Raw genomic sequence first — 55,285 nt, 5'->3', positions numbered from 1 at the left:
GACGTTCTTGACCGGGCAGGATTGCGATGCCGCGCCGTTATAGCTCCAGACATGCGGATCGGTGACGAAGACCAGCGGATCCCGCGCATTTTTCGGCAACAGGTTCGCCGCGTCGTCGGGCACGTAGGAGGTGACGACCTTCTTTGGCAGCAACTCGGCCGCGACCGACGCCGTGTCGGCCGCAAGCGAGATGGAGGCGAGCGCGGCACCGGCGCGATGCTCCCGAATGAGCAGTTCCACCTGGCCTGCCTCGCTGACCTTCTTGCCGGTGACTCCAAGCCCATAGATCTTGTTGAAGGCGTTGGCCGTATCGACGATCTTGCCGGTAACGGCGTAGACCGTCATCGGCGGCTCGGCCTTCGCACGCTCCGCGAGCAGCTTCAGATCCTCGGCCATGGCGGCCATTGCAGCGACCGACGCGGCGACCGCCAGGCCGGTGCGGAGTGCAGCCCTCGTCATGACAAGCATGGATCCCTCCCGTTTTCTGTCGTTGGGGGCGTTCATTGGACAGCTGTTTGCGCGAGGACGTCGTCGGCACGTTGGAGACGCTGGCCGTCGCGCGAAAACACATGCAGCGCTGCCGGTCGGACGTGGAACCAAATCGTGTCGCCGACCTTGTGGCGCGGCGCCTCGTTGGCGGTCGCGAATGTCTTCTTGCCGCCCGAAGTCAGCTCGACGATCCAACTGCCACCGGTCGGAAGGATGCCGGTCACGACCGCCTCGTCGGCGAAGTTGCCGAGAGGCACCGCGTCGGCCGAGTCGGCAATCTGAATGGTTTCGGGCCGGAGCCCGAGCGAGCCGATATCGGCATCGGGGCCCAGTCGGGCCGTGAGAAAGGTCACCGCGTGCCGCCCGACGACGTCGTGCGAGGCAGCGCCGATCTCGAAAATGTTGATCGGCGGGCTGCCGACGAACTCGGCAACGAAACGGTTGGCTGGCCGGTCATAGATGTCGTTCGGCGTCCCCATCTGTTGCAGCGAGCCCTCGTTCATCACCGCAATTGTGGTTGCGAGCGTCATCGCCTCCCATTGATCGTGCGTGACGAAGACGATGGTGGTGCCGAACTCAGCATGGATGCGCTTCAATTCGGCGCGCATTTCCAGCCTCAGTCGGGCGTCGAGATTCGACAGCGGCTCGTCGAGCAGCAATACGCCCGGATTGACCACAAGCATGCGGGCAAGCGCCACACGCTGCTGCTGGCCGCCGGAGAGCTGCGACGGATACCGTCCCCGGTATTTTTCGATGTCGAGCGCCTTCATGACGCGGGTGACGAGAGCCTCGCGTTCGGCCTTCGGCACCTTGCGCAGGCGCAGGCCAAAATCGGTATTGCGCTCGATGGTCAAGTGCGGCCAGAGCGCGTAGCTCTGGAATACGAGGCCGAGCTCGCGCTTTTCCGGCCCKACGAACAGGCCCTTGGAAATGCTGTCGACGACGCGCTCGCCGATGCGGATCTCGCCGCCGGAGAGGTTCTCCAACCCCGCGATCATCCGCAAGGTCGTCGTCTTGCCGCAGCCGGATGGGCCGAGCAGGCACATGAACTCGCCATTGGCGATCTCGAGGTCGAGATTCGACACTGCGTTGGGCGAACCGGCGCCGTAGCTCTTATTGGCGTTTTCCAGGATGATCGCGGGCATCAGCTGCCTAGTCCTTCCGCCAGGTTCGTCTTGGTGAGCTTCTGCGCCGCCAGAGTGCCGAAATAGGCGATGGCCGCGATGATCAGGACGACCGCGTTGGCCGCCTGCGTGTAGTGATAGTCGACGAGGCGCATCGAGAAGGTGGTCAGCACGTCGGTGCTGGGCACGGCGAGCATGACGAACAGGCTGAGCCCCTTGATGCCGGAGATGAAGGGCAGGAGGATGCCGGTCATCAGCGAACCCTTCTGGATCGGTACGACGACAAGGCGCATGCGCGCGAGCCAGCCTGCGCCGACGACCTGGGCCGCCTCCTCCGGATCTCTGCCGAGTTGCATCATGGCGGAGATGCCGGCGCGCGAGGCATAGGGCATCTGGTCGGCGATGAGTGCCAGGATCAGGATGAGCGAGGTGCCATAGAGCGCCGGAATCGGCCCGCGCGGCACCGCAAACAACGAGAGATAGGCGGCTGCGAAGGCGATGCCCGGCACGAGATAGGGCATGAACGTCACTTGGCGCAGGACGGCGGCGAGTGGCCGGACCGGCGTGCGCACCACGACATACCCGGTGATGATGCCGAGCAGGCCCGAGCAGGTCGAGGCCAGGCCGACGATCCATAATGTATTGAACGCCGCCTGCCACAGGTCCGGGCTGAGCAGGATGCCGGTGCGCATGGCGACCGTTGGCAGATTCCAGCCGATCCAATAGTCGAGGGTGAAGTTCGACCATGAAAAATCCGCCGGTACACGCATGACCGTCGACAGGAACAGGGTCAGCAGTGGCACGCCGACGCTGGCGGCGTAGACGCCCGCGGCGAAGCCGGTGGCCGGCCAGCGCCAGATGCCGAGCCGCGCCGGCCGGTTCATGGCGCCCTTGCCGCCGACTGTGACGAAGCGTTGCGCCTCGCGCACCAGATAGGCGTCGATCAGGATCGTGATGATGCCGATCAGCATGATGGCGCCGGCAATCACCCCGGCCACGCCGGTCTGGCGCGAACCGATCGAGCGGTACAGCGAGGTCGCGAGAACGTCGTACTTCACCGGCAGTCCGAGCACATAGGCGACGCCGAACTCGCCGAGGCACTTGGCGAAGATCAGCACCACCGCCGACATCAGCGCCGGGCGCATCAGGGGCAGGATGATCTTCAGCGCGATAGCTCCGCGTCCGGCACCGAGGACGCGAGCCGAATCCTCGAGCTGACTGTCGAAGCGGCGCAGCGCCGACCCGAAGAGGAGAATGACGAACGGCGTGTAGTGCAGCGCCAGGATGAGCGTGATCGGCACCTGGCCGTAGGCGAGCCAGTCCGGCGGGGTGAAGCCGAGGCTCTCCATCCAGCCGGCCTGGCCGCCGACCGTGCGGTTCTTGAACAGCGTCGTCCAGGCGAGCGCAAAGGTCCAGGCCGGCAGCATATAGGGCACGATGAGGGCCGTCGCGAACCACTGCCGCGCGAACATGTCMGTGCGGCAGATCAGCCAGGCGATGGCCGTGCCGACGACGACGGCGATACCAATGGCGCCGGCGGCCACCATCAAGGTGTTGCGCAGCGGTTGCCAGAACAGGTTCGCCGCCACCGGCGATGTGAAGGCGCGGGTGAGGTAATAGGTTGTGAGGCTGCCGACCTCCGCGGCGGTCCGGCGCTCGTCGCCGAACTGCACGGTCACCGCATCGCGCAGAATGGAGACCACCGGCACGACGATGAGATAGGCAAACAGAAGCGCGGCGAAGAGGCCGATGATGGTCGTCGGCTCGCGCAGCGCAACGCGGAGCCGGTAGCGCAGCCGACATGTCCAGGCCGGCGACGGGATAGCATTCGTCCGGGCCCCTTCCCGGCCACTCTCGCGGCGTGGCGCGACGGCATTACCGGTGGTCATCGAGGCGCCCTATTCCGCGCAAGGGCGGGCGCCCGCTGAAGCGGGACACGTCTTGGCCATCGTACCCTCCCTCTCCCCGCACAGCCTTGCAAAGAACGCTCTGCTGTGGGGCAGCTCTTATTTAGCTCTGATCGTGGGGCTGCACGCAGCTTGACCCGATCCGTTGCGTATCAAGCTCAACGCAAACGGCAGGCCTGTCAATCGCAATTTTGCACATGCGTGCAAGCGCGAACCTGGGCAGGTTGTGGTGAACCTCGACCGTGGTTTGCGACGCGATCCTCGCGTTTGAGCACGTTGGGCGGGCGCCGTTGGCCAAAGCCGCTACGGCCCGGCGGATGCGATCATCCGCCTCGGCGGAACCGTCATGGGAGCACTCTCATCATGGGAGCTCTTGGCGGTCCGACCTCCTCAACCGGGCGGGCCGGACGTCAGATCCAGGCAGCCCGGCGGGGCCGTCACTCCGCATCCAGGCCGGCGTCGCATTCGTCGATCAGCCAGGAGCGAAAGCTCGAGACCTCAGCACGCATTCGGGAGAGCCTCGGCGTGAGAAGATAGAAGGCCCGCTCCGACGCGACACGCAGGGCCGTGCCGAATGGTGCCGCCAGGCGTTGCCCGGCGAGATCCTCCGCAACGAGAGCAGATGGCGCAAGCGCCACGCCCTGGCCGTCAAGCGCGGCAGCAAGGGCCAGCGCGGTCTGGTTGAATCGGCGTCCGACCGTTGGTGGGGTCGATGCGTTCGCCAGTTCCAGCCAGAGCGGCCATGCGTCGTGGGCGTCGTGAAGGAGCGTCGCTCCTGCAAGGTCGTCCAGGCTCGAGAGTGTCTTGGCGATGGATGGGCTGCAGACTGGAAAGAGATCGTCCGCAAGCAGGCGCCGGGCATCGAGCGAGCGCTCGAAGGGCGGAGCTGACAGACGCACTGCGAGATCCGGCAGGCCATGTCCTCCGAGGCGTTCGGTCGATTCCGACGCCAGGACGCGCACCTCGACATCCGGCGCAATCACCGAGAATTTCCCGAGCCGCGGAATGAGCCATCTTGCCGCGAAGGAGGGAGTGACAGTGACCGTCACGCCGCGTCGTTCGCGTTCCTGCGTGGGTTCGATTGCGACCATGGCGCCCGCGATAAGTGCGAAGGCCCGTCTGATCTGCGGATGAAAGGCCCGCCCGGCCGCGGTGAGCGCGAGGCCGCGCGGCTCCCGCTCGAACAGGGCGACCCCGAGGCTGGCCTCCAGGGCGCGAACTTGTTGGGCGACAGCGCCATGCGTCACATTCAGCTCTTCCGCCGCAAGGCGAAGATTGAGATGGCGCGCGGCCGCATCGAATGCGCGCAAGGTCGCGAGAGGGGGCATTCGTGACATGATGAGGGTGTAGCAACGCTACAGGGACACCGCACGGAAAATCCATGGTTCGGGGCGTCCTCGTCGCCTACGACCAGCTGCAGCAGGCAACCAGAGGAAAGTCCATGACTCAGAAAGTCGCGATCATTACGGCCGGTGGCAGCGGGATGGGGGCTGCCGCCGCGCGCCGTCTCGCCAAGGACGGTTTCGCGGTTGCCATCCTGTCCTCATCCGGCAAGGGCGAAGCCCTGGCCCATGAGCTCGGCGGCATCGGAGTGACCGGTTCGAACCAGTCCAATGACGATATCAAGCGCCTCGTCGATGCGACCGTCTCCCGCTGGGGGCGCATCGACGTTCTCGTCAACAGTGCAGGCCATGGCCCGCGCGCGCCGATCCTGGAGATCCCGGACGAGGACTGGCATCGCGGCATGGAGGTCTATTTCTTGAGCGTCGTACGGCCGGCCCGGCTGGTGACGCCGGTCATGCAGGCTCAACGCTCGGGATCGATCATCAACATCTCGACGGCATGGGCCTTCGAGCCCGACGCTATGTTCCCGACATCGGCCGTGTTCAGGGCAGGGCTCGCCTCCTTCTCCAAGATCTTTGCCGACAAGTACGCAGCGGACAATATCCGCATCAACAACGTGCTCCCCGGCTGGATCGACAGCCTGCYGGCCACCGATGAGCGACGCCAGCGCGTGCCGCTGCAGCGCTATGGCAGGAGCGACGAAATCGCGGGCACGATCGCCTTCCTTGCCTCCGACGATGCCGGCTACATTACCGGACAGAATATTCGCGTCGACGGCGGCATCACGCGCGGGATCTGAGCAACAGCGCGCGCTGGGCTCTTGAACATTTGGGGGGCTTGCGGAAAACGCTCGCGGCCCCCTCAGGCGCGCCCGGAAATGCCCTTTCCCCCCAGAAGGCTCCTTCCGACAGAGGGCTCTTGCCCGGTTGCCCTCGGGGGGAGTGGCTCCCGGGTCAGGGCGGAGGTGCAGGCCGGTGACGTGCTGTCTGGATGCTGCCGACCGCTCAGGGGTGGCCGCCTCCTGATGGGCTGAACACCGACCAGCCCGTCGCTTCGGCAATGCGCTCCAGCGCGAGGGTGCCGAGGCGGGAATTGCCGCATTCGTTCAGTCCGGGCGACCAGACGGCGATTGCGGCCTTGCCCGGCGCGATCGCCAGGATGCCGCCGCCGACCCCGGATTTTCCGGGCAGGCCGACGCGGAAGGCGAAGTCGCCGGAAGCATCGTAATGACCGCAGGTCAGCATCAGGGCATTGATGCGGCGGGCTCTTTGCGCCGAGATTACCCGCGCTCCGCCGGGCGAATGCAGGCCGCCGAGCATCAGGTAGCGCCCGGCCATGGCGAGCTGCCGGCAGCTCATGGCGATGGCGCATTGGTGGAAATAGACGCCAAGCGTCAGTGGCGCCGCATGCGTCAGATTGCCGAAGGCCTTCATGTAATTGGCCAGCGCAATGTTGCGGAAACCGGTCTCCTGTTCGGCGCGGGCCACGGTCTCGTCGATGACGATCGTCTCGTCCTCGGCGAGATAGCGGATGAAGCGCAGCAGTTCGCCGATCGCGATGCGCGGTTCATGTCCGGCGAGATTGACGTCGCTGACGACGAGTGCGCCGGCATTGATGAAGGGATTGCGCGGAATGCCCTGTTCGCGCTCGAGCTGGACGATCGAATTGAAGGGGGTTCCGGAAGGCTCGCGTCCGACGCGGCGCCAGAGCGTGTCGCCGACCTTGCCGAGCGCCTGGGTCAACGCGAAGACCTTGGAGACGCTCTGGATCGAGAAGGGCTCTTCGGCATCCCCGGCAGCATGCGTTGCGCCATCGGAGGTGACGATGCAGAGGCCGAACTGTCCGGGATCGACGTGGGCGAGCGGCGGAATATAGCTCGCGACCTCGCCCCGTTCGGGATGGGCGGCCATCTCCTCGGCCACCTCGTGGACGATTCGTCCGATATCTGCCACGGCCGCTCTCCGCTTTCCCGGACGGCAGGAAGCCCGAGGGCTGCAGGGGGGTCAAGATTGCGGCGCGCCAGACCGACCTTGCAAGGGGCCGTCGTTGCGGTGCTGCGGGCGACGATGCTTCGCTGCCGGATGACGCCGTGGGCGTGCGGCATTGCCTGGCCAGGATCGCTTTGGCGACATGCCGTGGGGGAGGAGCGCTGCGAGCTGCAGCAAGCCGCGAATCTTGGGCTCAGTGCAACTGGCGGGCCGAGCTGACCAGCAGCGGCGCGCCGGAGAAGGGCCGGTCGAGTTCGCTTTGCGACGCGATCATGCAGCGCGACTTGCCGCGCGACTTGGCCTGATAGAGTGCGCTGTCTGCCGCAGCGAGCAGGGTCATCATGTCCGTGCCGTGGTCCGGAGCAAGCGCAATCCCGACCGAGGCTCCCACGGTGACCTCGTGCTTGTTGTCGAGCTCGTAGGGCCGCGAAATCTCGCGGATCAGCCTTTCGCCGAAGCCGAGAAGTTGCGCGGCTTCGGTTTGCTCGGACAAGACGATGAACTCGTCTCCACCCATCCGGGCGGCGAGATCACCAGTGCGGATCATGCCACGCAACCGCTCGGCGACGAGCTGCAGCAGCCGGTCTCCGGCCATATGGCCATAGCTGTCGTTGACGGCCTTGAAGCCGTCGAGATCGAGATAGATCAGTGCGAGCCGCTTCTGTCCGGCATCGCGGGCGAAATGCGCGTCGAGTGCCTTCGTCAGGCCCGAGCGGTTCGAGAGCCCGGTCAACATGTCATGGCGCGCATGGAACTCGTTCTCGCGCTCGGCGCGCATCGTCGTGACCAGCATCTTGTTGAGCGTGCGGGTCGCCCGGCTCATGCTGAAAAGATAGAAGGGGATCTGCATGAAGACGATCAGCATGATCGGCTCGCCGAGGAAGGGCGCGGCAAAGCAGCAGGCCCCGAGCGTGAGGAAGATCATCACTCCGGCGAGTCGTGGCGCCCCGTAATTGCGAAAGCAGATGCCGCCGACCATTGCGGCGGCCGACAGGCAGGCGAGCGTGGCCACCACCCAATCGCCGCTGCTCAGGCTGATGAAGGTGCCGTAGCCGACACCGCCGGCCCAGGCGACGCCGAGCAGGATGTAGAGATCCGTCGGTGTTTCCTTGCCCTGCCTTGCCCGGGTCTGGGCGAGGAGCAGCACGAAGAGCCGCGTCACGCAGCAGAGGATCTCGAAGGCGCACCAGAGCACGAATGGCAACGTCGGAATCCGCATCGCGATCAGAAACGACACGGCAATGGTGTTGATCACGCCGCCGGCGAAGATCGGCAAGGTGCCATAGAGGCTCCCAATCAAGGCGACCCTGATGTCGGCAGGCACATCGGGGCCAGCATCGGTCAGCCAGCGCGTCAGGCGCCAGCGCGGCAAACTATAGCTTGATGCCTGGCCATTCATACGCGTGCTGCAACTCCCTGGCCGTGAGGTCCTGGAAGAGACCGGGTCGAGACCAGTGCTCTTGTTCGCGGCTCATAGGGCCGAGCTGTTACGATTCCGTGTGGAAGGCATAATGACTTGCGAACTTCCCTAGCGTCGGATCGTCACGCCGCCGCGACTACAGGCCCTTGCCGGAAAGTTTGAGCAGTCGGGCCACCTGGGCATCCAAGAAACCGCTGCTGCGCGCATCGGTGAGGTTGCCATCGGCATCAAACATCTTGTCGGCGAAACTGACGGCGACCATCTCGGGCACCATCAGCGCGCCGAAGCCGAGTTCGAGTGAGGTTCGCAACTGGGTCAGCCCGCGATAGGCGCCGAGCGAGCCGGTGGAAGCTCCGCCGAGCGCCACGACCTTGCCTGCAAGGCCGCTGGCGGGGGCGCCAGGCTTGGCTGTCGATGCCCAGTCGAGCGCGTTCTTCAAGGCCGGGGCGTAGCCGGCATTGTATTCGGGGCTCGCGATGTAGAGGCCGTCATGCGCGTCGATCAGCGCGCGCAGCTCATGGGCTGCCTGCGGCGCGTTGCCGAAGCCGGTGGCATCGACCAGGGGAAGCGGATAGTCGCCGAGCGAGATCTGCTTCACCTCTGCGTCGGCGGCACGCAGCCTCCTTGCCGCCAGCGTCGCGAGCTTGGTGTTGAGGGAGCCCTCGCGCCAGGAACCGGCGAAAACGAGAATTCTAGGTTCTGGCATGTGACGACCCCATGACCTGGCCGGAAAGCTCCGGCCTGTCCGCGATCAGGAAAGCTTGCACTCTTGCTGGCGGCCTGGAAACCCGGGCTGCGGTATCGACACCATGCGCGGGAGGGCGGGTGGGACCATCGCCCGGGAGCCGTCGCAGTCCTATGCCGCGCGACGATAGACCCAGACGCGGGCCGGCGGGATATTCCGCAAGACCCAGTCGGACACCATGGCCTTGAGGCCCGAACCCTTCCGCGGCACCGGCGAGATCACGGAGTAAGTGAACTGGATAAAGGGCGCATCCTGGATGAGCAGCGTGAAAGCGTCCTTGACGAGGGCCGTGCGCGTGGCCGGCGGGCGCGTGAATAGCGGCAGGCTGGAGACGACCGCTACGGCCTTCTCGCTCAGATGCCCGGCAAGCGTCGTCGATAGCGCATAGGCGTCGCCTTCCACCACGGTGGCGCGCGGAAAACGTTCGCGCAGCAGCTTGCAGAATTCGGGGCTGTACTCGACCAGGATCAGCCTGGACTCGTCGATGCCGCGTTCGATCAGCGCCTCTGTCACAGGGCCAGTTCCGGGGCCGATCTCGATCACCGGACCAGGTACGCTCGGATCGACGAAGGAGGCCATGCGGCGCGCCAGGAACGGGCTTGACGGGGTCACCGAACCCGTGCGCAGCGGGTCGTCGATCCAGGATTTCAGGAAGCGGGCATCGTCGCCGAACTTCGCCTTGGCCTCATTGACCCGGGTCTTCAGCTTCCCGGCCGTGTTGCGGACCTCGCCCTCGACCTTGTAACGCACGGCTGCGACCTTGAGCCTGGCCTCCGCCACGCTATCGGCCAACTCTGCGGCCGTGACGCGCATTTCACCCTCGATGCGAGCGGCAACGCTCGATTTGCCGAGCCGGCCGGCAAGCGCGCCGCGAGAATCCCGGGTGGTGGAAGGACGCGTCATGAAACCTCAGGCCTCGCCCCGTTAGCCGAAGCATCAGAACGAACAGATGCCGCTAGCGAGCAGAATTGACGTTAACCGTCAAGAAGTTCGGGTCAAGAGTGCGGCGTAGCGGTTGAGCTGTTTCAGATCAACGGTCTCGGATGGCGTTCGCGTTCGAAAAGCAGGGCCATGCGCGCGGTCAGCCGCGGGTTGAGCAAGGTGAGCCGTCCCCCGGCAAGCGAGAAGAGGCCGGCACGGCGCAGGCGCGACCAGGTTTTGCTGGTGTGGACAAGTGACAGGCCAAGCGCGTCTGCGAGGTGCTGTTGCGACAAGGGGAACTGGAAATTGTTGTCGCTGACGAGATCGAGCGCCTCGGCCCGGCGATAGAGCGAGATCATCAGTGCAGCAATGCGCTCGCCCGCATTGCGCTGGCCGACCGAGGTCAGATTCTCGTCGATTAGGCTCTCCTCGCGGGAGCCGAGCCACGCGATCTCGTATGACAGCGACGGCATGTGCACGAAGAGATCCCAGATCCGCTTGCGCGAAAAGGTGCAGAGCTCGACATCGGTCAGCGCTTCGATGCCATGTTGGGCCGCGCTCAGGAGTGACGCCTGCAGCCCGACCAGATCGCCCGGCAGCAGGAAGTTCAGAATCTGACGCCGGCCGTCGGGGAGCGATTTGTAGCGAAAGGCCCAGCCGGAGAATAACGTGAAGAGCTCGGCATCTTCCTGGCCGGGATGAATGACCTCCGATCCGGCCGGAACGGAACGATGATCGATCTTCATCCCCTGGATGAAGCGGACTTCCTCATCGCTCTTGTCCTTGAATGCCGCCTTCAGCCGCAAAGGGCAGGCCAGGCAAGGCACTCCGAGCCGGGCTATGCTGGCATGGTCGGGCATGGTCTTCATGACGCCATTATGCGCGGAGGAGCCGGCATAGCTCAATGGCGAATCGCATGCTGCGTGCGGTGCAACATATCCTTTGCAATTGGCGGAACTGGCAGAAGCGTTGCGGCGTTCTAGCGCCGTGGAGCGTGCCGATCTCCAGCCTCCGGTTTATGATTGCGACACCTCGCGATGATGCTCCGGTCAATGACATCTCGGGCGGGAGTTGCAAGGCCATGGCTGAGACACCGCAACCATCCAGGCGGTCGCGCATGCGGCAGTTTTTCCGCATCGCGCTGCGGTTCTGGAGCGGTGAGACCCGGTTGCGCGCCTGGGTTCTGACGATAGCGGTGCTGGTTTTCGTCGCTGCGCAGACGGCGAGCGCCGTCGGCATCAATAGCTGGAACCGGTACTTCTTCGATGCGCTTGAAAAGCGCGATACCGGCGCTGTCTGGTCGGTGATCGCCTGGCTGCCGGCGCTGGTCATCGCATTCAGCCTGTCGCTGTCTGCCCTCGTGATCAGCCGCATGCTGCTCCAGGCGCGATGGCGGGAGGACCTGACCAGGCGTCTCGCCGGCTGGTGGATCGCTGATCAGCGCTATTATCGGCTCGGCTTCCTCACCAAGAGGCAGACGGCTCCCGAATACCGGATCGCAGATGACGTCCGGCTCGCGATCGAGCCGCTCGCCGAATTCGCGATCGGGTTGATCAGCGCGGCGGTGACGGCCGCGACCTTCGCCGCCATCCTCTGGCAGGTCGCAGGCTCAGCTCACTTCACGCTCGGTGGCGTGGCGGTCGTGATCCCGAGCTACATGGCGCTGGCCGCGATCGTCTATGCGGCGGTCGCGTCGCTCGCGGCCTATCTCACCGGACGACCGCTGGTCGCTCGCATTGCGGCCAAGAACGAGGCCGAGGCCCAGTTCCGGGCAGAAATGACGCGATTGCGCGAGAATGCCGAGAGCATTGCCCTGATCAAGGGCGATGCCGACGAGCGAGCATCGGTTGGCGAGAACTATGGCCGCGTCCTGGCCGCCTGGCTCCGCGTCATTCGCCAACAAGGCGTGATCGCATTGGTGCTCAACACCAATGGTGCCTTGTTTCCGATCGTGCCGCTGCTGCTGATCGCGCCAAAATATCTCTCGGGCGAGGTTACGCTCGGGGCCGTGATGCAGGTCGTCGCGGCGTTCAGCGCCGTTCAGGCCGCGCTGATCTGGTTCGTCGACAACTTCGTCAGGCTGGCCGAGTGGTTTGCCTCCGTCATTCGGGTCGACGAGCTTGTCGAAGAGCTGGAGGCGCTCGATGTCGGCACGATCATGGTCGGCGAGACCCAGATCTCGCTCGGCGAGAGTGATGACGGCGCGATTCATATCAAGGAGCTCTCGCTGGCGCACAGCAATGGGCGCATCGTCATCGCAGACGCGACGGTTATCATCGAACTCGGCGAGAAAGTTCTGATCGTTGGCGAGAGCGGCTCCGGCAAGAGCACGCTGATCCGGTCGCTGGCCGGCCTCTGGCCCTGGGGTTCAGGCTCGATCCAGGTGCCTCGCGGCAAGAGCATCGCCTTCGTGCCGCAGAAGCCCTACTTGCCCCTCGGCAATTTCAGGACAGTCCTGCTCTATCCCGATTCCGACATCCCCGTCAGCGACGAGACCATCATTGCCGCCCTTCGGCGCTGCGGCCTGGCCTACATGGCCAAGCGCCTGAACGAGGAGGATAATTGGGATCGCGTCCTGTCCGGCGGCGAGCGTCAGCGCGTCGCCTTCGTGCGCTTGCTGATCCAGAAGCCCGATATCATCATCATGGACGAGGCGACTTCGGCCCTCGATGAGGACAGCCAGAATTCGCTCCTTGGACTGTTCGAAGGCGAGCTCGCACACGCGACAGTCATCAGTGTCGGTCACCGCCCCGGCCTCGAGGATTTCCATGACCGCAAGATCACCCTGGAGAAGCGTCTCGCCGGCGCGCATTTGAGCTCGCGCCGGATCGGGAAGTCGCTCTGGCGGCTGTTTCGCAGCCGTCAGCCCGCCAACGAGGACGAGGAGGCCTGAACCGCCGCTCCCGGTTTCGTGATCGCTGCCACCCGCACAACGGGAACCGAACGGGCGGCGTCGCGTTCTCTTCGACGTAAACCGGTCAATGGTGACCGGTCGTGGCGTAGGGAGAGACAGATGTTGAATGACAGCCTTGCCCCCATCAAACGCGCCTTCGCCTTCTTTGGAATCATGGGCGCGGTGGTGGCCACGCTGACCTTCGGCTCGGCTCTCCAGAGCGCGACCGATCAAAGTTCGACCTCCGTCGCGGAGGCCAAGATTCGAAACAACGTCCCGACGGATAGCCAGCTGGCATCGGTGGATCCCGCCCAGAGGGTCGCCGATCGGACCAAGCGCGCCATCGCGAGCTCCCAGGAGGCTCGCGTGGCCGGGCCGATCGCCAGCGTTATTCGCTGAGCCGGAACCTACTGCGGGATAGCGCAATCAGGGGCGCTCGGTCGCGGTGCGACGGGAGCCCCGCGCGCTTGTCACGCGTGAAGCCGCCTTCGGGCGGCTTGTTTTGTCCGTGGCCGCGCTGACTGCCATGAGGCGCATCGCTTGGCCGGGAGGGTTCTGTGCAGCTGCGTATCCGTCACGCGACGACCTATCGCTACGCCCAGCCGGTCGGGTTCGGACCGCATCGCCTGATGCTGAGGCCGCGGGACAGTTTCGACCTGCGCGTCGTGGAAACCGCGCTCAGCATCACTCCGGCGGCGCAGTTGCGCTGGATGCATGATGCCTATGGCAATTCGGTTGCCATCGCGAGCTTCGAGGGGCAGGCCGACAGCCTCGACATCGTCAGCGAACTGGTGGTCGAGCGCTTCGGACCGGCCCTTCCGAGCCCGGTGCTCGCGTCGGACGCGGCCATGACGGGGGTTGTCTACACCCCCTCCGAACGCGCGGCGCTACAGCCCTATCTGGCTCTGGCGAGCGCCGATCCGGATGGCGCCCTCGACCAATGGCTTCTCGCCTTTCGCGCGCGGAGCGGCACCGGCACCGGGCACCTGTTGCGGGATCTCGCTCATGCCATCAATGACGCATTGAGCTACGCCATTCGCTATGACGAGGGCACACAACACCCGCTCGACACACTACAGCTGGGGAGCGGCTCCTGCCGTGACTATGCGTGGCTGTTTATCGAGCTGGCGCGCCGCCTGGGCTTCGCTGCCCGGTTCGTGACCGGTTATATTCACGAGCGTACCCTGGAAGGCGGCGGCCTCGTCTCACCGGCCGGCCTGACGCATGCTTGGGCCGACGTCTTCATCCCCTTCGACGGCTGGGTCGAGTTCGATCCGACCAATGATCTGGTGGCGGACCGCCAATTGCTGCGCATCGCCGTCGCCCGCGTTCCTGAGGACGCATCGCCGGTCTCCGGCAGCTATACCGGGCTCGCCGGAGCCTTCCTTGGCTTGAACGTTGGGGTCAGCATCGAGCCGGTCGAGACGGACGCCTGCTGAGCAGGCTCAGTCCCGATGCACGATGCGCCAGGAGCCCAGTGAGCGCCCGCCCGGCGCGGAGACCTCGGTCGCCGCGATCTGTGTCAGGAGACCGGCGAAGAGCTTGGGGGGCTCGGCATGGTCGATCTCGCGATCCGCCTTGATGCTGATCTCGATGGTCTCCTCATCGATATCGGTAGCGGTGACCGTCACGGTGAGGCCCGGTCCGTGCCGCAAGGCGCGCCCCACCACGTCGACGATCAGGAAGCCGAGCGGAATGATCCGGTCGACAGAAAGGGACGACATGGTCTCGATCTGGCTGATCAGGCCCTGGTCGCGGCGGCGGATGAGGTTCGAGATCATCGTCATGACGTCGTCGAGGAACAGGTCGACGCGGACAGGCTGCATTTCTCCATCGGCGAGCGTGAAGCGATAGGCTGCCGAGAGGACGTGGACGCGGCATTCGGCGTCGGCGAGCGCTAGCCTGGCTTCGCCGCGGGAATCGCGCTTGGTCAGCCCGATATAACTCTGGACGACCTGCAGGCTGTTCTTCACCCGGTGATGCAGCTCGCGCACCAGGAAGCGATTGTCGTCGAGGGCGTTCGAGAGCTTGCGCTGCCGCACCTCCTCCTCCTCGACCATCGCATTGAAGGCCTCCGCCACGCTCCGCATGTCGCTCGGCATATCCGCCGCAATCGGGGCCCGGGCACTCGAGAGTTTCGCACGTGTCCTGGCCGCCGTTTCGATGCCGCGCAGCCAGCGCACGCAATGCCGGTCGATTGCGCGCAGGTAGACGAAGCAGAGCAAGGCGAGGGTGAGGAGCGGGGTCAGCAGCAAAATGAGGAACTGCGTCTGGGCCGCACGTTCGGCTGCGTTGTCGAAACTCGCGATCACATAGAGGTCAGGCTCGGCAACCATGCGGGCGGCATAGGCGCGGTTGGGTCCGGCCCTGCTTGCCGCCTCCCAGCGGGCCTTGACCTCGGGCACCACTTCCTGCGCCGGCAGCCAGGACTCGTCGCCTTCATCGGCTCCCCGGCTGGTGACGATTCCGCTGCCCCGATGGATCAGCGCGACCGCAAGGCTTTCATCGCTCTCGCCGAGGTCGAAGACCTTGTTGAGCAGGTCGGAGTCGGCGAGCAGCAGAGCTTCCTGCGCAGGCTGTTCGGGATCGTTACTATGAGCATAGACTGCGAGATAGCGCTGCCGATCGAGGATGAGATCGTCATAACGCACGGTCGCCAGTTCCGTGCCTGCCCAGATGCGGACCGGTGGTTTGGCGCTCAGTCGCTCTGCGGTCGCGGCAAGCTTGGCAGACGTGACATGCGGATCGAGCGAGACCGAGCAGATCTCGCCGTTGCGCATCTTGAGGTGAAGGGCGCTGTAGCCGGTTACCCGCTTCAGAATCTCTTGGGCGGCCGCATCGCAATCCCCGCTGCTCGACGTGCCGACGGCCGCGGCCGCCGTCAGCAACGAGCGCAAGGCGCCGCGATACCAGACGCGAGCGCGCACGGCATAGTCGTCCGCCGTGCGGATCTGGAAAGTCTGAATTGAGGCGATGACCGTTCGATAGGTCGTGATCGCCGCGATCGCCGACAGGCAGGCGATCGGCAACGCGATTGCGACCAGCAGGGCGAGAAGCCTGCCGCGGACGGTCTTGAACCGCGCCAGTCGCATTAGGGTCGGATGGGTTCGGAGCTGGTCCTGTGAACCGCCGCCGCGCTCTGACGATCGGGCCCGAGATCATCGAGACCTTTGATCGACAGCAGCTCCGCAAGCTTGGTGCGCGCCCTGTTGACGCGGCTCTTGATGGTGCCGATCGCGACGCCGCAGATTTCAGCAGCCTCCTCATAGGAAAGGCCCGTTGCGCCGACCATGATCAGCACTTCCCGCTGCTCCTCCGGAAGCTTGGCCAGAGCCTTGCGGAAATCTGCAAGATCGAGATGGCTCTCCTGGTTGCCGTGCACCGCCATGCGCTCGGCATAGGTGCCTTCACTGTCCTGCACCTCGCGGCCGCGCTTGCGGTAAAGCGAGTAGTAGGTGTTGCGCAGGATGGTAAAGAGCCAGGCGCGCAGGCTGGTGCCCGGTTCGAACTTGTCCGAATTGCCCCAGGCCTTGAGCAGGGTGTCCTGCACCAGATCGTCCGCGAGCTGCATCGAACCCGAAAGCGACGCCGCAAAGGCACGCAGGTTCGGGATTTCCTTGATCAGGCCGTCCTTGAATTCAGGGGCGCTCATCACTTGCTTCCTCAGCGGATGAACGGCTTTCCTTGGCTTCCAGCTGCGCCAGCAGAACCAGGAATTTGTCGGGGATGGGTGCGTTGATCAGATCGTCGTAATGCGCCTTCAGCGACCGGCCGATCGACTCCTGAACCCTGGGGTCCAGAATGGCTTCGAAATCCGTCTCTTCGCCCCCGTTCGGCTCTGGCATCTCGATCTTCATACCACTCATCATACCCTCGCGCCGACACCGCTCCGCTCTTGCTGCAGGGGCGGCCGGATTGCCCTGTTCAACCGTCATCAACATCCCGGCCGATCATGATCCGCCGGGAGCATCATTGACACGTATGCTGCCAGATAACGGTCTAGTTTCAGAAAAGTTCCGGGCAAATCGTAAAATAAATTGCTTGTCAGAAACACGTTGCGGGTGCTCACTTTCGGCAGGTTGAAGAAGGACCAATCAATGTCGATTGCGAAGGAAATTGCCCCGCATCTGCCCTATCTGCGCCGCTTCGCGCGAGCTCTGAACGGCACGCAGGCGAGTGGCGATGCCTATGTCGTTGAAATGCTCGAAGCGCTCGTCGTCGATCCAAATTCCTTTCCGCGGGACGTCGATGCCCGCACCGGACTGTACAGGACTTTCCTGAAGCTCTGGTCGTCGGTCGGCATCAACAACCAGTCTTCGGGCGGTGTGGAGCGCTCGTCGGCCGAGCGCAATCTCAGTGCGCTGACGCCGCGTCCACGGCAGGCCTTCCTGCTGCGCACCGTTGAGGGCTTTTCGCTCGATGAGGTCGCTGCGATCATGGAGGTCTCCGCGGCGGAAGTGGCAAATCTCGTCCAGGTCGCGGGACAGGAAATCGCCGATCAGGTCGCCACCGACGTGCTGATCATCGAAGACGAGCCCATCATCGCGCTCGATATCGAAACGATGGTCGAAGAGCTCGGACATACGGTGACCGGTGTCGCCCGGACCCATCGCGAGGCGATCGCATCTGTCGCGAAGAAGCGGCCGGGCCTGGTGCTGGCCGACATCCAGCTTGCTGACGGCAGTTCCGGCCTCGAAGCCGTCAATGAGATCCTGAGCGCAATCGACGTCCCGGTGATCTTCATCACGGCCTATCCGGAACGCCTGCTGACCGGAGACCGGCCCGAGCCTGCCTTCCTGATCACCAAGCCATTCCAGCCGGAAGCGGTGAAGGCGGCGATCAGTCAGGCGCTGTTCTTTGACCGGCGCGCCGGTCGCAAGGCCGCCTGATACAGCTCAGTATGACAGCGGGTCCGTGGCGTCATGGCGCAACGGACCCTTTTTCGTGCGTCTTACCAGCCCAGAAAATAGACGATCAGAAGTGCCGGAAACGGCAAGGCGACGATCATCGGCGCAATCCATTTCATGACATCTCTCGTGGCGCGTGGCCGCCTCACGACCGCCGCCCCTTGGTTATTGCAATCAGGCCGGTGATGGCCGCTCCGGCGAGCGCAGCGAAGAAAACGATCCTTGCGGCCATTGTCGCCAGCCCCGGCACACCGCCAAAAGCCAGCATCGCCGCAACAAGCGCTGCGATCAGGAATGTCACGGCCCACCCGGACATCGAGAAACCTCAGAATTCAACATGCATCGTTGAAGCAACGGTTCTGCCGCCGCAAAAGTTCCGCCTTGGTGGCCCGGGGCGGACGAGTGGTGAAGGGAACAAGTTTTACACACCCCGCGTTGCCTCAGGTGCGTTCCGAAATTTGAAGGACGCCGAGAACGACAAGGATGATTCTGCTCGATATCTTTCCGCTTACGACGGACGCATCCATTTTATTTGGCAGTTACGTGGGAACCAGCGCGCTGATCACTCTGGCTGTCCTTCTCGTCGTTGCACCGCTTGCGCCTCTCCCTGCTGAAATCGTGACGGGGCCTGATTGAAGGAGGGAATGCTGCGATGACGTCCAGGGGCATGGGGCTGGTAGTGCGGGTGTGCTGCATTGGCGCGGTGGCCGCCATGTTGCCCCTTGGCACGCCTTCCAAGGCCGAGCCGGCCCCACGAACTCAGACGGAGCGCTCTGCGCCCATTGGCGTGCCGCCACCGCGCCCTCGGGATTTGGCTATACCTTCGCCTGCGCTGCCCTCCGTGTCGGCTCCCGCGGAACAGTCGCCTGCGAAGCCGGTCGAACCGCAGTCACCCGTCACCTCTACTCCTACTCCGCCCGGAGACGGCGCCTGCATGCGGGCATTGGCAGCCATCGCGGGCAATCGCATTCGTCAACCCGATGCGAAGCAGTACCGGGCAACGGACCCGGCCTGCCGGGTGCAGGAGCCGGTCGTCGTGGAGGCGCTTGCCTACCGTGCGAGCGACGGGCCGGGGAAGGTTGTCTTCGCGCCGCCGGTCACGATCAGCTGTGCCATGGCGACGACGGTTTCGCAGTGGCTTGACGATACCGTCCAGCCCCTCGCCCGAGGGCATTTTGGGCGGGATCTCTCGCGTCTTCAGGTTGGAGGTGGCTATGAGTGCCGTCGGCGCAACCGCTCGACGGCCGGCCCGGTCAGTGAGCATGCGACGGGTCAGGCGCTCGATATCTTCGCTTTTGTCATGGGCGAGGAACGGTCGGGCAGTGTTCGTGTCATGGTCGAGAAGCCGGCAGGATTGGCTCAGGACCGTTTTTTGAAGTCGGTGAGGCAATCGGCGTGCGGGGCTTTCGCGACCAGCCTAGGCCCGGGCTCGGACGCCGCCCATGCCAATCATCTGCATGTCGATATTCAGCCGCGCCGCTCAGCCGCGGCGCGCTTCTGCCAATGACGGTGTGCCGTCGCTCAAGCGACGTTGTCGGAGATTTCGTCGAGTTCGACGCGGGTGAGCCGCCAGGGATCGCTTGGGCGAAACAGGGCCACAGGAACCCGGCCGGTCTCGGCCTGCGCGCGGCGGATCGCGAGAATATCGAGCGCCGTGGTTTGGTCGAATCCCGACGCAATCAAATCCTCAAGTTCCCAAAAGGGAGGGAGCCGATCCGGCTCGCTGCCTGTCGGGATCAGCGTCGCTTGCAGAGGAGGGCTAATACGAGTGAACATCTCACGTTTCCGTCCAGGGGCGGAATTGGAACGCAACGCTCCTGCCTAGGTTCCAGACTGATTGGGAACTGTGGAGCTATTGCGGCATTTTTTGGTAACCATGTTGTCAGGAGATTCGTCATGATCCATCGGCCTGCCAAAATTGTCGCCGCAACCGCGTTCTGCGTTGCCGCTTTGAGCGCTCTTACAACCACGGCTGCGAACGCGCAGAGCGGGGCCCCGGCAGGTCGGCTGAGTTGCCATGTCGGCGGCGCACTCAACCTTATCGTGACATCGCAGAAGCCCATGGAGTGCCGCTTTACGCCGCGCCGCGGGCCCGTGCAGCGCTATACCGGCGTTGTGCGCGGTTTCGGGCTCGATGTCGGCTCGTTCAAGCGCAGCAGCATGGGCTGGCGTGTCTTTGGTCCCTATGCGCGAGCCCCTCTGGGGGCGTTGGCGGGCACTTATGTTGGCGCAAGCGCCGGCGCTTCGGCGGGGACGGGAGGATCGGTGAACATGCTCATCGGCGGCGTCGAGAAGGATGTCACGCTGCAGCCTCTCTCACTGCAGACCCTGCGCGGCTTCAATGTCGCCGTCGGCGTTACCGGTCTCGAGCTTACGCTCGCGCCGTCGTCTTCTCCGTCGCGTGGGCGCCGCTGATGTCTCGCAACTTGCTCAAGACGGAGAGGCTTCTGCAAAGGGTTACGCTTCGATAACCTTCTTGCCGCATGTTTAGCTCAATTTGGAGCTTTCCGTCGCGGTGCGTCCCGCGTGCCGGAACAACGCCATGCTTCGCCGCGTTCTTCACCCAGAGGCGAAAGTTCCATGGCAGGTCGAGAAAGGACGCGGGATTGATGAGCCAGATCCGCATCCTGATCGTCGAGGACGACCCGTTCATCGCGATGGATATCGAGTATGCCGTGATGGACAAGCTCGGCGAGGATGCCGAGCTCATCATTGTCGGTTCCGTCGAGGAGGCTCGGCGCGCCATCGGCTCGCCGGTTTCCTGCGCATTGCTGGACATCGACGTTGTCGGCGGCAAGACGTTCGACGTTGCCAAGAGCCTGCTCAGCAAGGGGACGCCGATCGCGTTCGTGTCCGGTGCGACACCGGGCGATGTGCCGGACGCGTTGCGCCAGGTGCGTTTTCTGCGCAAGCCATTCTCGACGCGCGAGATTGCAAGCTTCGTATCTCGGGCGTTGAAGGCGAACTGACGGCACCCGGCGGCTCCGTTCCGGGCAGCTCCCGCGGTCGGTTCAGCTCACGTTGCGCTCAGTCTCTCTTAGGGAATATCAACGTGACCCGGGTTCCAGGGCGCTCTGTGCCCGGGGTGCGGGCGGCGACATCCATGGTTGCCCGCATGCTGCGCAACAGGCTCGCAATGACCGTCTGACCCAGCCCCTTGGCCTCGGCCTGGGGCGGCATTCCAACGCCGTCATCTTCGATCGTCAGGACGAGTGTCGGGGCTTCGGTGCCGTCACCTCTGCCGAAGCGAATGACGACCCGCCCGGTCATGTTCCCGGGAAAGGCATGTTTGATCGCGTTGGTGACGAGCTCGTTGACGATCACCACGAAGGAGACCGCGTCGCGCCCGGGCAGCCGGATCGAATCCATATCGAGATCTATCGAGATGGGGCGGCCCTCCGCCGCCTTGCCGATCTCGTCCAGCAGGTCCTCCATATAGGGCCGGGCGTCGATCTCGTCGGTCTCGATGTCGAGACGCAGCCGGCRCTGTCCGGCGGCGATCGCCTGGATGCGCGATTGCGCCTGGGCGAGGGCCGCCTTCACCGCTGGCTCGCGCGTCTGCCGGCTCTGAACATTGAGCAGCGCGGAAACCATGGCGAGGTTGTTGCCAACGCGGTGGTTGACGTCACGCAGAAGCGCCTCGATGCGCAATCGCTCCGCTTCGAGCTGCTGCGTGCGCTCACTGACGATCTGTTCGAGTTCCGTATTGGTCATCGCGAGCGCTGCAGAGCGGCGCTGGCGCGTACGGACCTGCAGCCATGCCGCGAATGCGAGCCCTGCCAGCGCCACCACGATTCCGATGCTTGCCCAGAGCCGGCGGCGCTCCTCACGGCTGCTTAAGGCGACCAGCTTGATATTCTCGGCGAGCTGGATCTGCTGGATTGTCCCGCGGAGTTCGTCCATCGCCGCAATGCCGTGCCCGTCGCGGATTTGCGCCAGCGCCTCAGCCTGCCGGCCTTCGCGAGCAAGCGCTATCGCTGCCTCGAGTTCCTCGAATTTGCGGGCCATCTGGGCGCGCACCAAGGCCACCCGCTCGCTCTGCTGCTTGTCGTCGGAGACGAGGCGCTCAAGCGCTTCGAGGTCGGACGGAGCGGCCGCGCGGCCAGAGGTATAGGGGGCAAGGTAAGGTGTCGTACCAGTCAGCATATAGCCGCGCTGCCCGGTTTCAGCATCCCGCATGTGCCCGAGCAGGCGTTCGGCCTGTTCGCGAATCTCGACCGAATGAGCCACCTCGCGCGATGTTTCGATCGCTTGCGAATTGATCCAGGCCGCCAGGATGATCGCAACCCCGACGACGGTGATAGCAGCAATGGTCGTGGTCGCGGAGCGCAGCCGCCGGGCCAGCGTCGGCAATGGCGATAGAAAGATCGGGCCTTGCGGCCTTGCTTGGGCGGACATGGGCACCGTGATAGCCGACCGAAGTCACAATCCCTATGTAAAAAGACAGGATCGTCCATCCTCAGGGCCGCGCTACGCCTATGAGGACGCCGCGACGGGGCTCCGAAGCGAGGTTCTCAGCTCTCTCCCTCGGCGCCATCGTCCCCCTTGAAAAGCTGACGTCCGAGGATCGCGCCCAGGATCACCACGCCGCCGACGAGAACGGTGCTCCACTTCTTGCGGGAGCTCAGCAGCGAGGCCGCGACCGGAGCGGCGGCCAGGGCGGTTGCAGCGAAGGGCGGGGGCGGCCGGCGACGGCTGTTGATGAAAGCCGCGATCGCGAAGACCAGCAGACCGGCAATAACCAGCCCGCCGGCGATGATCAGGCTCGCCTGGACCTTGCCATAATGCAGCTCCAGCACCGCATGCAGGGCGCCGAGCGCGAAGCCGACGGCGCAGATCATCAGCAGGACCGCCAACCCGTACAGGCCGTAGACGACGATATTGCGCTTCACCCTGCCGCGGATTTCCGACGCCAGCAGTGCTCCCAGCCCCCCGATCATGATCTCAGCGTGCCGAAAGGAAGCCGACGAACAGACCGACCGCTGCGGCCAAGCCAAGCGCGCGCAACGGGCGTTCCTGAATTTCCGCGACGATCAGGCGCTGCAATTCGGTCGCCTGCTCCTTGGCGACGTCGACCATCTTGTCGGTATCGACCCCGACGGCCCTGAGCTTTTCGCTCACCGTCGCCGCGAGGTCTTCGGCGCTGCGAGACAGGCTCTCCTCGACATTCTCGGCTTCGCCGCGAACGCGGCGCCCGGCTGTAGTCGCGCGCTTGGCGATGTCGTCGGCGCCGGCTGCGATCTCATCCCCGGCGCTCTTGACGGAGGTCTCCGCCTGACGCTTCGCGGAAGTGGCGGTCTTGGCCATGTCTGTCGTTCCCTATGTCTGGAAAACCGGTTCCGTCGAGAAATCGACGCGTCATGGTGGCAACGCGCCATCCTCGCTCCGGTTCCGCGAACTGCTCGGTGATCAGCCCGGCCGTTAAGCCGGTTTGGTCTCCTCGCCAGCGTCGTCAAGCTGCGTCTTGCGATACCGCGCGAACTCCTCTTGCGCCACCATGGCAACGAGGAGGATCGGAGTCGAGAGCACTGCGCCTGCCGGCCCCCAGAGCCAGAGCCAGAAGATGAAGCCGATGAAGACCAGGAAGGGCGACACCGTCAGCGTACGGCCAACGAAGACGGGGGTGATCGCGTTCCCCTCGAGAAGGTGGAGCACGAAATAGGTGGCTGCCGGCCAGGCCGCGCTGAGGAGCGAAGGCGCATCGAGCAGGGCGCCGGCAAACAGCATCACTGTGACGATGATCGGGCCAATGAAGGCGAGATAGTTGAGGAGGAAGGCGAGCGCACCCCAGAACACCGGAAAGGGGAGTCCAGCGAGCCAGGCGATCGCCATCGAGGCCAGGCCCATGCCGAGATTGATCAGAGTGACGAGGCCGAAATAGCGGGCGACCCGCACTTCGATCTCCTCGAAGAAGGATCCGGCGGACCGGCGTGCGCCATGGCCGAGGCAGAGCCTGAGGACGCGCGCCTTGAAAATCCGGCGGGTCGCCAGCCAGAAATACACTGTCGCCACGAAGATCAGCAGCCCGCCGGCGGCAGTGGAGGAGCCGAGCGCGATATCGAAGAGCGGATTGCCTTGTGAGACGTTCAGTTCCACGCCGCTCTTGCCGGAGAGGCTGGCCGCCATCTTCTTGAATTCGTCCATGAAGACAAGGACGCCGGCCAGTTTCGAGCGCAGCGCGGCCAGCATGGCCGGGAACTGATCGCTCCAGCTTGCGATCGGCACTGCCAGCACCGTCAGGGAACCGATCAGGAGCAACACGCCGACAAGGACCACGATAAAGGCAGCCAGGAGCTGCGGCACGCCATGGCGCACCAGCCAGTCGACGACCGGGCCGAGCACGAGGCCGAAGATCACCCCCGCGGTGACAGGCAGGGCAATAACCTTGGTGATGGAGAGTGCCGCAGTGGCTAGGATCACGAAAATGCCGACGATGGCATAACGCAGGATCAGGTCATGCTCGTAAGGCGTGACGGTGCGGCCGCTCTCCTCCTCAACGACCTCAGGCTCCACCATATAGCGCGGAAAAGGCCTCCAGGCCGACGTGTTGAGCATGATGCGTTACCCCCGCGCGCGCCGAGGCACGACGGAACGATAACGTCAGTGCGGCCGCTCTGGTTCCCGCCCGGTCTGGCTCTCGGTCAGTGCGCCTCGTCCCAATTGCCGGCCGCGCGCGCATCGACCTGGAGCGGCACTCGCAGCTGTACCGCCGGGTGCGGCGCCTCAACCATCACCTTGGTGATCACCGGCAAGGTTGCCTCGACCTGCGCGTCTGGCACTTCGAAAACGAGCTCGTCATGCACCTGCAGCAGCATGCGGGCATCGAGCCTGGCCTCAGTCAGGGCTCCTTCCATCCGGATCATGGCACGGCGGATGATGTCGGCCGCCGAGCCCTGGATCGGTGCGTTGATCGCCTGACGCTCGACAAAGGCGCGCTCGGACGGGTTCTTCGAGGCGACGGCCGGGAAATGGCAGACCCGGCCGAAAATCGTGGTGACATGACCGTTCGCTCTGACCGCCGTCTTGGTCTGATCCATATAGTCGCGGATGCCGGGGAAGCGCTCGAAATACTTGCGGATATAGGCGCCCGCTTCCTCGCGCCCGATGCCGAGCTGATTGGCGAGGCCGAAGGCCGAGATGCCGTAGATGATGCCGAAATTGATCGCCTTGGCCCGCCTGCGCACCTCGCTCGGCATGCCCGCGACCGGCACGCCAAACATTTCCGACGCGGTCATGGCGTGGATGTCGATGCCGTCGGCAAAGGCCTGCCGGAGCTGCGGTATGTCCGCGATATGGGCGAGAAGGCGCAACTCGATCTGGCTGTAGTCGGCCGAGATCAGTTTGTGACCCTTCTCCGGAATGAAGGCCGTGCGGATCTTGCGACCCGCTTCGGTGCGGATCGGGATGTTCTGGAGATTGGGCTCAGAGGAGGAGAGCCGCCCCGTCGTCGTCGCAGCCAGGGCATAGGACGTGTGCACCCGGTTGGTCGCCGGGTTCACGTAGGCCGGCAGTGAATCGGTATAGGTCGACTTCAGCTTGGCGAGCTGGCGCCATTCCAGGATCTTCGACGGCAGCGGGTGGCCCTGCTCTGCGAGATCTTCGAGTACGCCGGCGCCGGTCGCCCATTGTCCGGTCGCGGTCTTCTTGGCGCCAGCGAGTCCCATCTTGCCGAACAGGATGTCACCGAGCTGCTTGGGACTGCCGATCGTGAACTTCTCGCCGGCGATCTCGTAGATCTCATCCTCGAGCCGCGCGAGCCCCTGCGCGAAGTCGCCCGAGAGCCGCGACAGGATCTGCCGGTCGATGGCGATGCCGCGGCCTTCCATGCGCGCGAGAACGGCGACCAGGGGCCGTTCGAGCGTCTCATAGACGGTGGTCTTGCTTTCGGCTGTCAGGCGGGGCCGGAGCGCGCGCCAGAGCCGCAAGGTGACGTCGGCATCCTCCGCCGCATAGGCGGTCGCCTTTTCCAGATCGATCTTGTCGAAGGTCACCTGTGCCTTGCCGGTGCCCGCGACCTGCGAATAGGGGATGGTCTCGTGGCCAAGATGCAGCTCCGAGAGCTTGTCCATGCCGTGGCTGTTATTGCCGGCATCGAGCGCATAGGAGATCAGCATCGTGTCCTCGATCGGGGACACGGCGAGCCCGTGACGCTGCAGGACGAGCAGGTCGTATTTCAGGTTCTGGCCGATCTTCAGCACGCCGCTATCGGCAAGCAGCGGTTTCAGCGCCGCGACTGCGTCGGCGACGGGAATCTGGCCCTCCAGCATACCACCGCCGAACAGGTCGGTGCCGCCGCGATGCTGCAACGGGATATAGCAGGCGCGGCCTGGCGCGACGGCGAGCGAGATGCCGATGAGATCGGCCTGCATCGCATCAAGCGAGTTCGTCTCGGTGTCGAGCGCGACCTGGCCGGCCTCATAGGACCACGCGATCCAGCGCTGGAGATCGGCGAGCGTGCGCACGCATTCATAGGTCGAGCGGTCGATCGGCAGCTTCGCGACCTCGTCGCGCCGCTGTGCCACGAGATCGGTCGGCTTCATCCAGCCATCTGTCGCGGAGGCTGCCGCGATGGGCGCTTGCGCCGAGCCTGGAGCCGCGACCGTTCCGTTGGTCGTGGCGGCGATCGCGTCACCGGCCGGTCCGTCCGTGCCGGCATAGAGCGCCTTGAGCTCGGCTGCACGCGATCCGCCGGGTGCGAGCGCCGGGTCGGGGTCGACTGCCGCGACATCGACCTCGTAGGCCTCGGCAACGCGCTTGGTGATGGTGGTGAACTCCATCGCCTTGAGAAAGGCGACCAGCCTGGCCGGATCGGGCTGGTTCAGTGTCAGGTCGGCAAGCGGTGTCTCGACCGCGACATCGTCGACCAGGGTGACGAGCTTGTGCGAGATCCGGACCTTCTCGACCACCTCGGGATTGGTCAGCGTCTCCCGGCGCTTCGGCTGCTTGATCTCGCCGGCGCGCGCCAGCAACGTCTCCAGATCGCCGAACTCGCCGATGAGCTGGGCAGCGGTCTTGATGCCGATCCCGGGTGCGCCCGGCACATTGTCGGTGGCATCGCCGGCAAGCGCCTGCACGTCGAGGACCTTGTCGGGCGTCACGCCGAAATACTCGACCACCTCGGGCTCGCCGATCTTGCGCTCGGCACGAAAGCCCTTGCCCTTCGATGCGTCGCCGGAGGCAGGGTCGTACATGGCGACGCCCGGCCGCACGAGTTGCATCAGGTCCTTGTCGGCCGAGACGATCAGCACGTCGGCCCCAGCCTCGCGCGCCTGCCTGGCATAGGTCGCGATCAGGTCGTCGGCCTCGTAGACATCCTGCTCGACCGGGATCAGGCCGAAGGCACGGACCGCCTCTCGCATCAGCGGGAACTGCGGAATCAGGTCGGCCGGGGGCTCGGAGCGATTGCCCTTATAGGCCGGGTAGAGAGCCTTGCGGAACGAGTTCTCCGTCTTGTCGAAGACGATGGCGAGGTGGGTCGGCTTCACGCCGAGCACGCCCTCGCGCACGAACTGGAAGAGCTTGGTCGCAAACAGCCTCACTGCGCCGGAGGGCAGTCCATCCGAGCGCGAAAGATACTTCCGGTCCTGATTGATCGACTGGAAATAGGCGCGGAAGATGAAGTTCGAGCCGTCGACGAGAAAGAGATGGTCGCCGGGCTTGAGGTCTGGTGCGGTCGTGCTCATGGCGCGGACCTTATGCGGGCGGCGCGGCCGGGTCCATTGCATCCGGGGCGCGATTCGCAGCAAGCTGCGCCAAAACACGTCAGGAGCGAAACGTCATGAGTCCCTACGTCACCATGCCTCTGGTTTTCGAGGGGGTTCCCGAGGATCAGATGCAGGGGCGCGCCGAGGCCTTCCTTGCCCGCATGCGCAAGCGCCGCACGGTGCGCGACTATTCGCAGCGGCCGGTTGCGCGCGAACTGATCGAGACGGCGGTTCGGGCCGCCGGAACCGCTCCGTCCGGTGCGAACCAGCAGCCCTGGACCTTCGTCTGCATCTCCGATCCGGAGCGCAAGAAGCTGATCCGAGAGGGGGCGGAAGAGGAGGAGCGTGCCTTCTATGCCGGTCGGGCCGGCGAGGAATGGCTCGGTGCGCTTGCCCATCTCGGCACCGACGACAGCAAGCCCTTCCTCGAAGAGGCACCCTGGCTGATCGCAATCTTTGCGCAACGCTGGGGTTATGATGCGCAGGGCCGCAAGGTGAAGCACTATTACGTACCGGAATCGGTCGGCATCGCGACCGGCTTCCTGATTGCGGCGCTGCACGATGCCGGGCTCGCGACCCTGACCCATACGCCGGCGCCGATGAATTTCCTKAACGAGATCTGCGGGCGGCCGGACAATGAGAAGGCGTTGATCCTGCTCGTCGTCGGCTATCCCGCCGATGACTGCCTCGTTCCGGCGATCGGCAAGAAGCCGCTGGAGGAGATCGCGAGTTTCCTTTGACTGGGTCGGAGCCTCGATTGGCGAGGGGCGCGCATGGTCGGAGCGGACTTGGCCATGACGGACCCTATCTGGGCTCAGGGGCCCCGCCGGCTTACGCGGTGATCGCGTCGATCTCAGCCAGTTCATCGGCATTGAGCGTCCAGCTCGCGGCCTCCACATTGGCTTCGATCTGCTCCGGCCTGGTGGCGCCCGCGATGACGCTGGAAACGACGGGCTGAGCCGCCAGCCAGGAGAAGGCCAGCTCGACCATCGTCTTGCCGTGCTTCTCGCAGAAGGCGGAGAGCTTCTCGGTCTTCTGCCAGTTCGTCTCGGTCAGGACCTCGTTGGCGCGCTGGGCCTCACGCGTCATGCGCGCGCCGTCCGGCATCGGCTGATTGCGCTTGTATTTGCCGGTGAGCATGCCGTTCGCGAGCGGGAAATACGGCAGGAGCCCCATGCCAAAATGGCGGGCAGCCGGAATCAGCTCCTTTTCCGCGCCGCGCACCAACAGGCTGTACTCGTCCTGGCAGGAGGCAAAGCCCTCGATGCCATGGTTGCGCGCCGTCCAGTAGGCATCGGCGACCTGCCAGCTCGGCAGGTTCGAGCAGCCGATATAGCGCACCTTGCCTTGGCGGATCAGGTCCTCGAGCGTGCGCAGCGTTTCCTCGATGGGGGTCAGCGGGTCCGGCCGGTGGATCTGGTAGAGGTCGATCCAGTCCGTCTTCAGCCGCTTCAGCGAAGCCTCTACGGCCTCCACGATATAGCGCCGCGAGCCGCCCTTCTTGATGCCCTCGGCATCCATGTCCATGCCGAACTTGGTCGCCAGCACGATGTCCTTGCGGCGTGCGCCCAGGAGTTCGCCGAGAGCCGTCTCCGAGCCGCCGCGCGCGCCATAGATGTCGGCAGTGTCGAACAGGGTGATGCCGCACTCGATCGCCTTGTCGACGACCTTGCGGGCCGCCTCGAGATCGATCCGGCCGCCGAAATTGTTGCAGCCGAGGCCGACGAGCGAAACGCGCAGGCCGGTACGGCCGAGATTGCGGGTAAGCATGATGTGATCCTCCCAGAGAGTGCGGCAGAGGATCAGAGCCAAGGCGACGTGGCAATCGCCGCTATCGTCATTCGCGGGCTGCGCGAGGCGCAGGTTCGCAGAAGCCCGCAGATGCCAGGTCGTTCACAACGAAAAATGGCCGGGCGAGGGGCCCGGCCATTCTGCAGTAGCCGTTACGCCACCGCTTCCTTCTGCTTCTGCGAGCGCTTGCGCTCGTTGGGGTCGAGCACGCCCTTGCGCAGGCGGATCGACTTCGGCGTCACTTCGACCAGCTCGTCGTCGTCGATCCAGGCGAGCGAACGCTCCAGCGTCATCCGGATCGGCGGTGTCAGGCGCACGGCCTCGTCCTTCGAGGTGGTGCGGATGTTGGTGAGCTTCTTGCCCTTGAGCACGTTCACCTCGAGATCGTTCTCGCGGGTGTGCTCGCCGACGATCATGCCCTGATAGACCTTCCAGCCGGGCTCGATCATCATCGGGCCGCGATCCTCGAGGTTCCACAGTGCATAGGCCACGGCCTCGCCGGTTTCCATCGCGATCAGCACGCCGTTGCGGCGCCCGCCGATCTCGCCCTTGTAGGGCAGGTAGGCATGAAACAACCGGTTCATGATGGCGGTGCCGCGCGTGTCGGTGAGCAGCTCGCCCTGGTAGCCGATCAGGCCGCGGGTCGGAGCGTGGAAGACCAGACGCAGGCGATTGCCGCCCGAAGGCCGCATCTCAAGCATATCGGCCTTGCGCTCCGACATCTTCTGCACGACGACGCCGGAATGCTCCTCGTCGACGTCGATCACGACCTCTTCGATCGGCTCGAGCAGCTGGCCGTCCTCGCCGCGCTTCAGCACGACGCGGGGGCGCGAGACGCCGAGCTCGAAGCCCTCGCGCCGCATCTGCTCGATCAGGATGGCAAGCTGCAATTCGCCGCGGCCGGAGACGATGTAGCTGTCCTTGTCGGCGGCTTCCTCGACCTTGAGCGCGACATTGCCCTCGGCCTCCTTCAGGAGCCGGTCGCGGATGACGCGGGTGGTGACCTTGTCGCCCTCGGTGCCGGCCAGCGGGGAATCGTTGACCATGAAGGTCATCGACACGGTCGGCGGATCGATCGGCTGCGCCTTGATCGCGGTCTCGACCGACGGGTCGCAGAAGGTGTCGGCGACCGAACCCTTCACCAGGCCGGCGATCGAGACGATGTCGCCGGGAATGGCTTCTTCGATCGGCGTGCGCTCGAGCCCGCGGAAGGCCAGGATCTTGCTGATACGGCCGGTCTCGACGACGGTACCGTCGCCCGACAGCACCTTGATGGTCTGGTTCGGCTTGGCCGTGCCGGAGACGACGCGGCCGGTGATGATGCGGCCGAGATAGGGGTTGGCCTCGAGCAGCGTGCCGAGCATCCGGAACGGGCCTTCCTCGATGCGGGGCTCGGGCACATGGCTGAGGATCAGGTCGTACATCGGGGCAAGGCCCTGGTCCTGCGGACCGGCCGGATCATGCGCCATCCAGCCCTGCTTGCCCGAACCGTAGAGGATCGGGAAATCGAGCTGCTCGTCATTGGCGTCGAGCGCGGCGAAGAGATCGAAGACCTCGTTGATGACTTCCTGGACGCGAGCGTCGGGCTTGTCGACCTTGTTGATCGCCACGATCGGGCGCAGGCCAAGCTTCAGTGCCTTGGAGACGACGAACTTGGTCTGGGGCATCGGGCCTTCGGCCGCGTCGACCAGCACGATGGCGGAGTCGACCATGTTCAGGATGCGCTCGACCTCGCCGCCGAAATCGGCGTGGCCCGGAGTGTCGACGATGTTGATGCGCGTATCCTTCCAGACCACGGAAGTGGCCTTGGCCAGGATGGTGATGCCGCGCTCTTTCTCGAGCTCGTTGGAATCCATCACGCGCTCGATCACGCGCTGGTTTTCGCGATAGGTACCCGACTGCTGGAGCAGCTTGTCGACCAGAGTCGTCTTGCCATGATCGACGTGGGCGATGATGGCGATATTTCGCATGGACATGCGTGGGGTACCTTTTCAGGACCGCGAGCCGGCGCGGAAAGCCCGGCCGGCGCAGTTCACTTTCGTATGGGATTCTGGAATTCGTTGCGCTGCACATAAACGCTAGAGGGCGTTTGGGCAACCTTGATCGACAGCTGCCCGGCAACAGGGGCAGCGCTGGCGCATGAAACTCAGCGGGCGGTGGTCTGCAATTGCCGCCAGACCCAATAGGAATAGCTGAAGGTTGCGGCCATCAGGGCGGCCAGCCCGAGCAGCGTGGCCGTGGCCAGGACGAGGGGTGCCGCGGCGCCCAGCGCGAGGCCGAAGAGGGCAAGGCCGAGGCAGACGGAGCCCCAGCCATAGAGCCTGTGGGTCCTCTGCCAGACCCGCTCGTCCGAAAGCGTCCATGGCGTCCTGACGCCAAATAGCTGCATCGAGCGCGTCTTGGCTGCGACATTGCCGGTGACGACCAGGAAGAGGCCGAGCATCGCGGTCACCAGGCGTGGAACATCGGCCGCATACCCAAGTGCGTGCGCAATCAGAAGCGCGTGGCACGCCGCGATCATGAGCATAACGGCGCTCCATGTTGCGGTGTAGGCCTTGCCGGAGCGGGCAAGATTGTCGGCGCGGAGCTCCATGCGCGGCAGCAGCGCGAACAGTGCCGTGACGAACCCCGCGATGACGGGCAGGCTGAGGAACGCCACCCAGGGCCCGGCGAAGCCGTCTGGCTGGCCGTCGATCCCGAAATGAATGGCGATCCGGGCATCGGGCGACACATGCATCAACGCATAGGTCGAAGCGACGAGCATGCTGCCGAGGACGGCAAGGCTCAGGGTCATGGTGGAGCGGATCATGATTGAGCGTCCTTTGGTTTGGCCGCGCGAGGCCTCGGTTCGAGAGCGAGCCCGAAATGGTCGAGGAACAGACACATTGCCTCTTCGAGCACGGACAGGTTCAGGCGGTAGGTGATGGTGGTGCCGAGCTTGTCGCTCTGGATCAGGTCCGCCTCGCGCAAGACGGCGAAATGGCCGGACAAGGTGGGTTTGGCGAGGTTGAAACGGGCCGCGATMTCTCCGGCCGTCATGTCCCGTTCGCGCAGCAGCCGCAGGATTTCACGGCGTGTCGGGTCGGAGAGCGCTTTGAAGACCATGTTCATCTTCGTTATTTAGGAAATTACCGAAATAAAAGCAAACTGCCATGCTCATGCATGCCCCAAGTGGCGGGGCTGGAAGCTGCCGGATCACGCGGCCGGCGTGCCCTCGGCGTCGAGAAGGGTCTGCCTGCGCTCGGCTACGGCGCGCCCGACCTGATCCATGGCGAGCCGGTATGCGGCGAGGCCGCTGGCGTCGACATCGCCGCTCGAAAAATTCGAGAGCACCTCGGCCAGGATCGCATCGGCCGTGCGTTCGAAATTCTGGAGGGCGGTCTCGTCCTGTTCGGAGCGGATGGCGGAGAGCATCGCGACAAGCCGGTCTAGCCCCGCCATGGCTTTGCGTCGGCGGAGCGTGCTGTCATGGCTGAGCAGGCCGGCGAAACCGGTGCCTAGCAGCGAAAGCGCCATCACGCCCAGATAGAACCAGTCGCCATAGCGCTCGAAGAAGGTTTCCTGCTCGCCGTCGATGAAGGCTGCCGCGCCGGGATGAACCGGCAGCGGTGTGTCCTTGTCGGTCGAGGGTGTCTCCAGTCCCTGGATCGACGGGAGCTCGGCCGCCAGCGTCAGCCTGAGGGCCAGCAGGTCCTTGACGAGATCCCCGACGACGGCGTCGTCGAGGCTTTGGGCCGCAACCAGCCGTGAGGTCACGGAGATCGTCGTCAGGCTCTCGGAGGGGCGCGGCGGGTCTCCGCCGAGCGCGCCGCGCACGATCTCTCCGGTTTCGATCGATCTGTGCCGCGCGGTGATCGCATCCGCCGCGCTGATCGGAATGAGGACCGGGTCGTCGCCCCAGGCCAATTTGAGCTTGCTCAGGCCGTCATTGTTAATGCGCGAACCGACGGCGTTGATAGAAAAGAACGCATCGATCCTGCGTTCGCGCGCGGCGGGTACGATCTCTTCGGAGTTCAGCCCGACGATCTCGACCTCCTCCGGCTTGACCTCGTATTGCGCCAGCACGCGCTTGAGCAGCGCGATATTGCCTGCCGGATTACGCACCACGCCGATCCTGCGCCCGCGCAGATCGGCGATACGCCCGATTGCGGTTTCCTTGTTGGTGATCAGGAAGGGGAAGGTGCGTCGTGTGATCAGCGCGGTGTCGGCATTCTCCGGCAGCGCGATATCGGGACGGATGATGGCGAGCTCGGCCTGGCCGCTGTCGACGCGCTTGGCGCTCTCTTCGGAGCCCTCCGTCAGGATCAGGCGAAGCCGGATCGAGGATTTTTCGCGGCTGAGCCCCTGTACGAAGCCTGCGGCCATGCGCGCATCCTCCGATCCGAGCGGGCCGACGGCGAGTCTGAGTGTCCGGGGTTGGTTCAGGACGTAGAAGGCCGAAGCGGCGATACCGAAGATCGCCAGCAGGCCCGCCAGAGCCATGAAACCGCGCCGCCCCATGCCGGACCAATCCTGACCGCTTTGCCGTCGCCCCCGCGACGCGCTTGGCTTCGCTTGTGATCATGTCGCAAGTGGGGCGCGCCGCAAGAGGGCATGGCGCACGGGGACATGGAGGTTGCCGGGCCCGCGGCAGATGTCCTATTGCCGGGGAATGTCGCAAAGCTCCGATGCCTTCACCGTCAAGATTTGCGGTCTCTCCACGCGTGAGACGATGGCGGCGGCGCTCGCCGCCGGTGCCGACATGGTCGGGTTGGTCTTCCACCCGAAGAGTCCGCGCTTCGTCGATATGGCTCGCGCGGTGGCGCTCGCCGAGATGGCGCGCGGCCGCGCGGAGATCGTGGCCCTGATCGTGGACTTCGATGTGGCGCGGGCAAGGGAACTCGCGGACGCGCTCAGGCCGGACTGGCTTCAACTGCATGGCCGCGAGACGCCGGAGCAGGCGCTGGCGCTCAAGGCCGCGACCGGTCTTCGCGTGATGAAGGCGCTGGGTGTCGCTGCTCCGTCCGATCTTGCCGCCATGTCCTCTTATGTCGCGGTGACGGACCGCATCCTGCTCGATGCCAAGCCGCCGAAGGATGCGGCCTATCCCGGTGGCCACGGCCGGCCCTTCGACTGGACGATCCTCTCCGGCCTCGACCCGGCTTCGCGCTTCATGCTATCGGGCGGCCTCGATCCGGCGAATGTTGCCGATGCCATCCGCATTGCCCGGCCTGCCGGGGTCGATGTGTCGTCCGGCGTCGAAAGCGCGCCCGGCGTCAAGGATATCGGCCGGATCAGGGATTTCATCGCCGCCGCACGTCAGGCGGCGCAGGATTTGAAGAAGGCAGGCCCGACATGAACGCGCCCCGCAATCCGAATACTTATCGTTCCGGGCCCGACGAGAACGGCCGTTTCGGCATGTTCGGCGGTCGTTTCGTTGCCGAAACGTTGATGCCCCTGATCCTGGAACTGGAACAGGCCTATGATGCCGCCAAGGCCGATCCGGCCTATCACGCCGAGATGGCTGGCGGCCTCAAGCACTATGTCGGCCGGCCGTCGCCGCTCTATCTGGCCGAGCGCCTGACGGATCATTTCGGTGGCGCAAAGATCTATCTCAAGCGTGAAGAGCTGAATCACACCGGCTCGCATAAGGTCAATAATGTGCTCGGCCAGATCCTGCTGGCGCGGCGTATGGGCAAGAAGCGCATCATCGCCGAGACCGGCGCCGGTCAGCACGGCGTCGCCACCGCAACGCTTTGCGCGCGCTACGGCCTCGAATGCATCGTCTATATGGGCGCGGTCGACGTCGCCCGTCAGGCGCCGAACGTCTTTCGCATGCAGATGCTGGGCGCCACCGTGGTGCCGGTCGAATCCGGAACCAAGACGCTCAAGGACGCGATGAACGAGGCCCTGCGCGACTGGGTGACCAATGTCGCGACGACCTTCTACTGCATCGGCACGGTGGCCGGCCCGCATCCCTATCCCGCCATGGTCCGCGACTTCCAGTCGATCATCGGCAGGGAAACGCGCGAGCAGATGCAGGAACTCGAGGGGCGCCTGCCGGATTCGCTGATCGCCTGCATCGGCGGCGGCTCGAACGCCATGGGGCTGTTCCACCCCTTCCTCGACGATCCCACGGTCGAAATCTATGGCGTCGAGGCGGCCGGGCACGGCATCCCGAGCGGCCTGCATGCGGCCTCGCTGACGGGCGGGCGTCCCGGCGTGCTGCATGGCAACCGCACCTATCTGCTGATGGATGATGACGGGCAGATCAAGGATGCGCACTCGATCTCGGCCGGTCTCGACTATCCCGGCATCGGCCCTGAGCATTCCTGGCTCAACGATGTCGGCCGGGTCAAATATCTGTCCGCCACTGACGAGGAGGCGCTGGAGGCCTTCCAGCTCATCTCCAAGCTCGAAGGCATCATTCCTGCCTTGGAATCGGCACATGCGCTTGCTCGTGTAGCCGAGCTTGCGCCGCAAAAGCCGAAGGACCACCTGATGGTGGTCAATCTTTCCGGTCGTGGCGACAAGGATATTCCGCAAGTGGCGGAGATTCTGGCGGGACGGTGATGCCGGCCCCGTCCGATAGCCTGAGGATAAAACGATGAAGAAGACGATTCTGCTCGCCGCCATGCTGGTTCTGTCTGGCCCCGTCATGGCCCAGACCGCGAACACGGTGGCTCCCGCCGAGGGAATCGTCATCCGGACCGAGGGCGAGGTCAGGGTCAGGCCCGATATCGCGATCCTGCAGGCCGGCATTGTCAGCGAGGGCAAGACGGCCGCCGAGGCTCTCGCCCAGAACACGCCGGCGCTGGCCAGGCTGGTCGAAGCCGTCAAGGCGGCGGGCATCGCCCCAGCCGATCTGATGACCTCGCAGGTCTCGCTGATGCCGCGCATGACGCAGCCTTCCATGTCTCCTGGTCCGAAGCCGCCGCGCGCCGCCACGATCGACGGCTACGAGGCCCGCACCGGCTTGACCGTCACCGTGCGCGATCTCGCCAAGGCCGGTCCGCTGATCGACGCGCTGGCAAAGGCCGGCGCGAACGAGATGTCCGGCATAAGCTTCGGGCTGGCGGACGAGAGCAAGGCCAAGGATGCCGCGCGCCTGAAGGCAGCGGAGGCGGCGCGTGCGCGGGCCGAACTCCATGCCACGGCACTCGGCGTCAAGGTCGGCGAGCTGGTCTCGATCGTCGAGGCTGAAGCCGAAATCCCCGGCCGCGCCGCGGGCGATGTTCGTGCCTTCCGCATGGCGGCTGGTGCTGCGCCGATTTCGGTCGAACCCGGCGAGATCACGGTGACGAGTTCGCTGCGTACGGTTTGGCGCATCGCGCCCTGAGCCCTCGCCAGCCCGCCCCCTTCATGCTAACCGCACGCTCATGACAGAGACCGGCCAGACCCGCATCCAGTCCCGCTTCGCCGCTTGCGCTGCCCAAGGTCGGGCAGCGCTGGTGACCTTCGTCACCGCTGGCGACCCGGATTTCGAGACCGCAAGCGCGATCCTCAATGCCCTGCCTGAGGCAGGCGCGGATGTGATCGAGCTCGGCGTGCCCTTCACCGATCCGATGGCCGACGGCGTCCCGATCCAGCTCGCGGGCCAGCGGGCCTTGAAGGCGGGGCAGACGCTGAAGAAGACGCTGGCCATGGTCGAGTCCTTCCGCAAGGCCGGCCATGACACGCCGATCGTGCTGATGGGATACTACAATCCGATCTGGGCCTATGGCGTCGAGCGCTTCCTGCAGGATGCGCGCCGGATCGGCGTCGACGGGCTCATCGTTGTCGACCTGCCGCCGGAAGAGGATGTGGAGCTCTGCCTGCCGGCTCTTGAGGCCGGTATCAGCTTCATCCGTCTGGCCACGCCGACGACCGACGACAAGCGCCTGCCGAAGGTGCTCAGCAACACCTCTGGCTTCGTCTATTATGTCTCGATGACCGGCGTCACCGGTGGCGCGATCGTGAGCTACGACGCGGTCGGCGATGCGGTGGCCCGGATCAAGCGCCACACCGATCTGCCGGTCGCTGTCGGCTTTGGCGTGAAGACGGCGGCCGATGCCGCAGCCATCGCGAAGGGCGCCGACGGGGTCGTCGTCGGCTCCGCGCTCGTCGAGCGGGTTCGCCTCTCGCTGGATGCGGACGGCAAGGCCACGGACAAGACGGTTTCGGCGGTCACCTCGCTGGTTGTGGAACTGGCTGCCGGCATCCGCACGGTCTCCAAGGCGGCCTGACCCGGCCGCTCCAGTCACACGTTTCAAGGATGATCCGATGAACTGGATTTCCGAAGTCGTTCGCCCGCGCATCAAGACCCTGTTCAAGCGCGAGAGCCCCGAGAACCTCTGGATCAAGTGCCCTGATTCCGGGCAGATGGTCTTCCACAAGGACGTCGAGGCCAATGGCTTCGTCATTCCGGGCTCCGACCATCATATGCGCGTCACCGCGCAGGATCGGCTGCGCCTGACCTTCGACGAGGGCAAATGGGTCGATGTCCCGCTGCCTGAGGTCGCGGTCGATCCGCTGAAGTTCCGTGACGAGAAGCGCTATGTCGACCGCCTCAAGGACGCGCGCGCCAAGACCGGCGCGGCCGATGCCTTCAAGGTCGGCTTCGGCCGCGTCCAGGGCCTGCCCCTGACGATTGCCGTGCAGGACTTCCACTTCATGGGCGGCTCGCTCGGCATGGCGGCCGGCGAAGCCTTCATCAAGGGCGCCGAGACCGCGCTCGAGAAGAAGACCCCCTATGTCGTGTTCGCCGCCTCAGGCGGTGCGCGCATGCAGGAGGGCATCCTCTCGCTGATGCAGCTTCCGCGGACGACCGTCGCGATCAGGCGTCTGCGCGCGGCTGGGCTGCCCTATTTCGTGGTTCTGACCAACCCGACCACCGGCGGCGTCACCGCGTCCTACGCGATGCTGGGCGACGTCCACATCGCCGAGCCGGGCGCCCTGATCGGTTTCGCGGGTCCGCGCGTCATTGAGCAGACCATCCGCGAGAAGCTGCCTGAAGGCTTCCAGCGCGCCGAATATCTCAAGGATCACGGCATGGTCGACATGGTTGTCCATCGCCATGAGATCCCGGCGACGCTGGCGCGGCTGGGTCGCCTGCTGACCAAGCAGTCCGAGCCGGCAGCTGATGCCAAGCAACCGGTCGGGCCGGTCCCCGAAGCGGCCTGACACGGATAACGGATGGCCGGAGGCCGAGCGCATCATGGGGTCTTCCGACACGCTGCTGGCGCGCTTCCTGGCGCTGCATCCCAAGCTGATCGATCTCTCGCTCGGCCGCATCCTGACCTTGCTGGAGCGGCTCGGCGATCCGCACAAGCGCCTGCCGCCGGTGATCCATGTCGCCGGCACCAATGGCAAGGGTTCGACCATCGCCTTCATGCGGGCGATTCTCGAGGCGGCGGGTCTCAGCGTCCATGTCTACACTTCGCCGCATCTGGTGCGCTTTCATGAGCGCATCCGGCTCGGTCAGCCGGGCGGCGGTCGTTTCGTCGACGAGGCCGTGCTGGTCGAGGCGCTGGAGCGCTGCGAGCGGGCCAATTCCGGCGACCAGATCACCTTCTTCGAGATCACTACTTCGGCCGCCATGCTGCTCTTCTCCGAGCACAAGGCCGATGTTCTGCTGCTCGAGGTTGGTCTCGGCGGTCGCTTCGACACGACGAATGTCGTCGCCCATCCCGCCTGCACGGTGGTGACGCCGGTCTCGATGGACCATGCCGAGTATCTCGGCGATACCGTCACCAAGATCGCGGGCGAGAAGGCCGGCATCTTCAAGCGCGGCGCCCCGGCCGTGATTGCGCCACAGGAACCGGAGCCGACGGCCGTGCTCGAAGCCGTGGCCGAGCGTGTGGGCGCCTCGAAAATTCTGATCGGCGCGCAGGACTTCAACATTCACGAGGCGGGTGGACGGCTGGTCTACGAGGATGGTGACGGCCTGCTCGATCTGCCGTTGCCGCGCCTCACCGGGCGTCATCAGCACGTCAATGCCGGTACGGCCATAGCGGCCTTGCGCGCAGCCGGATATGGCGGCCTGCCGGCCCGCGCCTTCGAGCAGGGCATGCTCAATGCCGAATGGCCGGCACGGCTGCAAAGGCTGGCGCGCGGCCAACTCGCCGAACTCGTGCCTGCTGGCGCCGAGCTATGGCTCGATGGCGGCCACAATCCCGATGGCGGCCGCGTTCTTGCGCAGGCGATGGCCGATCTGGAGGAGAAGAACCCGGCTCCGCTMGTCATGATCGCGGGATTGCTCTCGACCAAGGACGCAACCGCGACGCTCGGGCATTTCAAGGGTCTCGCGCACGCGCTCTTCGCCGTGCCGATCCACAACCAGCTTGCCGCCCGCCCGGCCGAGGAGGTTGCGGCTCTCGCGAGGGGCGCCGGGTTGAAGGCCGAGGTCGCAGGTTCCGTCGAGCAGGCGTTGCGCGAGATCGCCGTGCGGACCTGGCGGGCGCCGCCGCGCATCCTGATCTGCGGCTCGCTCTATCTGGCCGGCGAAGTGCTTTCGGCCAACGGTACGCCACCGGTGTAGCACCGGCACGGATGGGGAGAGTGCGATGCAGGCCCGGCAATTCGGAGCAAATGGCCCGTTGCTCCCCGTCATCGGCCAGGGCACCTGGAACATCGAGCTCGCCGATCGGGCCGGCGCTGTGGCGGCTTTGCGTCGCGGGCTCGACCTTGGCCTGCGCCATCTCGACACGGCAGAGATGTATGGCTCCGGCCGCTCGGAGGAGATTGTCGGAGAAGCCATCGCCGGGCGGCGAGACGAGGTTTTCCTCGTTTCCAAGGTGCTGCCGTACAACGCCTCTCGTGCGGGGACGCGCAGGGCCTGCGAGGAATCGCTGAGGCGGCTGCGCACCGACAGGCTCGACTGCTTCCTGCTGCATTGGCGCGGCTCGTACGCGCTGGAGGAGACTTTCGCAGCCTTCGAGGACCTGAAGCGCCAGGGCAAGCTTCTGTCCTGGGGCGTCAGCAATTTCGACGTCGATGATCTCGACGAGGCGCTGGCGATTGCCGACGAGGGCATCATCGCCTGCAACCAGGTACTTTATCATCTCGGCGAACGTGCCATCGAGCATATGGTCATCCCGTGGTGCGAGCGCCACGGCGTGGCGGTGACCGCCTACAGCCCATTTGGTCAGGATGATTTTCCCTTAGCCGCAAGTGCCGGCGGCCGCGTGCTCGCCGATGTTGCGATCACACATGGAGCAACACCGCGTCAGGTCGCGCTTGCCTTCCTGACCCGCCAATCCCCGGTCTTCGCGATCCCGAAGGCCGCCAGGGCCCAACATGTCGAGGACAATGCCGGCGCGCTGAAGCTGCGCCTGAGCGACAGCGAGATCGCGCGGATCGACGCTGCTTTTCCACGTGGACCCAAGCCCCGTTCCCTGCCGATGTTGTAGGGGCGCCTGCAGGTCAAGCCGGCCGTGCGGAAACCAAGTTGCGGCTTTCTGCTTTACAACTGGGGGCTGAAGGGCGTTTCCTAGAGTAAAGGCGGCGGAGCATCGCATCCGACAACGCCGAATTCTTGCAACGGTTGCGTCTTCAGGAGTGGTGTGATGCGTCGCGTCCTCGGCGTCCTCGCCGTATTGTTTCTTTCGCTTGCCGGCTTGGCTTCGGCCCAGGCCGGCGTTCAGGTCCGCGTCGACCTGGCTGCCCAGCGCATGCAGGTGACGACCACTGACGGAGAGATCTACAATTGGGCGATCTCATCCGGCCGCAAGGGATTCCGCTCGCCCAACGGCGTCTATAGCCCGACGCGGCTGGAGCGGAGCTGGTACTCGCGCAAATATGGCGGGGCGATGCCCTATTCCGTGTTCTTCCGTGGTGGCTATGCCATCCACGGCACGACAGCGGTAGGTGCACTCGGTCGGCCGGCATCGCATGGCTGCATCCGGCTGCATCCTGCCCATGCCGCCAAGCTGTTTGCGCTGGTCAAGAAGCACGGTGCCGGCCAGACGCGTATTGCGCTGAATGGTGCAAGTTCGGACGGGCTGTCGCAATTTGCCAGGGCAGGCGGTGCCAAGAGCAATCTCGCGAAGGCGCCTCAAAAGAGCAAGGTCGCCATTGCGCAGTCGAAATCCAAGCAGCGTGCGGCCGCGATCGCGCATCAGCGTGGCGTGCCGAACTGGGATGCGGCGCGTGATCAGCTCTTCATGCGGCCGACCCTGCCGCCCAACGCCTACGGCTACCAGCCCTACCGGGCCGGGCCGACCTGGAGATAAGGGCTCAGATCGCCTCCACGGCGATCCGCATCCAGCCGCTGAGCGTCTCGCCCGGCTGAAGCCGGGTGAGCGGAGAGGCCGCGCGCGCTGCAGCCTCGCTCGGCGAACCGATGGCGTGGCTTTGCGGCTCGACGCAGAGGAAGTCGGCACCAGGAGGCGCCCATACGACAGGGCAGCGCAGCGTTTCGCTTGCCGTGACGGTGATGGCGACGCCGCGCGACGGTGTTTCCATGCGCGCAGTGCCATCCCAACCGAGGAAGCTCCAGGCCGTTTCTGCCTGAGTTGCGAAGAGCGGGCTGGCGGCATAGGGGCCGCCATCTGCGAGCGGTTGCGAGCCGGTCGCGCGGAAGCCGTTGCCGAGGATCAATGCGCCGTCGGAGCGCATCCTGAGGCGCGTATCCGTCGCCGCGGGAAACCAGGGATGCAGCCCGAAACCAAAGGGTAGGGCCACATCCGCCTCGTTTATGATCGCAAGGGCGATGGTCATACCGGAATCGTCGAGGCTGATCTCCTGCCGCGCGCGGTAGCGATAGGGATCTTCACCGGCGCTACGCCGATGTTCCAGGACGGTATGGCCGTGGTCATACCGCAGGACCTCCCAGTCCGACTGCCAGCCGAAGCCATGAATGCTGCCTGTTCCCGCAGGATCGTTGGCCGGCACCCGAAAGCGCTGCTCGCCATCGTCGATGACGCAATCGAAGGCGCGATTGGCAAAGGGCAGCATGGCCCAGCTGCCGAAGCGATTGGGGGCCGCGATCGAGGGAACCGCCCCCGCCGGCGCCCGCAGAAGCGAACGCAACTGCCCGTCAGGCGCGCGCCATTCGAGCGCGGTCACCATCGCACCGACCTCGGGCGCGATCGCGGCGGAGAGAGGTCCGGACTGCAGGGTAAGCATGGTGATGTCCTTACTTGATCAGCGGGCGCAGCATCGCCTGCATCGAGCGCATGCGCGGCAGGAACTGCGCCACCATCTCCTCCGCCGAGGTTCGCTGCACCTGCCCGGAAATATTGAAGGCGGCAACGGTCTCGCCACGCGCATTGGCGAGGGGGAGTGCCATCGAGATCAGGCCAAGTTCCAGTTCCTGATCGACCACGCTGTAACCCTGTTCGCGTGCCGCCGCCAAGGCGGCCATGATCCGTTCCGGCTCCGTTACGGTATGAGGCGTCAGCGCTCGCGGCCGGCCGGCCAGAATCCGTTCGCGGGCCTCGTCCGGTGGCAGCGCTGCGAGCAGGACGCGCCCCATCGAGGTGCAGAAGGCGGGCAGGCGCGAGCCGACGGAAAGGCCCACGGACATGATCCGCCTCTGCGCCGAACGCGCGATATAGACGATCTCGTGCCCGTCGAGCAGCGAGGCTGAGGAGGATTCATGGGTTTCCTCGGACAACCGCTCCAGGAAGGGCTGGACGAGCTGGGGCAGGGCGCTGGAGGCCAGCCAGGCATGGCCGAGCCTGAGCACGCGCGGCGTCAGCCGGAAGAACTTGCCGTCGAATTCAGCGTAGCCGATCCTTGTGAGCGTCAGAAGGCAGCGCCGGGCCGCCGCGCGAGACAATTCGGTGGCGCGCGCCACGTCTGCAATCGTGAGCTTCTCATGCGCCGCGTCGAAGCATTCGATCACGGCCAGCCCCTTTTCCAGGGCGGCCATATGGTCGCGATCCGACGTTGCAGTGTCCAATCTTGACCCCTGTTGACGCAATGGGTATTGTTCGAAAATCAAAACGATGTGCGATTAACGCACAAAACGAGGAGATGTCAAGGTGGCTGAGTTCGTCTCCCTCGCCGAGGGAATCGAGACGGTGGTGCGTGACGGCTGCTCCGTCGCGATGGAAGGCTTCACTCACCTCATCCCGCATGCTGCCGGGCATGAGGCGATCCGTCAGGGCCGCAAGCGGCTGACGCTGATCCGCATGACGCCGGACCTGATCTACGATCAGATGATCGGGATGGGTTGCGCCGAAAAGCTGGTCTTCTCCTGGGGCGGCAACCCTGGCGTCGGCTCGCTGCATCGCCTGCGCGATGCGGTCGAGAATGGCTGGCCGCATAAGCTCGAGCTTGAAGAGCACAGCCACGCCGCCATGGCCAATGCCTATGAGGCCGGCGCCGCCAACCTGCCCTTCGCGGTGTTTCGCGGTTACAAGGGCGTCGATCTGCCCAAGGTCAATCCCCGGATCAAATCCGTCACCTGCCCCTATACCGGGGAAGTCTTGGCGACAGTTCCCGCCATCCGGCCCGACGCCGCCGTCATTCATGCACAGAAGGCGGATCGCGAAGGCAATGTCCTGCTCGAAGGCATTGTTGGCGTGCAGAAAGAGGCCGTGCTGGCGGCCAGGCGTTCGCTGGTTACCGTCGAGGAGATCGTCGAGGACTTTGGCCCGCGCAATGCCAATGCCGTCATCCTGCCGTCCTGGGCGGTGACCGCCATCGCCAGGGTGCCGGGCGGAGCCTATCCATCCTACGCCCACGGTTATTACAAGCGCGCCAACGACTTCTACATTGCCTGGGACAAGATCGCCCGGGAGCGCGACACATTCATGGCCTGGATGAAGGCAAATGTCCTGGAGCAGGGGCCGGAGGTGTTTGCACACCATGCCGGCCTTGCTCGGCAGGCCGCGTGAGGATCAGCGCCATGAGCCATACTCCCATGAGCCACACGCCCACCGAGATGATGAGCATCGCGGCCGCCCGCCTGCTGACCAATGATGATGTCTGCTTCGTCGGTATCGGCGCACCCTCGGCCGCCTGCAACCTGGCGCGCCTGACCCATGCCCCGAAGATCACGCTGATCTACGAATCCGGTACGCTATCCACCCGCCCCTCCGTGCTGCCGCTCTCGATCGGCGACGGCGAACTCTGTGATACCGCGCTGACCACGGTCGGCGTGCCCGAGATGTTTCGCTACTGGCTGCAGGGCGGCCGGATCACCATTGGTTTCCTGGGCGGTGCGCAGATCGATCGCTACGCCAATCTGAACACCACGGTCGTCGGGGACTATGCCGCGCCGAAGGTGAGGCTTCCCGGCGGCGGCGGCGCGCCGGAAATCGCCAGCAATTGCGGCGAGATCTTCATCACGATGGCGATGGGCTCGCGCGCCTTCGTCGAGACGCTGCCCTTCATCACCTCCTTCGGCCACGGCAAGGGCAAGGGCGATCGGGAACGGCTCGGCCTCAAGACCAAGGGGCCGACCAAGGTGATCACCGATCTTTGCGTCATGGAACCCGATGCCGAGACCGCCGAGCTGACTGTCACTGCGCTGCATCCTGGCGTGACGCGGGATCAGGTTCAGGCCGGTTGCGGCTGGACCTTGCGTTTCGCTGGCGAACTCGTCGAAACTCCGGCGCCGACCGCGCAGGAGATCGAGATCCTGCGCGATCTGCACGCCCGGACCAAGCGAGCGCATGGAGTAGCGGCATGAGCCTGATCTATCCACGCGATGGCCTGAGAGCCCATCCGCTCAACGCGTCGCCGGCCTACACGAGCACGCTGAAGCGCGCACCCTCGCAGCCCCTGATCCTGCTGCCGCATACGCTGTCGGAGATCAGCGGTCCGGCGTTTGGTCATGGCGCCGTGCAAGCGGGCGATTCGGACCTCACCCTGCAGCATGAGGGCGAGCCGCTCGGCGAGCGGATCATCGTGACGGGCCGGGTGCTCGACGAGGATGGCAGGCCGGTGCCGCATACCCTGGTCGAGATCTGGCAAGCCAACGCGGCAGGGCGCTACGTCCATCTGCGCGATCAGCATCCCGCGCCGCTCGACCCGAATTTCACGGGAGCCGGCCGCGCCATGACCGATGCGGAAGGGCGCTATCGCTTCGTCACGATCAAGCCCGGCGCCTATCCCTGGCGCAACCATCACAACGCCTGGCGCCCGGCCCATATCCATTTCTCGTTGTTCGGGCCGAGCTTCCTCTCGCGCGTGATCACCCAGATGTATTTCCCGGGCGATCCGCTCTTCGCCTACGACCCGATCTTCCAGTCGATCCCGGACGCGAAGGCACGGGAGCGCCTGATCTCGCGCTTCGACATCGACACGACCGAACCGGAATGGGCGCTCGGATACCAGTTCGACATTGTCCTGCGCGGTCGCGACGCGACGCCGCTCGAGGAGCCGCATGATGACTGAGCGCAAGCCCGCCCTGGGCCTCACCCCCTCGCAGACGGTCGGCCCCTTCTACGCTTACGCGCTGACGCCCCGTGCCTATGGCGGTTCGGAGCTGGCCAATGAGCGGATCGCGACCGATGGCGTCTCGGGCGAGCGCATCACCATTCGTGGCCATGTCCTCGATGGCGATGGCGAGCCGGTGCCGGACGCCATGATCGAGGTCTGGCAGGCCGATGCGGATGGGCATCACAATGCCGGGGGCAATGCCGGCTTCACAGGTTTCGGCCGGGCGGAAACGTCGCCGGAAGGCTTTTTCCACTTCGAGACGGTGCGGCCGGGCGCGGTGGAGGGGCTAAACGGTACGAGGCAGGCGCCGCATCTCGCCGTCTCGGTCTTCGCGCGCGGGCTCCTGCTCCGGCTGGTGACCCGCATCTATTTCTCGGACGACCCTGCCAATGCGTCCGATGCAGTGCTCGCGCTGGTCCCGCATGAGCGGCGTGAAACGCTGATCGCGCAACGTGGCCCGGACGGCGTCTTCCATTTCGACATCCGGCTGCAGGGCGAAGGCGAGACGGTGTTCTTCGACGTCTGAGCCCGTGCGGCATGCGCGGGCTTGACCCCGGCTTGCGGGCCAAGGAGATAGTCGGGTCAACGCTTTGCTTTGCCCGCGCCTGATGCGGCAAGGCAGGGCCATGACCGATGCCGTGCCGGAGCCCGCCATGCCGAAACCCTTGATCGCGCTCGACTGGGGCACCACCCGTGCCCGCGCCTTCCTCATTGGCGAGGACGGCCGCGTGATGGACCGGCGGATTGCGGATCAGGGCATCCAATCCGTGCCGGCCGGAGGTTTCCCGGCCGCTTTCGAGGCGATCGCCGGTGATTTCCGCCGCAGGCGGCCGGATGCCGCGATCGTGCTCGCAGGGATGGTCGGCAGCCGCAATGGCTGGGTCGAGGCGCCTTACGTTGCTTGCCCTGCCTCAACCGAGGCGCTGGCAGATGCCGGCATCGCGGTGACGCTGGAGGACGGAACGCGCGCAACCGTGCTCCCCGGCCTCTCCTGGGACGATGGCGCATTCGATGTCATGCGCGGCGAGGAAACGCTGATCGTCGGACTCGGTCTCACCGATGGCATCGCCTGCCTGCCCGGCACCCATTCGAAATGGGCTGAGTTGCGGGACGACAGGATCACGCGCTTTGCCAGCTTCATGACCGGAGAGATCTATGGCCTGCTGCGTCAGCATTCGATTCTGGCGCGCCTTGCCGAAGAGCCGTCGGGGGACGACGCAAGCATCGGGATCCAGCGTGGTTTTGCAGCGGCAGCACGGCCTGCCGGGCTGCTCAACGCAGCCTTTGCAGCGCGTACCGAGGTGCTGGCGGGGCGGATGAACGGTGGCGCGGTCGGGCCCTATCTCTCGGCGCTGCTGGTTGGTCAGGAGATTGCCGGCGCGCAGGCGCTGTTTGGGCGCCCGACCACGGTCCATCTCGTGGCCGATGGAGCGCTGGCTGCGAGCTATGGAGCGGCGTTCGAGGCCGCGGGCCTGCCTTTCCGGATCACGCCGCCGGAAGATGCCTTCATTGCGGGTGTGAAACGCCTGGCTGCGAGGCTGCTGGCGTGATCACCGTCTTCGGGTCCCTGAATGTCGATCTTGTCACGCCGGTCGAGCGCCTGCCGGGAGCAGGCGAGACGGTGATGGGCCCGGGCTATGCGCTGCATCCCGGCGGCAAGGGGGCCAACCAGGCGCTTGCCGCCCGCCGGGCGGGCGCCGAGGTGGTGCTCGCCGGCGCTGTCGGGCGCGATGCCTTTGCCGAGATCGCCCTGTCCCTGCTGGCCGCCGACGGTGTCGATCTCGCGCTGGTCGAGCGGGTCGAGGCACCGACGGGGGCCGCCTTCATCGCCGTCGATGCCGCCGGCTCCAATCAGATTGTGGTGGCGGCCGGCGCGAATGCCCAGGCCAGGGCCGATGGCTTGCACGACCTGTCGCTTGGCCAGCGCAACATCCTGCTTCTGCAGCGCGAGGTTCCGGAGACGGAGTGCATCATCGCGGCCCGTCTGGCGAAGCAGGCCGGCGGGCGCGTCATCCTGAACCTGGCGCCGGCCGGATCGCCCGCTCCCGAATTGCTCGATTGCCTGGATATGCTGATCGTCAACGAGCACGAGGCGCTGGTACTTGCCCGCGCATTGGGCTGGGCTGAACGCGAGCCCGACGCCTTCGCGCAGCGCCTCGACGCCGAACACGGCATCGCCTGCGTCGTCACGCTCGGTGGCGAGGGCGTCGTCGGTTGGCATGGCGGCGTTCGCCGCCGCCTGGAAGCGCCGAAGGTCGAGGTCGTCGACACCGTTGCCGCCGGGGACAGCTTCGTCGGAGCTTTCGCGGCGGCGCTCGATGCCGGCTGTGGTTTTTCGGGCGCGCTTCAGCGCGGGCTCGCGGCGGGCTCGCTCGCCTGCACGGTGCCGGGCGCTCAGCCGAGCGTGCCACGCCGGGCGGAGATCGAGGCACTGGCTGGTGCCAGTTTCCTCTGATGTCTTCAATCCGGATGACGATACGTTAAGTCTATTTGGATTCATCGGGCCCGGGCTCGGCTGAACCCGCCATTCTGCCCGTTCCTATTCATTCTTCGGCAGTGTCCTGAGAGCAGCATTCCCGGAACCTGGTGGAGACTGAAAGCAGATGGCGCAACGGCCCATCATCTGGGCGCTCGGAGTAGCCTTTACCGTCGGTTACGGCGCGATGTCATATGGCACGCGTCTGGCGGGCTATGTCGAGGACGATGACACACCCCGCGTGGCGGCCGTCGCGACCGGCACGCGACCGGCCTCTTCGCCGCCTCCAGTCGCCAGATCGAGCGAGCCTCCGACGGTCACCGTGGCGGCCGATTCTCGCGGTCACTACATGGTCCATCCGACCATCGACAATTACCGCGTCAGGATGCTGGTCGATACTGGCGCTAGTTTCATCGCGCTGACGGAAAACGATGCCTTGGGGCTCGGCATCCGCCCTGCATCCTCCGACTACAAGATCACGCTGCGCACAGCCAACGGCGTGGTACGCGGTGCCCGGGTGAATCTACGCGAGGTCAGGCTCGGCGCTATCATCGTGCGCAATGTCGAGGCCATAGTTCTGCCCGCAGGTGCGCTCTCCGTCAGCCTGCTTGGAACGTCTTTCCTGAGCAAGCTCAAGGGCTACGAGGTCCAGACCGGTCGCATGATCCTGCGCGGCTAGGCGGTCTCCGGCGTTCCCTAATCCGCTGCGATCCGCTATGCCAGGGATCCGTCAAGACGGCGTCGCCGCCGTGTCACGGTCAGGCTGCATTCATGTGGCTTGATGCTTCGTTCGCCCTGCATGTTCCCTTGCAATGGATGCCTTGATGTTCCCGAAGCCGCTGCCTGAGCTGTTCCCGAATACCTTCGAGTATGAATCCCTGCCGATGGTGAAGCCGACGGGGTTCCGCGAATATGACGCGCGCTGGTTCTTCGGCAAGGAACTGAACCTGATGGGCGTGCAGGCCGTCGGCATGGGCCTCGGCACGCTGATCAAGCGCATGGGCATCAAGCCCGAGATCGTCACCGGTCATGATTTCCGCGGCTACTCGTCGTCGATCAAGATGGCGCTGGTCACCGGCCTGATGGCGGCGGGCTGCAAGGTCCATGATATCGGCCTTGCCATGTCGCCGATGGCCTATTTCGCCCAGTTCGCGCTCGACGTTCCCTGCGTTGCGATGGTCACGGCCTCGCATAACGACAATGGCTGGACCGGCGTGAAGATGGGTGCGCAGCGCCCGGTCACCTTCGGCCCCGACGAGATGGGTCAGCTCCGCGACATCGTGCTTGCGGCCGATTTCGAGCTGTCGGGCGGTGGCTCCTATGTTTTCGTTCCGGATTTCCCGGCCGTCTACATCAAGGACCTCACCAATCGGCCGAAGATCACGCGCAAGCTCAGGGTCATCGCAGCTTGCGGCAACGGCACGGCCGGCGCCTTCGCACCGCAGATCCTGGAGGCGATTGGCTGCGAGGTCATCCCGATGGATGCCGAGCTCGACCACTCCTTCCCGCGTTACAATCCCAATCCCGAAGACATGAAGATGCTGCATGCCATGGCGGATGCCGTGAAGCAGCACGGCGCCGACGTTGCGCTCGGCTTCGATGGCGACGGCGACCGTTGCGGTGTGGTCGACAATCACGGCGAGGAGATCTTCGCCGACAAGATCGGCGTGATGCTGGCGCGCGACCTCGGCAGGCTCCATCCCGGCGCGCAGTTCGTCGTCGACGTGAAATCGACCGGGCTCTTCATCACCGACCCCGAGCTGCAGAAGCTCGGCGTGAAGACCGATTACTGGAAGACCGGCCACTCCTACATCAAGCGCCGCGTCCGCGATCTCAATGCGCTGGCGGGGTTCGAGAAGTCGGGCCATTTCTTCTTCAACGCGCCGGTCGGGCGCGGCTATGACGATGGCGTGGTTACGGCGCTGGCGGTCATCGACATGCTCGACCGCAACCCGGATAAGTCGATGGCCGAGCTCTATGCCGCGGTTCCCAAGACCTGGGGCACGCCGACCATGGCCGCCAAATGCGCCGACGAGATCAAGTACGAAGTCAGCGATCGCGTGACGAAGCGCATCGAGGCTATGCAGGCAAAGGGCGAAACCATCGCTGGCCAGAAGATCCGCGACGTGATCACCGTCAACGGCGTCCGCGTCGTCAACGAGGACGGCACCTGGGGACTGGTCCGCGCGTCCTCAAACAAGCCGGAGCTTGTCGTCGTCTGCGAAAGCCCGATCTCGGAAGCCCGCATGCGCGAGATGTTTGCCGCCATCGACGGTGTGCTGCGCGAAAACCCTGAAGTGGGTGCCTATAACCAGACGATCTGAGGCTGGCGAACCCGGGCAAGGGCCGTCCCGAAGCGAGCGACTTCGCATCGGGACGCTCACTCGCCGCAAAGCGTCTCAGCGGCGAGTGCCCGCAACGCTCAGCAGGTGATCGTCGTGGTGACGCCATTAATCTTCGTGATTCGCGCGACCTGCTCGATGTTGAGCGGGCCCGCTTTCGCTGCAGCGCGTGGACGCATGTAGATCCTGTTGCCACCCAGGGTGAGGGCGCCTTTGACCACCCGATCGCCGAGCAAGGGCTTATAGCCGTAGCTGGCCTCGGCCATGATCAAGGACGTCTTGGGAATGAGCAGCCCAGCCGGTAATTTGATGTTTGCCGGTGGGGCGGTTGTGTTTATCGGTGCGCTCCAACACACCTTTGCCACCCCCTTATCGTCCACGACGACGCTGGCGATGATCATCTTCAGCGTCGCTGGCATGGGTGGCGGCGGCGTTGACGTCATTGTTTCGGGCGCCAAGATCATTTGCCCGATGAGGAAGATCATGTCGCGTTCGCCATCGCTGATTGCTGGCGACTGTGAAGCGAGATCGACGAGGGCCCGGTTGAGCTGGGTCACCCGGCGATCGGCCATGGTGGCCCGTCCGACCTCGACGATGCCGTAATAGAGCAAGATCATTACGGGCCAGATGAGGGCGAACTCGACAGCGGCGACGCCCTTTCCGTCGCTTTGGAGGCGACGCCCGAGGCGGCGAAGCGCGGCCCTGTTGCGGCGGAACGAGAAGAACTGCCTCATGGTCGCTCTCAGGGTTCGCTTCGGAACGTCGCGACTGAAAAGAGGGCGCGTTCGCCGCCATCGATATTGGTCAGGGAGTCCGCCCAGCCGGTCAGGTAGAGCGAATAGCGCAAGGCCGCCCGCACGACGACGGTCTGGCCTCTTCCAGGCTGGTTGTAGCTGAAACCACTGGTGTCCAGAGTTGTCCCGCTGAGCGGGTTGCGGGCGGCAAGATCGGTTCGAGCATCCATTGGCGTTCCGTAGCCGCGCACGTCGACACGCAGCTTCTCGCAATCGATGAGCGCCGGAGCCCGCGCGCAGACCTCGCGCCTGAATGCCTCAGTCGATGTCTTGGCATCGTGCGGAAGGGGGTTCGAGGGGGTGCTGTAGATTGCGACTGACTCGCCAGTCAGCAGTGTCCGCGACGCCTGTGTTACAGCGTCGGCGAGCACCTGATTTGTCCACAGCATCAGCGCCGTTTCAATAGTCGTGAACACGAGCATAAGGAACGGCATCGCGACGATGCCGAACTCGACGGCCGTCGCACCGCTCTGGTCGCTGGAAAAGCCCTTGGCTTCCTGTCGTTGCCCCATGAGGAGGCGTCGGGCGACGCTTCTGCTCGTTCTGAAAGGAGATGTGAGCATGACCAGTTTAGCCAACCATCCGGATACGGATGCCGCGAAGGGGCTCCGCTCTTCAGTGGAATACCTTAGCGCGAAAGCATTGCTGACTTGTTAGGGCCTAGCTCGGCGAAGCGGCACTGGCGTTAGCGAAACCTTCACCTTGAAGGGCGCGAGCGCTATTTATCGCTGCCGCCGGCGAGTGCATTGCGTTTGGTCGTTTGCCCGCCGACATCACCGAAATATTTGGTTGCGTCCCCGAGCTGCACGGTCGGTTGGCAGGTCGGGGTGCAGGAGTAGCTTTCCCGTTCCATGCCGCGCTGGACCGTGAGAATCGAATCCGCAGCCGCACTGACGCGTACGAGCGATTCAGCCAGCAGGCTGCCGCTGGCGTCGAGTGCGATGAGATTGGTGATGCCGAAGCTCTTGCCTGTCACCACCATCACTCCGTTCTTTTGCACGGACACGTCGGCGATCGCCGGATTGCCGACGATCACGGTCTGGGCTTTTTCCGGCAGTCTGACCAGCTTGGCATGATCGACGATGACGGCGACCGTGTCGGGCCGGGCCGCTTCCGGTGCAGATCGGGCTGCGGGCCCGCTTCCCAGCAGGACCGCGCCGGACGCGGCCATGGCCAGCGCTCCGCGGCGCAGGCGGAGGGCACAGCTGAGGATAGTCGACATGGTGGCGCCCTAGGTTTCCGACATCTGGAATTAAGCCGAAAATGATGAATCGAGTCCTAACAATGCCTCTAACGCACGTTTATCGAGGTGGTGATTCCCAAAGGGTGAGATGCAGTCTCGTTTCAGGTCGTTTTTCTCAACGAGATATGCATCGGCTGTGCCGTTGAATTCGTTTGTGTGAATAAGTATAGTCTCTATTAAATTCAAATATGAACTGATATTTAATAAGGTGGCGACTTGTGAATGCAATAAATATGGTGTTAACCATCCAGCAAATGCCCGTTATGAGCGTCGAATTCTTTGTTTCGTTTAACTGATCCGCAAGAGCTTCTGGGTAGTGTCCGTCTTGTCGCTGACCGAAGCCGTTCAGAGCGAAGGCAGCAGTCAAACCGTGGTGCAATAGGAGTTCCGTCATGAAGAATCTGTTCGCTCGCTTTGCCAAGGACGAATCCGGCGCGACCGCCATCGAATACGGCCTGATCGCTGGCCTGATTGCCGTGGTCATCATCGGCGCCGCCACGATTGTCGGCACGCAGCTCGGCCTGCTGTTCGGCCGGATCAGCACCGCGCTGATGAACGTCGCCACCTGAACTACTTCTGCCTTGCGCAGCGAACGCCCCGGCTGGTCCGGGGCGTTTTGCGTCCCGGTTCCCGCTCGACCGCCCAGATACTGTTTTTACAGGGTTGGGTGCGATGCTGACGCATCGTTCGTGAAGCTGCATTGCCAGGAGACCTTTCGATGTCGGTCCCGTTGCTGTTCCTCCTCGTCCTCTTTCCTGCGGCGATGGCCTATGCTGCAGCGAGCGACCTGCTGTCGATGACGATTTCCAACCGGCTTTGCCTCGGCCTTGCCGTTCTTTTCGTGCCGAGCGCTCTCGTCATCGGCCTGCCCTGGCTTCAGATTGGCTGGCATTTTGCCGCGGGGGGCCTTGTTCTTGCTATATGTTTTGGCCTGTTCGCCGCGGGCTGGATCGGCGGCGGAGATGCCAAACTGGCTGCCGCCACGGCGCTCTGGTTCGGCTTTGGGCAGTTGATGCCCTATCTGCTTGTGGCTGCCATGTTCGGCGCCGTGCTGACCCTGATCGTGATCATGCTGCGCACCGCACCGTTGCCGGTGCTGGGGGAGAACTGGCCATGGTTGCGCCGGCTTCATGAGGCTAAGCAGGGCGTGCCCTATGGAATTGCCCTTGCCTGCTCGGCTCTCTTCGTCTTGCCGGAAACCGAGATCTGGCGCGCTGCCATCGGGCTATAGATTCTGAACCCATAAGGGCTGTGATTGGGGGGGTGGGCTAGTTCAACGTTTCCGGGAGGAGGCGTTGATGGCGCGATTTTATCTGGGTGTGGAGTGGCGATTGATTGAGCCGCTTCTGCCGAACCAGCCGGTGCGGCATTGTCCGAGTGGGCGACCAGCGACGGCGGCCTCTCCCCGACCGACCTTTACCCCTTCGCTTTTGCGATCGATGGCGCAGGGAATGCCGTCGAGAAACCCGGCGGGCTGCGCCCGGCATGGTCCCACTGGCGCAGGGGATATCAAGTCGCCTGTGCTGACCGATTTTGCCGGGGCAAGGATCGGGGTCATCTCGCGCCCCAGCCGAAAGATTTAACCATCGCGATTGAGCTCGGGTTAAATCTTCAGCTGCATAGTGCCGCCGCAACGTAAGGTGGCACGATGACGGCGGCTGATACGACACTGGCGCAGCGATCCAATCAGGTTGTTCGAACTTTCATCATCGGCCTTCTGCTGATCGATCTGGCTTGGCTACCCTTCTCGACTATTCGCCTCAATGCCGTTTCGCTTCTGGTGCCGCTTGTCGCGGCCCTCGTTCTGACATTCGCAGCCCATGTCTACCGCGAGCGGAGGGCGGAGCATAAGATCGCCGATGGCTTGGATTGCTCTGCTCAGATCATCGGCTTCTTCGCCGTTGGGGCGTTGTTCTCCTATTTGCTCGCCTCTCTCGGTTTTCCCCTGCAGGATCCGGTCCTGTATGATGTCGACCGCGCTCTTGGGCTCGACTGGATGGCTTATCTCAAGGCCGTCAATCAGCGTCCGCTGCTCGGCCTGCTGTTTCAATTGGCCTATGACAGTTTCATTCCACAGGTCTTGATCTTGATCGTCACACTGTCGTTCACCGGGCGGGGAAGCGCCGCGCGCGTGATGATCCTGGCAATGATCTTTGCCGGCTTTGTGACAATCCTGATCTCGGGCTTCTTTCCTGCGATGGCGATGTTCGTCCATCTGAACCTGACACCCGCCGACTTCCCCCATCTGTCGCCGTCCGCAGCCTTCGTGCATGTGCATGATATGCAGGCGTTGAGGGCGGGCGCGCCTTTCGATCTCGACCTGTCGAAGGCTCAGGGAATCATCACCTTTCCGTCTTACCATGCGGCGCTTGGGCTCCTGATGCTGCTCGGCGGGCTCGCACATCCAGTGCTGCGCTGGCCGGTCGCGGCCCTGAATCTGACGATGATCGCCGCGACACCGATCGATGGCGGCCACTACTTTGTCGATGTCGGCGCAGGTCTGATCATCGCCGGGGCCTGCTACCTGTTGGCGCAGCGCCTCCTGCAACCCACCTATGGGCCCGCGGCCCGGTTCGTTCCGGTGGTCGCAACTGCGGAAGTCGCAGAACCCTGAGGTGCATTTCGCGCGCGCCCCGATCCGGTGCCCTGTCACATTCCGAGCGGAATTCGGGGAGAACTCTGGTTCAGGGCTTATGAGATGCTGTAACGGGGCCTGCGTCGCGCGCTGCCCATTGCCACTTGCGTCTAGAAGGGCAAGCTGTCGCCGTTCCCGTACCGACCCTGAAGGTGGAGGATTACGGGATGAGGCTGTTCATCGGATTGGATGTGTCATTGGCGAAGACT

At 64.7% G+C, this 55,285-nt stretch carries 58 protein-coding genes (1 of these 58 cut by a window edge); 29 read left to right on the top strand and 29 right to left on the bottom strand.

Annotated elements, in window-relative coordinates; all coding sequences use genetic code 11:
- From AC1DIO_RS07315 to AC1DIO_RS07300, 4 genes are all read right to left on the bottom strand, one after another.
- On the bottom strand, positions 1–468 hold the start of the coding sequence (locus AC1DIO_RS07315; protein WP_441504968.1) for an ABC transporter substrate-binding protein. It extends 642 nt beyond the left edge of the window; 468 of the gene's 1,110 nt are visible here — the first part of the coding sequence; it begins with the start codon at positions 466–468; its stop codon lies beyond the left edge, outside the window.
- A gap of 32 nt (positions 469–500) precedes the next feature.
- Positions 501–1,634: an ABC transporter ATP-binding protein gene (locus AC1DIO_RS07310; RefSeq protein WP_441504967.1), complete on the bottom strand. Its 1,134-nt coding sequence runs from the start codon at positions 1,632–1,634 to the stop codon at positions 501–503.
- Positions 1,634–3,502 (bottom strand): ABC transporter permease, encoded by a 1,869-nt coding sequence (locus AC1DIO_RS07305; RefSeq protein WP_441504966.1) that lies wholly within the window; start codon positions 3,500–3,502, stop codon positions 1,634–1,636. The genes AC1DIO_RS07310 and AC1DIO_RS07305 overlap by 1 nt, the downstream gene beginning before the upstream one ends.
- Positions 3,503–3,957: 455 nt before the next feature.
- Positions 3,958–4,848 (bottom strand): LysR substrate-binding domain-containing protein, encoded by an 891-nt coding sequence (locus AC1DIO_RS07300; protein ID WP_441504965.1) that lies wholly within the window; start codon positions 4,846–4,848, stop codon positions 3,958–3,960.
- 113 nt (positions 4,849–4,961) lie between these two features.
- On the opposite strand from AC1DIO_RS07300, the gene AC1DIO_RS07295 reads away from it, so the two are divergent.
- Positions 4,962–5,663 (top strand): SDR family oxidoreductase, encoded by a 702-nt coding sequence (locus tag AC1DIO_RS07295; RefSeq protein WP_476853285.1) that lies wholly within the window; start codon positions 4,962–4,964, stop codon positions 5,661–5,663.
- A 205-nt stretch (positions 5,664–5,868) separates the two neighbouring features.
- On the opposite strand, the gene AC1DIO_RS07290 is transcribed toward AC1DIO_RS07295, so the two are convergent.
- The 5 genes from AC1DIO_RS07290 to AC1DIO_RS07270 form a co-directional block, all read right to left on the bottom strand.
- Positions 5,869–6,816 carry a glutaminase gene (locus AC1DIO_RS07290; protein WP_441504964.1) on the bottom strand — a complete coding sequence of 316 codons (948 nt, stop codon included), beginning with the start codon at positions 6,814–6,816 and terminating at the stop codon, positions 5,869–5,871.
- Between the two features lie 229 nt (positions 6,817–7,045).
- Positions 7,046–8,251 (bottom strand): diguanylate cyclase domain-containing protein, encoded by a 1,206-nt coding sequence (locus AC1DIO_RS07285; RefSeq protein WP_441504963.1) that lies wholly within the window; start codon positions 8,249–8,251, stop codon positions 7,046–7,048.
- A gap of 157 nt (positions 8,252–8,408) precedes the next feature.
- Positions 8,409–8,978, bottom strand: coding sequence for an NADPH-dependent FMN reductase (locus AC1DIO_RS07280; RefSeq protein WP_441504962.1), 570 nt, complete (start codon positions 8,976–8,978; stop codon positions 8,409–8,411).
- 150 nt (positions 8,979–9,128) lie between these two features.
- Positions 9,129–9,920: a class I SAM-dependent methyltransferase gene (locus AC1DIO_RS07275; RefSeq protein WP_441504961.1), complete on the bottom strand. Its 792-nt coding sequence runs from the start codon at positions 9,918–9,920 to the stop codon at positions 9,129–9,131.
- Positions 9,921–10,042: 122 nt separating this feature from the next.
- Complete coding sequence (locus tag AC1DIO_RS07270) at positions 10,043–10,843, bottom strand: Crp/Fnr family transcriptional regulator (protein ID WP_476831900.1); 801 nt, start codon at positions 10,841–10,843, stop codon at positions 10,043–10,045.
- A gap of 212 nt (positions 10,844–11,055) precedes the next feature.
- Here AC1DIO_RS07270 and AC1DIO_RS07265 point away from each other — a divergent pair, with 212 nt between their 5' ends.
- The 3 genes from AC1DIO_RS07265 (at position 11,056) to AC1DIO_RS07255 (ending at position 14,270) form a co-directional block, all read left to right on the top strand.
- Positions 11,056–12,831: an ABC transporter ATP-binding protein/permease gene (locus AC1DIO_RS07265; protein WP_441504959.1), complete on the top strand. Its 1,776-nt coding sequence runs from the start codon at positions 11,056–11,058 to the stop codon at positions 12,829–12,831.
- Between the two features lie 120 nt (positions 12,832–12,951).
- Complete coding sequence (locus AC1DIO_RS07260; protein WP_441504958.1) at positions 12,952–13,230, top strand: hypothetical protein; 279 nt, start codon at positions 12,952–12,954, stop codon at positions 13,228–13,230.
- Between the two features lie 158 nt (positions 13,231–13,388).
- The gene (locus tag AC1DIO_RS07255; protein WP_441504957.1) at positions 13,389–14,270 is read left to right on the top strand and encodes a transglutaminase family protein; all 882 of its coding nucleotides are present in this window, start codon (positions 13,389–13,391) and stop codon (positions 14,268–14,270) included.
- 6 nt (positions 14,271–14,276) lie between these two features.
- On the opposite strand, the gene AC1DIO_RS07250 is transcribed toward AC1DIO_RS07255, so the two are convergent.
- The 3 genes from AC1DIO_RS07250 to AC1DIO_RS07240 are packed head-to-tail and all read right to left on the bottom strand — an operon-like array spanning position 14,277 to position 16,688.
- Positions 14,277–15,923 carry a sensor histidine kinase gene (locus tag AC1DIO_RS07250; protein ID WP_441504956.1) on the bottom strand — a complete coding sequence of 549 codons (1,647 nt, stop codon included), beginning with the start codon at positions 15,921–15,923 and terminating at the stop codon, positions 14,277–14,279.
- Positions 15,923–16,483, bottom strand: coding sequence for a sigma-70 family RNA polymerase sigma factor (locus AC1DIO_RS07245; protein WP_043234959.1), 561 nt, complete (start codon positions 16,481–16,483; stop codon positions 15,923–15,925). Before AC1DIO_RS07245 ends, AC1DIO_RS07250 begins: the two co-directional genes overlap by 1 nt.
- On the bottom strand, positions 16,470–16,688 hold the full coding sequence (locus AC1DIO_RS07240) for a NepR family anti-sigma factor (protein WP_441504955.1): 219 nt from the start codon (positions 16,686–16,688) through the stop codon (positions 16,470–16,472). The genes AC1DIO_RS07245 and AC1DIO_RS07240 overlap by 14 nt, the downstream gene beginning before the upstream one ends.
- Positions 16,689–16,928: 240 nt before the next feature.
- Between AC1DIO_RS07240 and AC1DIO_RS07235 the strand changes: the two genes are divergently transcribed.
- On the top strand, positions 16,929–17,720 hold the full coding sequence (locus AC1DIO_RS07235; RefSeq protein WP_113516876.1) for a response regulator: 792 nt from the start codon (positions 16,929–16,931) through the stop codon (positions 17,718–17,720).
- Positions 17,721–17,883: 163 nt separating this feature from the next.
- On the opposite strand, the gene AC1DIO_RS07230 is transcribed toward AC1DIO_RS07235, so the two are convergent.
- On the bottom strand, positions 17,884–18,054 hold the full coding sequence (locus AC1DIO_RS07230) for a DUF1328 domain-containing protein (RefSeq protein WP_441504954.1): 171 nt from the start codon (positions 18,052–18,054) through the stop codon (positions 17,884–17,886).
- Between the two features lie 167 nt (positions 18,055–18,221).
- On the opposite strand from AC1DIO_RS07230, the gene AC1DIO_RS07225 reads away from it, so the two are divergent.
- Together AC1DIO_RS07225 and AC1DIO_RS07220 are read left to right on the top strand one after the other, a co-directional pair.
- The gene (locus tag AC1DIO_RS07225) at positions 18,222–18,374 is read left to right on the top strand and encodes a hypothetical protein (RefSeq protein WP_441504953.1); all 153 of its coding nucleotides are present in this window, start codon (positions 18,222–18,224) and stop codon (positions 18,372–18,374) included.
- Between the two features lie 307 nt (positions 18,375–18,681).
- Complete coding sequence (locus AC1DIO_RS07220; RefSeq protein ID WP_441504952.1) at positions 18,682–19,245, top strand: extensin-like domain-containing protein; 564 nt, start codon at positions 18,682–18,684, stop codon at positions 19,243–19,245.
- Positions 19,246–19,259: 14 nt separating this feature from the next.
- On the opposite strand, the gene AC1DIO_RS07215 is transcribed toward AC1DIO_RS07220, so the two are convergent.
- On the bottom strand, positions 19,260–19,550 hold the full coding sequence (locus AC1DIO_RS07215) for a hypothetical protein (RefSeq protein WP_441504951.1): 291 nt from the start codon (positions 19,548–19,550) through the stop codon (positions 19,260–19,262).
- Between the two features lie 84 nt (positions 19,551–19,634).
- Between AC1DIO_RS07215 and AC1DIO_RS07210 the strand changes: the two genes are divergently transcribed.
- Positions 19,635–20,153: a DUF992 domain-containing protein gene (locus AC1DIO_RS07210; RefSeq protein WP_441490585.1), complete on the top strand. Its 519-nt coding sequence runs from the start codon at positions 19,635–19,637 to the stop codon at positions 20,151–20,153.
- 194 nt (positions 20,154–20,347) lie between these two features.
- Positions 20,348–20,707, top strand: coding sequence for a response regulator (locus AC1DIO_RS07205; RefSeq protein ID WP_069878378.1), 360 nt, complete (start codon positions 20,348–20,350; stop codon positions 20,705–20,707).
- A gap of 58 nt (positions 20,708–20,765) precedes the next feature.
- On the opposite strand, the gene AC1DIO_RS07200 is transcribed toward AC1DIO_RS07205, so the two are convergent.
- From AC1DIO_RS07200 to polA, 5 genes are all read right to left on the bottom strand, one after another.
- A complete protein-coding gene (locus tag AC1DIO_RS07200) occupies positions 20,766–22,136 on the bottom strand; it encodes a sensor histidine kinase (protein ID WP_476853284.1) in 1,371 nt (456 codons plus the stop codon).
- A gap of 116 nt (positions 22,137–22,252) precedes the next feature.
- The gene (locus tag AC1DIO_RS07195; RefSeq protein ID WP_441490588.1) at positions 22,253–22,678 is read right to left on the bottom strand and encodes a hypothetical protein; all 426 of its coding nucleotides are present in this window, start codon (positions 22,676–22,678) and stop codon (positions 22,253–22,255) included.
- Between the two features lie 4 nt (positions 22,679–22,682).
- On the bottom strand, positions 22,683–23,045 hold the full coding sequence (locus AC1DIO_RS07190; protein WP_441504949.1) for a glycine zipper domain-containing protein: 363 nt from the start codon (positions 23,043–23,045) through the stop codon (positions 22,683–22,685).
- Positions 23,046–23,159: 114 nt separating this feature from the next.
- The gene (locus AC1DIO_RS07185; protein ID WP_441504948.1) at positions 23,160–24,293 is read right to left on the bottom strand and encodes an AI-2E family transporter; all 1,134 of its coding nucleotides are present in this window, start codon (positions 24,291–24,293) and stop codon (positions 23,160–23,162) included.
- 86 nt (positions 24,294–24,379) lie between these two features.
- Entirely contained in the window at positions 24,380–27,421 is a 3,042-nt protein-coding gene (gene polA, locus AC1DIO_RS07180) for a DNA polymerase I (RefSeq protein ID WP_476853283.1), read from the bottom strand.
- Positions 27,422–27,516: 95 nt separating this feature from the next.
- Between polA and AC1DIO_RS07175 the strand changes: the two genes are divergently transcribed.
- Positions 27,517–28,182, top strand: coding sequence for a nitroreductase family protein (locus tag AC1DIO_RS07175; protein ID WP_441504946.1), 666 nt, complete (start codon positions 27,517–27,519; stop codon positions 28,180–28,182).
- Positions 28,183–28,273: 91 nt separating this feature from the next.
- On the opposite strand, the gene AC1DIO_RS07170 is transcribed toward AC1DIO_RS07175, so the two are convergent.
- The 5 genes from AC1DIO_RS07170 to AC1DIO_RS07150 form a co-directional block, all read right to left on the bottom strand.
- On the bottom strand, positions 28,274–29,212 hold the full coding sequence (locus tag AC1DIO_RS07170; RefSeq protein ID WP_441504945.1) for an aldo/keto reductase: 939 nt from the start codon (positions 29,210–29,212) through the stop codon (positions 28,274–28,276).
- A gap of 173 nt (positions 29,213–29,385) precedes the next feature.
- Positions 29,386–31,209, bottom strand: coding sequence for a translational GTPase TypA (typA, locus tag AC1DIO_RS07165; RefSeq protein WP_441490594.1), 1,824 nt, complete (start codon positions 31,207–31,209; stop codon positions 29,386–29,388).
- Between the two features lie 170 nt (positions 31,210–31,379).
- The gene (locus AC1DIO_RS07160; RefSeq protein WP_441504944.1) at positions 31,380–32,042 is read right to left on the bottom strand and encodes an SdpI family protein; all 663 of its coding nucleotides are present in this window, start codon (positions 32,040–32,042) and stop codon (positions 31,380–31,382) included.
- A complete protein-coding gene (locus tag AC1DIO_RS07155; RefSeq protein ID WP_476853282.1) occupies positions 32,039–32,338 on the bottom strand; it encodes an autorepressor SdpR family transcription factor in 300 nt (99 codons plus the stop codon). Before AC1DIO_RS07155 ends, AC1DIO_RS07160 begins: the two co-directional genes overlap by 4 nt.
- A gap of 90 nt (positions 32,339–32,428) precedes the next feature.
- Positions 32,429–33,733 (bottom strand): TAXI family TRAP transporter solute-binding subunit, encoded by a 1,305-nt coding sequence (locus tag AC1DIO_RS07150; RefSeq protein WP_441504943.1) that lies wholly within the window; start codon positions 33,731–33,733, stop codon positions 32,429–32,431.
- A gap of 151 nt (positions 33,734–33,884) precedes the next feature.
- Here AC1DIO_RS07150 and AC1DIO_RS07145 point away from each other — a divergent pair, with 151 nt between their 5' ends.
- The 8 genes from AC1DIO_RS07145 (at position 33,885) to AC1DIO_RS07110 (ending at position 41,424) form a co-directional block, all read left to right on the top strand.
- Entirely contained in the window at positions 33,885–34,571 is a 687-nt protein-coding gene (locus AC1DIO_RS07145) for a phosphoribosylanthranilate isomerase (protein WP_441504942.1), read from the top strand.
- A complete protein-coding gene (gene trpB / locus AC1DIO_RS07140; protein ID WP_441490599.1) occupies positions 34,568–35,785 on the top strand; it encodes a tryptophan synthase subunit beta in 1,218 nt (405 codons plus the stop codon). Before AC1DIO_RS07145 ends, trpB begins: the two co-directional genes overlap by 4 nt.
- A gap of 34 nt (positions 35,786–35,819) precedes the next feature.
- On the top strand, positions 35,820–36,551 hold the full coding sequence (locus tag AC1DIO_RS07135; protein WP_441504941.1) for an SIMPL domain-containing protein: 732 nt from the start codon (positions 35,820–35,822) through the stop codon (positions 36,549–36,551).
- 40 nt (positions 36,552–36,591) lie between these two features.
- Positions 36,592–37,437, top strand: coding sequence for a tryptophan synthase subunit alpha (trpA, locus tag AC1DIO_RS07130; RefSeq protein WP_441504940.1), 846 nt, complete (start codon positions 36,592–36,594; stop codon positions 37,435–37,437).
- A 37-nt stretch (positions 37,438–37,474) separates the two neighbouring features.
- Complete coding sequence (gene accD / locus AC1DIO_RS07125) at positions 37,475–38,374, top strand: acetyl-CoA carboxylase, carboxyltransferase subunit beta (protein WP_441490602.1); 900 nt, start codon at positions 37,475–37,477, stop codon at positions 38,372–38,374.
- Positions 38,375–38,408: 34 nt separating this feature from the next.
- Positions 38,409–39,731, top strand: a complete 1,323-nt coding sequence (locus AC1DIO_RS07120; protein WP_441504939.1) for a bifunctional folylpolyglutamate synthase/dihydrofolate synthase — start codon at positions 38,409–38,411, stop codon at positions 39,729–39,731.
- 25 nt (positions 39,732–39,756) lie between these two features.
- Positions 39,757–40,602 carry an aldo/keto reductase gene (locus AC1DIO_RS07115; RefSeq protein WP_441504938.1) on the top strand — a complete coding sequence of 282 codons (846 nt, stop codon included), beginning with the start codon at positions 39,757–39,759 and terminating at the stop codon, positions 40,600–40,602.
- Between the two features lie 156 nt (positions 40,603–40,758).
- Positions 40,759–41,424 (top strand): L,D-transpeptidase, encoded by a 666-nt coding sequence (locus AC1DIO_RS07110; protein WP_441504937.1) that lies wholly within the window; start codon positions 40,759–40,761, stop codon positions 41,422–41,424.
- A 4-nt stretch (positions 41,425–41,428) separates the two neighbouring features.
- Here AC1DIO_RS07110 and AC1DIO_RS07105 read toward each other — a convergent pair whose 3' ends face one another.
- On the bottom strand, positions 41,429–42,319 hold the full coding sequence (locus AC1DIO_RS07105; RefSeq protein ID WP_441504936.1) for an aldose epimerase family protein: 891 nt from the start codon (positions 42,317–42,319) through the stop codon (positions 41,429–41,431).
- Between the two features lie 10 nt (positions 42,320–42,329).
- Positions 42,330–43,067, bottom strand: coding sequence for an IclR family transcriptional regulator domain-containing protein (locus tag AC1DIO_RS07100; RefSeq protein ID WP_441490814.1), 738 nt, complete (start codon positions 43,065–43,067; stop codon positions 42,330–42,332).
- Positions 43,068–43,179: 112 nt separating this feature from the next.
- Between AC1DIO_RS07100 and AC1DIO_RS07095 the strand changes: the two genes are divergently transcribed.
- The 8 genes from AC1DIO_RS07095 (at position 43,180) to AC1DIO_RS07060 (ending at position 50,386) form a co-directional block, all read left to right on the top strand.
- On the top strand, positions 43,180–44,037 hold the full coding sequence (locus AC1DIO_RS07095; RefSeq protein WP_441504935.1) for a CoA transferase subunit A: 858 nt from the start codon (positions 43,180–43,182) through the stop codon (positions 44,035–44,037).
- 26 nt (positions 44,038–44,063) lie between these two features.
- Positions 44,064–44,834, top strand: coding sequence for a CoA-transferase subunit beta (locus tag AC1DIO_RS07090; protein ID WP_476775128.1), 771 nt, complete (start codon positions 44,064–44,066; stop codon positions 44,832–44,834).
- A complete protein-coding gene (gene pcaH, locus AC1DIO_RS07085) occupies positions 44,831–45,541 on the top strand; it encodes a protocatechuate 3,4-dioxygenase subunit beta (RefSeq protein WP_441504934.1) in 711 nt (236 codons plus the stop codon). Before AC1DIO_RS07090 ends, pcaH begins: the two co-directional genes overlap by 4 nt.
- The gene (gene pcaG / locus AC1DIO_RS07080) at positions 45,534–46,112 is read left to right on the top strand and encodes a protocatechuate 3,4-dioxygenase subunit alpha (RefSeq protein WP_441504933.1); all 579 of its coding nucleotides are present in this window, start codon (positions 45,534–45,536) and stop codon (positions 46,110–46,112) included. Before pcaH ends, pcaG begins: the two co-directional genes overlap by 8 nt.
- 127 nt (positions 46,113–46,239) lie before the next feature.
- Positions 46,240–47,136 carry a 2-dehydro-3-deoxygalactonokinase gene (locus tag AC1DIO_RS07075; protein WP_441504932.1) on the top strand — a complete coding sequence of 299 codons (897 nt, stop codon included), beginning with the start codon at positions 46,240–46,242 and terminating at the stop codon, positions 47,134–47,136.
- Positions 47,133–48,041, top strand: coding sequence for a ribokinase (locus AC1DIO_RS07070; protein WP_441504931.1), 909 nt, complete (start codon positions 47,133–47,135; stop codon positions 48,039–48,041). The genes AC1DIO_RS07075 and AC1DIO_RS07070 overlap by 4 nt, the downstream gene beginning before the upstream one ends.
- Before the next feature lie 148 nt (positions 48,042–48,189).
- The gene (locus tag AC1DIO_RS07065) at positions 48,190–48,741 is read left to right on the top strand and encodes a retropepsin-like aspartic protease family protein (protein WP_441504930.1); all 552 of its coding nucleotides are present in this window, start codon (positions 48,190–48,192) and stop codon (positions 48,739–48,741) included.
- A 145-nt stretch (positions 48,742–48,886) separates the two neighbouring features.
- Complete coding sequence (locus tag AC1DIO_RS07060) at positions 48,887–50,386, top strand: phosphomannomutase/phosphoglucomutase (protein ID WP_441504929.1); 1,500 nt, start codon at positions 48,887–48,889, stop codon at positions 50,384–50,386.
- Positions 50,387–50,484: 98 nt separating this feature from the next.
- On the opposite strand, the gene AC1DIO_RS07055 is transcribed toward AC1DIO_RS07060, so the two are convergent.
- The 3 genes from AC1DIO_RS07055 to AC1DIO_RS07045 form a co-directional block, all read right to left on the bottom strand.
- Entirely contained in the window at positions 50,485–51,138 is a 654-nt protein-coding gene (locus tag AC1DIO_RS07055) for a TadE/TadG family type IV pilus assembly protein (protein ID WP_441504928.1), read from the bottom strand.
- 8 nt (positions 51,139–51,146) lie between these two features.
- Positions 51,147–51,710, bottom strand: coding sequence for a TadE/TadG family type IV pilus assembly protein (locus AC1DIO_RS07050; RefSeq protein ID WP_441504927.1), 564 nt, complete (start codon positions 51,708–51,710; stop codon positions 51,147–51,149).
- A 206-nt stretch (positions 51,711–51,916) separates the two neighbouring features.
- Positions 51,917–52,369 carry a pilus assembly protein N-terminal domain-containing protein gene (locus tag AC1DIO_RS07045; protein ID WP_441504926.1) on the bottom strand — a complete coding sequence of 151 codons (453 nt, stop codon included), beginning with the start codon at positions 52,367–52,369 and terminating at the stop codon, positions 51,917–51,919.
- A 464-nt stretch (positions 52,370–52,833) separates the two neighbouring features.
- On the opposite strand from AC1DIO_RS07045, the gene AC1DIO_RS07040 reads away from it, so the two are divergent.
- The 3 genes from AC1DIO_RS07040 (at position 52,834) to AC1DIO_RS07030 (ending at position 55,055) form a co-directional block, all read left to right on the top strand.
- Positions 52,834–53,010 (top strand): Flp family type IVb pilin, encoded by a 177-nt coding sequence (locus tag AC1DIO_RS07040; protein WP_113516911.1) that lies wholly within the window; start codon positions 52,834–52,836, stop codon positions 53,008–53,010.
- A 149-nt stretch (positions 53,011–53,159) separates the two neighbouring features.
- Positions 53,160–53,672, top strand: a complete 513-nt coding sequence (locus AC1DIO_RS07035) for an A24 family peptidase (RefSeq protein WP_441504925.1) — start codon at positions 53,160–53,162, stop codon at positions 53,670–53,672.
- Positions 53,673–54,089: 417 nt separating this feature from the next.
- On the top strand, positions 54,090–55,055 hold the full coding sequence (locus tag AC1DIO_RS07030) for a phosphatase PAP2 family protein (protein WP_476853281.1): 966 nt from the start codon (positions 54,090–54,092) through the stop codon (positions 55,053–55,055).
- The last annotated feature ends 230 nt before the right edge of the window (positions 55,056–55,285 follow it).

This window comes from Allobosea sp. 05T439, from assembly GCF_056396005.1.
Note: the sequence above shows the minus strand (reverse complement) of the source record. Positions and strands in the feature narration are given on the sequence as shown.

Bases quoted from the DNA above. Each gene is read 5' to 3' on its own strand.
- AC1DIO_RS07060 (WP_441504929.1), top strand. From the start codon at position 48,887: ATGTTCCCGAAGCCGCTGCCTGAGCTGTTCCCGAATACCTTCGAGTAT.
- AC1DIO_RS07190 (WP_441504949.1), bottom strand. From the start codon at position 23,045: ATGGCCAAGACCGCCACTTCCGCGAAGCGTCAGGCGGAGACCTCCGTC.
- AC1DIO_RS07035 (WP_441504925.1), top strand. From the start codon at position 53,160: ATGTCGGTCCCGTTGCTGTTCCTCCTCGTCCTCTTTCCTGCGGCGATG.
- AC1DIO_RS07110 (WP_441504937.1), top strand. From the start codon at position 40,759: ATGCGTCGCGTCCTCGGCGTCCTCGCCGTATTGTTTCTTTCGCTTGCC.
- AC1DIO_RS07045 (WP_441504926.1), bottom strand. From the start codon at position 52,369: ATGGCCGCGTCCGGCGCGGTCCTGCTGGGAAGCGGGCCCGCAGCCCGA.
- AC1DIO_RS07030 (WP_476853281.1), top strand. From the start codon at position 54,090: ATGACGGCGGCTGATACGACACTGGCGCAGCGATCCAATCAGGTTGTT.
- AC1DIO_RS07250 (WP_441504956.1), bottom strand. From the start codon at position 15,923: ATGCGACTGGCGCGGTTCAAGACCGTCCGCGGCAGGCTTCTCGCCCTG.
- AC1DIO_RS07105 (WP_441504936.1), bottom strand. From the start codon at position 42,319: ATGCTTACCCTGCAGTCCGGACCTCTCTCCGCCGCGATCGCGCCCGAG.
- AC1DIO_RS07280 (WP_441504962.1), bottom strand. From the start codon at position 8,978: ATGCCAGAACCTAGAATTCTCGTTTTCGCCGGTTCCTGGCGCGAGGGC.
- AC1DIO_RS07275 (WP_441504961.1), bottom strand. From the start codon at position 9,920: ATGACGCGTCCTTCCACCACCCGGGATTCTCGCGGCGCGCTTGCCGGC.
- AC1DIO_RS07055 (WP_441504928.1), bottom strand. From the start codon at position 51,138: ATGAGGCAGTTCTTCTCGTTCCGCCGCAACAGGGCCGCGCTTCGCCGC.
- AC1DIO_RS07185 (WP_441504948.1), bottom strand. From the start codon at position 24,293: ATGCTCAACACGTCGGCCTGGAGGCCTTTTCCGCGCTATATGGTGGAG.
- trpB (WP_441490599.1), top strand. From the start codon at position 34,568: ATGAACGCGCCCCGCAATCCGAATACTTATCGTTCCGGGCCCGACGAG.
- pcaG (WP_441504933.1), top strand. From the start codon at position 45,534: ATGACTGAGCGCAAGCCCGCCCTGGGCCTCACCCCCTCGCAGACGGTC.
- AC1DIO_RS07210 (WP_441490585.1), top strand. From the start codon at position 19,635: ATGATCCATCGGCCTGCCAAAATTGTCGCCGCAACCGCGTTCTGCGTT.
- typA (WP_441490594.1), bottom strand. From the start codon at position 31,209: ATGTCCATGCGAAATATCGCCATCATCGCCCACGTCGATCATGGCAAG.
- AC1DIO_RS07235 (WP_113516876.1), top strand. From the start codon at position 16,929: ATGTCGATTGCGAAGGAAATTGCCCCGCATCTGCCCTATCTGCGCCGC.
- AC1DIO_RS07040 (WP_113516911.1), top strand. From the start codon at position 52,834: ATGAAGAATCTGTTCGCTCGCTTTGCCAAGGACGAATCCGGCGCGACC.
- AC1DIO_RS07260 (WP_441504958.1), top strand. From the start codon at position 12,952: ATGTTGAATGACAGCCTTGCCCCCATCAAACGCGCCTTCGCCTTCTTT.
- AC1DIO_RS07230 (WP_441504954.1), bottom strand. From the start codon at position 18,054: ATGTCCGGGTGGGCCGTGACATTCCTGATCGCAGCGCTTGTTGCGGCG.
- AC1DIO_RS07100 (WP_441490814.1), bottom strand. From the start codon at position 43,067: ATGGCCGCCCTGGAAAAGGGGCTGGCCGTGATCGAATGCTTCGACGCG.
- AC1DIO_RS07205 (WP_069878378.1), top strand. From the start codon at position 20,348: ATGAGCCAGATCCGCATCCTGATCGTCGAGGACGACCCGTTCATCGCG.
- AC1DIO_RS07135 (WP_441504941.1), top strand. From the start codon at position 35,820: ATGAAGAAGACGATTCTGCTCGCCGCCATGCTGGTTCTGTCTGGCCCC.
- AC1DIO_RS07285 (WP_441504963.1), bottom strand. From the start codon at position 8,251: ATGAATGGCCAGGCATCAAGCTATAGTTTGCCGCGCTGGCGCCTGACG.
- AC1DIO_RS07160 (WP_441504944.1), bottom strand. From the start codon at position 32,042: ATGATCCGCTCCACCATGACCCTGAGCCTTGCCGTCCTCGGCAGCATG.
- AC1DIO_RS07050 (WP_441504927.1), bottom strand. From the start codon at position 51,710: ATGGGGCAACGACAGGAAGCCAAGGGCTTTTCCAGCGACCAGAGCGGT.
- AC1DIO_RS07075 (WP_441504932.1), top strand. From the start codon at position 46,240: ATGCCGAAACCCTTGATCGCGCTCGACTGGGGCACCACCCGTGCCCGC.
- AC1DIO_RS07150 (WP_441504943.1), bottom strand. From the start codon at position 33,733: ATGGGGCGGCGCGGTTTCATGGCTCTGGCGGGCCTGCTGGCGATCTTC.
- AC1DIO_RS07065 (WP_441504930.1), top strand. From the start codon at position 48,190: ATGGCGCAACGGCCCATCATCTGGGCGCTCGGAGTAGCCTTTACCGTC.
- AC1DIO_RS07265 (WP_441504959.1), top strand. From the start codon at position 11,056: ATGCGGCAGTTTTTCCGCATCGCGCTGCGGTTCTGGAGCGGTGAGACC.
- AC1DIO_RS07170 (WP_441504945.1), bottom strand. From the start codon at position 29,212: ATGCTTACCCGCAATCTCGGCCGTACCGGCCTGCGCGTTTCGCTCGTC.
- AC1DIO_RS07225 (WP_441504953.1), top strand. From the start codon at position 18,222: ATGATTCTGCTCGATATCTTTCCGCTTACGACGGACGCATCCATTTTA.
- polA (WP_476853283.1), bottom strand. From the start codon at position 27,421: ATGAGCACGACCGCACCAGACCTCAAGCCCGGCGACCATCTCTTTCTC.
- AC1DIO_RS07090 (WP_476775128.1), top strand. From the start codon at position 44,064: ATGAGCCACACGCCCACCGAGATGATGAGCATCGCGGCCGCCCGCCTG.
- trpA (WP_441504940.1), top strand. From the start codon at position 36,592: ATGACAGAGACCGGCCAGACCCGCATCCAGTCCCGCTTCGCCGCTTGC.
- AC1DIO_RS07240 (WP_441504955.1), bottom strand. From the start codon at position 16,688: ATGAAGATCGAGATGCCAGAGCCGAACGGGGGCGAAGAGACGGATTTC.
- AC1DIO_RS07300 (WP_441504965.1), bottom strand. From the start codon at position 4,848: ATGCCCCCTCTCGCGACCTTGCGCGCATTCGATGCGGCCGCGCGCCAT.
- AC1DIO_RS07245 (WP_043234959.1), bottom strand. From the start codon at position 16,483: ATGAGCGCCCCTGAATTCAAGGACGGCCTGATCAAGGAAATCCCGAAC.
- AC1DIO_RS07115 (WP_441504938.1), top strand. From the start codon at position 39,757: ATGCAGGCCCGGCAATTCGGAGCAAATGGCCCGTTGCTCCCCGTCATC.
- AC1DIO_RS07145 (WP_441504942.1), top strand. From the start codon at position 33,885: ATGTCGCAAAGCTCCGATGCCTTCACCGTCAAGATTTGCGGTCTCTCC.
- pcaH (WP_441504934.1), top strand. From the start codon at position 44,831: ATGAGCCTGATCTATCCACGCGATGGCCTGAGAGCCCATCCGCTCAAC.
- accD (WP_441490602.1), top strand. From the start codon at position 37,475: ATGAACTGGATTTCCGAAGTCGTTCGCCCGCGCATCAAGACCCTGTTC.
- AC1DIO_RS07195 (WP_441490588.1), bottom strand. From the start codon at position 22,678: ATGATCGGGGGGCTGGGAGCACTGCTGGCGTCGGAAATCCGCGGCAGG.